The organism is Parasphingomonas halimpatiens (genome assembly GCF_036663795.1).
Taxonomy (GTDB): domain Bacteria; phylum Pseudomonadota; class Alphaproteobacteria; order Sphingomonadales; family Sphingomonadaceae; genus Sphingomonas.
In genome coordinates, this window is sequence record NZ_JAXOJP010000010.1 from 114,306 (window position 1) to 157,480 (window position 43,175).

A 43,175-nucleotide genomic window follows, 5' to 3' on the forward strand; every position below is an offset into this window, starting at 1 on the left:
CCGTTGCGCCTGTGGGTGCTCGCCGGCGGGCCGCTTTCGGTGCTGCTCCTGGCTTTCGCTTTCGTGCCATTGCCGGTTGCGTCGGCCCTGGTGCCGGCATTCGCTCTTGCGACCTATCTCGCGCTACGCGCCGCCTATGGGGTGGGCAACATCCCTTATGGCGCCCTCACCGCGCGTATTTCCAGCGCGCCGCAGGATCACCTCGCACTGACCAGCGCGCGCATGCAGGGCGCGGCGATCGGCGGGCTGGTTGCCGCGCTGATCTACGCACTGCTACCGACGACCGGGTCCGCCGTGGACTTCAGATTGGGCGCGCTGTTGCTGGCGGCGCTCGCCCTGCCCGCCTTCCTCGCGACCTTTTGGGGCGTGAGCGAGCGGGTCACGGCGCCGCGACAACCGGCCAGCGCAACGCTGGGTGGGCCGTGGCAGACGGCGCGTGCCACGCTGGGCCTGTTGCGACGCTCGGCCGCCTTGCGCCGATTGCTCGCGACGATTTTGGCAGCGGGGCTGGCCATCACGGTGATCAACAAGTCGCTTTTGTTCCTGTTCGAGGAAATCGGCGCCCTGCGGCTCGGCTATTATGTTGCCCTTGCGCCGGCGGCTTCGCTGCTCCTCACCACACCCGTCTGGGCCGCGCTGGGTGCCAGACTGGGCCGCTCGCAGACGCTGCTGCTGGCTTCCCTGCTCAACGTTGTGGCGACAGCGGCGGCGCTTTTGACCAGCGGAGCGCCCGCGCTGATCGTGACGACCTGCATCGCGATCGTCGCGGGCTGCGGCATGTCGGTCATGTTCTGGTCGCTCGTGCCTGCGGCGGTGGCCGATTGCGAGCGCCAGATCGCCAGCACGGGCTGCGCCGGCCGGATTTACGCGCTCGCCAACATTGCGCGCAAACTGGCGCAGGCGCTGGCACCGACGGTGATCGCGCTGACACTGGTCGGCACGGCGCGGTCGACACTGGAGGGCATGATGGCGTGTGCCATAGCCGCCCTGGCGGTTATATTAATCTATCGTCCGCGCGAAGCGATCGATGATGGCGTGGTGCCGCCGCTGAACGTCGCCTTTGCCTATGATGCCGTGGGGAAATCAAAATGAGCGCCGGCCCGGTCAAGAATGTCGTCATCGCTGGTGGAGGAACGGCCGGATGGGTGTGCGCGGCCGCGCTCATCAAGCAATTCGGCGCGCTGATCTCGGTCACGCTCGTCGAGTCCGACGAGATCGGCACGGTCGGCGTCGGCGAATCGACGATCCCTACCGCACGCACCTTTCATGATCTGCTCGGCATCTATGAGAAGCCGTTCATGCAAGCGGCCCAGGCGACCTTCAAGCTGGGCATCTCGTTCGAGAATTGGGGCCGTGATGGCGACAGCTATTTCCATCCGTTCGGTACCGTCGGACGCGGCAACTGGATGGGCGACTTTCATCACTTCTGGCTCGAGGTACGGCACGCGGGCGCGACCGAGCCGTTTGGCGCCTATTCGCTGGAGCAACAGGCGGCGATGCAGCGGCGCTTCGCCACCGGCGGCCAGCCCGCACTCAGCTACGCCTATCATCTCGATGCGACGCGCTATGCCAAATTTCTCCGCTCGCTCGCCGAGCCGGCCGGCGTTCGCCGCATCGAAGGCAAGATCCGCACGGTGGTGCTCGACCCGGAGAGCGGCGACATCGTCGCGCTCGAACTGGAATCGGGCACACGGATCGACGGCGACCTGTTCATCGACTGCACCGGCTTTCGCGCGCTGCTGATCGGCCAGACGCTGGGCGTCGCGTATGACGATTGGGGCCAGTGGATCGCGACCGACCGCGCGCTGGCGGTGCAGACTGAAAGCGTCGGCCCGCCCGTCCCCTACACCCGTGCGATCGCACATGGCGAAGGCTGGCGCTGGCGCATTCCCCTCCAGACCCGCACCGGCAACGGGCTCGTCTATGCCAGCGACTTCCTGTCTGACGACGAGGCCTGCGCCCGCCTGTTACGCGATATCGAGGGCACGCCGTTGTTCGAGCCCCGCCCGATCCGCTATGCGACGGGGATGCGCGCGGCGCCATGGACGCGCAACTGCATCGCGCTGGGCCTTGCGGGCGGGTTCATCGAACCGCTCGAATCGACCAGCATCCACCTGATCCAGGTCGCGGTGACGCGCCTGATCCAGGCTTTTCCGTTCGCCGGGATGAGCGAAGCGGTGACCGCGCGCTTCAACGCCCAGGCGGTGCGCGAATGGGAGCATGTGCGCGATTTCATCATCCTGCACTACAAGCTGACCGAACGCGACGACACGCCGTTCTGGCGGCGCTGCCGCGACATGCCGATCCCCGATTCGCTCGCCGAACGCCTCGCGCTGTTCCGCGATGCAGCGCAGGCCTATCAGGGCGGCGAGGACCTGTTTCGCGTCGACTCCTGGGTGTCGGTGATGCTCGGGCAGCGGCTCGAACCGCGCAGCTGGCACCAGCTCGCACGCCTCGTGCCGCCGGACGACCTGAACAGTGCGCTGGGCGATCTCAGGCGCCTCATCGACGAGCGTGTCGCGTCGGTGTCGACCCATGAGGCGTTCCTGCAGGAATTCTGTCCCGCGCTCGAGTCAGCCTGACAGGCGACGTTGGCCGGCTCCCCGGGAAGGGAGAAATATCACGATATCATGCGGGTGATTGGTGGAGCCGAGGGGGATCGAACCCCTGACCTCTGCAATGCCATTGCAGCGCTCTCCCAGCTGAGCTACGGCCCCATCCGTCCGGGAAGGCGCCCCTAGCGAGGCGGCGCCGGCTTGGCAAGCGATGCTGAGCACCGCTTGCCAAATATCTTCACATCAATGCTCGTCTTCGTCGTTGCTGGTCTCGACGCCGAGATCGTCATCGCCGCCCAGATCGACCTCGTCATCGGGTGACGGCTCTTCATTCTCGCCGATGTCCAGATCGACGTCGTCGCCGGCGAGATCCTCGTCGTCCTTCTTGACCTCATCGGGTTTCGGCGCGTCGAACGGCAGTGGCTGCTTCGACTTGAGAATCGGTTCGGGCGCCCAAGCCTGACCGCACTCGATGCAGGTCACCGGATCGTCCTTGCCCAGATCGTAAAAGCGCGTCGCGCATTTCGGACACGTACGCTTCGTGCCCCATTCCGGCTTAATCATGCCGTTTCGTGCCTTTCGAGAGTGGATGTTTCGCGGGTCTAAATCGCAAAGTGGGGCGCGCCTTGCCATAGCGCAAGCGCACTGTCAAAGCGCCCGCACCATGCCCCACCCCGCCGCCGCCCCGTTCGAAATCGCTCCCGCGACATGCCTGTCGGGTCGGGTCACGGTGCCCGGCGACAAGTCGATCAGCCACCGCGCGCTGATGCTGTCGGCACTCGCGGTCGGTGAAAGCCGGGTCGAAGGGTTGCTCGAGGGCGAGGATGTCCTCGCCACGGCAGCGGCGATGCGGGCCATGGGGGCGTCGATCGAGCGCGACGGCAACGGCACCTGGCATATCCACGGCGTCGGCGTTGGCGGCCTGTTGCAGCCCGAAGCAGCGCTAGACATGGGCAATTCCGGCACCTCAACCCGGCTTCTGATGGGTCTTGTCGCCAGCCACCCGATCACCGCCACCTTTATCGGTGACGCTTCGCTGTCGCGGCGGCCGATGGGCCGCGTGATCGAGCCGCTTAGCCGCATGGGTGCCGACATTACCGCAAGCCCGGGCGGCCGCCTGCCGCTGATGCTGCGCGGCCTGACGCCGGCGATCCCGATCGAATATACATTGCCGGTCGCCTCCGCCCAGGTGAAGTCGGCAATCCTGCTGGCGGGGCTCAACACGCCCGGCATCACCCGCGTGATCGAACCCGTCGCAACCCGCGACCATAGCGAACGCATGCTCGCCGGGTTCGGCGCGACCCTGACGGTCGAACAAACCAACCACGGACGCGTGATCTCGATCTCCGGCGAGGCCGAACTCCAGCCGCAACATATCGTCGTCCCCGGCGACCCCTCGTCCGCCGCCTTCTGGGCGGTCGCAGCGTCGATCGTGCCGGGATCCGACCTCGTCATCGCCAATGTCGGCATGAACCCGACACGCACCGGCCTGTTCGCCGCACTGCGTTTGATGGGCGCCGACATCACCGAGCTTGACCAGCGCGTCGTTGGCGGCGAGCCCGTCGCCGACCTGCGCGTCCGCCACGCCGCGCTGCGCGCGATCGAGGTGCCGCATGATCTCGCGCCGAGCATGATCGACGAATATCCCATCCTGTTCGTCGCCGCCGCGCTCGCCCAGGGCCGCACCGTTGCGCGCGGCGCGCACGAACTGCGCGTCAAGGAATCGGATCGCATCGCGACGATGGCCGCCGCGCTGGCCGCGATCGGCGTGCCGGTCGAGGAATTCGAAGACGGCCTGGCAATCACCGGCAGCGGCGGCGATCTCCTGCCCGGCGGCGGTCATGTCGCCTCGCAGCTCGACCACCGTATCGCGATGAGCATGGCGATCGCCGGACTGGTCTGCCGCGCCGCGCTGACGATCGACGACGTTTCGCCGATTGCGACGAGTTATCCGGTCTTTCTTGAAACACTCGCGGCACTACGGAATTGATGCAGGCATGATCATCGCTGTCGACGGACCCGCCGCGTCGGGCAAAGGCACCATCGCCAAGGCGTTGGCGAAACATTATGGCTTGCCGCATCTCGACACCGGCCTGCTGTATCGCGCGGTGGGCGAGAATGTGCGGCGGCTCGAGCTCAATCCCGAGATCGAGGCCGATGCGGTGGCGGCATGCGACTTCGACGACAGCCTGCTGCTCGATTCCACCTTGCGCAGCGACGAGGTCGGCAAGCTTGCCTCGATCGTCTCGGCGCATCCGCTGGTGCGCGCCGCGCTGCTGCATCGCCAGAAGCGCTTCGCGCGCCTGCCCGGCGGCGCGGTGCTCGACGGGCGCGACATCGGCACGGTGATCGCGCCCGATGCCGACGCCAAGCTGTTCGTCCGCGCAACCCCGACGATTCGCGCCAAGCGCCGCCATGCGGAGCTGCGTGCGCGCGGATCGACTGTCAGCCTCGACCGGGTGCTCGCCGATATCCGCGCCCGCGACCAGCGCGATTCGATGCGCGCCACGGCGCCCATGGTCCCGGCCGCGGATGCCGCGCTGCTCGACACCAGCTTCCTGTCGATCGAGGCATCGATCCAGCGCGCCATCGCCATCGTCGAGGCGCGGCGCCGCCACTAGCCGCGGCCGGCGCCCGAAAACACTCGCCAACCTTGCCTTTCGGCCGCGATGGCGCTAAAGGCGCGCGGTCCAGCGAGCGGTGCTCGTGGAGGAAGGCGCGGAAGGCTTGCCCTCTCGCGCCCTTTTCGCATTTTCACGACGCGTTCCTCCATGCTGCCGATCGAGGGATGCCGTGGCCGGCATACGGCCTCCACGGCGTTCAAGGCCAAGACCGCCGGAGACAACCGGCTGGCCGGAAACATGATGCAGGAACCTGATCCTTATGGCCTCAACGGCTAACCCCACGCGCGACGATTTCGCGAAACTGCTCGAACTGACCCTTGGTGACGCTGACGGCTTCGAAGGCCGCGTCGTAAAGGGCACCGTCACCGGTATTGAAAACGACATGGCCGTGATCGACGTCGGCCTAAAGTCGGAAGGCCGCGTGCCGCTGCGCGAATTCGCCGCGCCGGGCCAGAAGGCCGATCTCAAGGTCGGTGACGAAGTCGAGGTCTATGTCGACCGCGTCGAGAATGTGCACGGCGAAGCGATGCTGTCGCGCGACCGCGCCCGCCGCGAAGCCGCCTGGGACAAGCTCGAAACCGAATTCGCCAAGACCGCCCGCGTCGAGGGTGTCATCTTCGGCCGCGTCAAGGGCGGCTTCACCGTCGATCTCAACGGCGCCGTGGCGTTCCTGCCCGGCTCGCAGGTCGATATCCGCCCGGTGCGCGACGTCACCCCGCTGATGGACATCCCCCAGCCCTTCCAGATCCTCAAGATGGACCGCAAGCGCGGCAACATCGTCGTCTCGCGTCGCGCGATCCTCGAAGAGACCCGCGCCGAGCAGCGTTCGGGCCTCATCCTGAGCCTCGCCGAGGGCCAGATCATCGACGGCGTGGTCAAGAACATCACCGATTACGGTGCGTTCGTTGATCTCGGCGGCATCGACGGCCTGCTCCACGTCACCGATCTCAGCTACAAGCGCGTCGGCCACCCGAGCGAAGTGCTCAACATCGGCGACACGGTCCGCGTCCAGATCATCCGCATCAACAAGGACACGCAGCGTATCTCGCTCGGCATGAAGCAGCTCGAGAGCGATCCGTGGGAAGGCGCCGCCGCCAAGTATCCGGTCGGTGCGAAGCTGTCGGGCCGCGTCACGAACATCACCGAATATGGTGCGTTCGTCGAGCTCGAGGCCGGCATCGAGGGCCTGGTTCACGTCTCGGAGATGAGCTGGACCAAGAAGAACGTCCATCCCGGCAAGATCGTCTCGACCTCGCAGGAAGTCGAAGTCGTCGTGCTCGAGGTCGATCCCGACAAGCGCCGCATCTCACTCGGCCTCAAGCAGGCCCATGCCAATCCGTGGGAAGCCTTTGCCGAGGCACACCCGGTCGGTTCGACCGTCGAGGGCGAAGTCAAGAACGCCACCGAGTTCGGCCTGTTCATCGGTCTCGACAACGACGTCGACGGCATGGTCCACATGTCCGACATCGCCTGGGGCATCTCGGGCGAAGACGCGCTCAACCTGCATCGCAAGGGCGAGACGGTTAAGGCCGTGGTGCTCGACATCGACGCCGAGAAGGAGCGTATCTCGCTCGGCATGAAGCAGCTCGAGCGCGGCGGCCCGTCGGCCGGCGTGGCGGCTGCCGGCAGCAGCGGCGGTGCAGCCGGCCTCAACAAGAACGCGGTTGTCACCGTTACCGTGCTCGAGGTTCGCGAAGCGGGTCTCGAAGTGCAGGTCGGCGACGATGGCGCGACCGGCTTCATCAAGCGCACCGATCTCGGCCGCGACCGCGACGAGCAGCGTCCGGAGCGTTTCCAGGTCGGCCAGAAGTTCGACGCGATGGTCACCGGTTTCGACCGTTCGAAGAAGCCGACCTTCTCGATCAAGGCGATGCAGATCTCCGAAGAGAAGCAGGCCGTCGCGCAGTACGGCTCGTCCGACTCGGGCGCGTCGCTCGGCGACATCCTTGGCGAGGCGCTCAAGGCGCGCGAAACCAAGAAGTGAGGCGATCATTCGGGTGACGGCGGCGACGCCGTCACCCGAATTGGTTACCCAGAATGAGGTTCTTAACCTGAATTGATTTCGATTCGGTGCTATCCTGTGGCAAGCCCTCTTGTAGGAAATGACCGATACGGGCATTTCTCGGGTCGTGAAGATAGGGCGACTGGTGTCTGACAAGTGATAACACTGCAGACCAAAGAGTGGAGTCGAAGATAAGATGATCCGATCAGAGCTTGTTCAGAAGATTGCCGACGAGAATCCCGATCTCGCGCTGCGCGACGTCGAGGCGATCATCACCACCTTTTTCGACGAGATTTCGCGCCGGCTGTCGAGCGGCGGCCGCGTCGAATTGCGCGGCTTCGGCGCCTTCTCCACCCGGGCACGCGATGCCCGCACCGGGCGCAACCCGCGCACGGGCGAAGTGGTCGATGTCGACGCCAAGCGCGTCCCCTATTTCAAGCCCGGCAAGGAAATGCGGCTTCGGCTCAACGTCTGACGCTTCGTCGCGCTTGACGCGCGGCGCGGGTTACGCTTCTCGTCACGTCATGCGGACGTGGCGAAACCGGTAGACGCAGGAGACTTAAAATCTCTCTCCCGCAAGGGAATGCGGGTTCGAGTCCCGCCGTCCGCACCAGCACTCGCCGGCAATGCGCCGATGACGACGAGAGAACCGGCCTCGCGCTGACGAAAGCGCTCTGACATGAACGATGTGGCTGATCGGGACACGACCGCGGCACCGGCCTCCGCGCCGGCGCTGAAAGAAATTTTCAACGCCGTCCGCATCAGGCATATCGCCGCTGAGACCGCCGCGATATTTGCCGGTTTCGATAGCGAGACTTTCGTCGATCTCTGCCTCGACGGGATCGACGGGCTATCGCTGATGGCGCGGCTCCGTCGCGTAACCGAAGCCCTTCATGCTACCCTGCCCGGCGACTATCGCACCGCGCTCGACATCCTTCATCGCCTCGCGCCACGGCTAGACAGCGCCTTCGTCACGATGGTGCTGCCCGACTATGTCGCGCTCTATGGCCAGGACGACTTCGGTAAATCGATGGCGGCATTGAAGTACTTCACCGTTTTCGGTTCATCGGAATTTGCGGTGCGGCATTTTCTTCGACGCGAGCCGGCGCGCAGCCTCGCGGTCATGGAACGCTGGGCGCGCGACGACAACGACCATGTGCGTCGCCTCGCCAGCGAAGGCAGTCGCCCGCGCCTGCCCTGGTCGTTCAAGCTCGATTCGGTCATCGCCGACCCGGCGCTTACATGGATCATCGTCGATAGCCTGAAGGCCGATCCCAGCCGCTACGTGCGAAAATCCGTCGCCAACCACCTCAACGACATCGCCAAGGATCATCCGGACTGGGTGCTCCAGCGTATCGAAGGCTGGCCGCTCGATGATCCCGCGACGGGCTGGATAGCGCGTCATGCGCTGCGCACGCTGGTCAAGCGCGGCAACCAACGCGCCCTGGCGATCCTCGGTGCGGAAAGCGCACCACAGGTCGAAGTCGGGACCTTCACCGTCACGCCCCGATCGATCCAACTGGGCGATAGCATCACGCTCACGATCGATCTTCAATCCACCGCCCCGACGGACCAGCGCCTCGTGGTCGACTATGCCATACACTATATCAAAAGCTCCGGCGCACCTTCGCCAAAGGTGTTCAAGCTGAGAACGATCGATCTCGCGCCGGCCGAGGTGCGCACGCTCACCCATCGACAGGTGGTCCGCGATTTCACCACGCGAAAGCACTTTCCCGGCCGCCACCGGATCGACCTGTTGCTCAACGGGCGGGTCGTCGCTGAAGCGGATTTCCACCTGCAGCCGGTTGCGAAGACGCCGTAACGCGAGCCGATCGGGCTGCGCTTTGGCGCCTCGCCGCCACGAGCGAGCAGGCCCCGCTGTGACCTGTGGGACTGGCCTCACGCGTCCGTGGCGGGGGCGACACCCCATATCTAGCGGCTAGGCGGTGAAACTGACCCCGCCGATGGTCTCTGACGGTTTATATCCTCGTTTCATCCCGGGACCGTAACGGTTCGTCGCGCTTGCTTTGCTTTTATTAACCCGCGCCAACATAGGCCCGCGCTCATCCCGGCCGTTGGGACATAACCGAACCAATAACAGGTTTCCGGCGGCAAGACGTGGGGCAAGTCGGAGCGCACCGGTGATTTTGGCGCGACGATGAGCCTCTGCGCATGGTCCGAGGTTTTTGGTGCTACCCCATCGTCGTTTTGTGTTTACGCTCGTTGCTACCGCAGCCGCGATTCCCACGCTTGCTGCTTCCGCTCCGGCCCAGCAGCTGATCGCTCCCGCGATCGCGCAGACCCCGGAAACGCCGTCTACCCAGACCGCGCCGACGCCCGCCGTCGAAACCGCAACCCTTTCCACCCCGACCGACGAGGTCGTCGCTGCCAATGCGCAGCCCGACGACGCCGAGCTGCGTCCCGCGGTCGCGCCGGCCGAACAGACCGCCGCGATCGAATGCATCGCCAAGGTCGTCCGTCATGAGGCCGCCAACCAGTCGACCCGCGGCCAGCTCGCCGTCGCGCAGCTGATCATCAACCGCACCCGCGCCGGCAGCCGCTTCGGCCACACGCCCTGCGCCGTGGTCAATCAGCCCGGCCAGTTCTTCAACACCAACAGCTATAACCCGGATCGCACCAGCGGTGCCTGGACGCGCGCTGTCGAGGTGTCGCGCGATGCGGTTCAGCATCGCAGCCCGGAGGTCACGCCCGGCGCGCTGTTCTATCACGCCGCCTATCAGGCGCCGCCGCGCTTCTTCCGCACGCGTCAGCGCGTCGCGGTGCTCGGCGATCATATCTTCTACCGCTGAGTCATTCTTTCGTCAGCGGCGCGGCAACCGGCTCCTGGCCGGGGAAGCGCGCCGCCTCGAGCTTCTTCCACACCATATGAACACCCTTGCGGGCCGCACCCAGACCGGTGCGGTCCGTAAAGGCGCGCCAGCGATCGGCGATGTTGACGAAGCGCTCGACCGCGGGGCCCGGTGTCATCTCCGCGCCCCATTCGGCGATCGTCACCGCATTGGTCAGCAACAGCCCAAGCGACGCGATGGCGACGATCGCGGTCGTCCAGCGCAACGCGTGCCCGTCAGGCGGCGGGGCGTCGGGCAGATCGACGGGAAAATCGTGCAACATCGGTCGTCCCTCAAAAGCGATAATAGATGAAGGGCGCGACGCCTTCGAAACGCATCGCGTCGATCAGCAGCATCACGACGATCAACGCCGCCCCCGCCTGCCACGCCGGCAGCGCGCGGAAACGGATCGCGGTCTCCCCCAGCCAGCGTTGCGGCGCAGCATGGATGGCGAGGCCCAAGCCAATCAGCAGGATGATCAACGGCGTCGCGGTCACCGCCATCGGCCCGCGCCAAGGCGTCAGCATGCCCCCGAGATAGGTCATCGCGTCGCCAAAGCTTGGCGCGCGGAAAAATATCCACGCCAGCAGCACGACATGGAAGGTGATCAGCAGCCTTGCCCAGTCGGGCAACGGCTTGTGCTCCTTCGGCGCATGGCTGGTCCAGTAGCGCTCGATCGCCAGCACGCCGCCATGAATGCCGCCCCAGATGACGAAGGTCCAGTTGGCGCCGTGCCATAGCCCGCCGAGCAGCATCGTCAGCATCAGGTTGCGATAGGTCCTGGCCTCGCCGCCGCGGCTGCCGCCCAGCGCCTCGATATAGAGATAGTCGCGCAGCCACTGCGACAGGCTCATATGCCAGCGCCGCCAGAAATCCTGCAGCGACAGCGCGCGATAGGGCTGGTTGAAATTGCGCGGGAAGCGATAGCCGAACAGCGCCGCCAGCCCGATCGCCATGTCGGAATAGGCCGAGAAATCGCAGTAGATCTGCACCGCATAGCCATAGGCCGCGATCAGCAGATCGAACGACGAATGCGCTGTCGGATCGGCGAACACCGGATCGACGAAGTTGACTGCCAGTTCCGAGGCGACGACCGCCTTCTTGAACAGGCCCCACATGATCAGCAGCAGCGCCATCGACACCATCGAGCGGTCGAGCTTGGGCTTGTGCTGAAACTGCGGCACCAGATCGGCGGCGCGCACGATCGGCCCGGCGACGAGATGCGGGAAGAACGACATCAGCAGCAGGATGTCGAGCAGCCGCGCCGCCGGCACACGCGCACGATAGACGTCGATGACGTAGGAAATGCCCTGGAAGGTGAAGAAGGAAATGCCGATCGGCAGCACGACCTGCAGCACCGGAATGTCGCGGGCAAAGCCCAGCATCGTCAGCGTCGCGGCGAGCTGCGTGGTGAAGAAGTCGAAATATTTGAAGAAGCCGAGCACCAGCAGGTTGAGCGCGACCCCGCCCAGCAGCAACGCCTTGCGGTGCGCGGCAAACCCGGGATGGTCGAGCCCGCGCGCGATCGCCCAATTGCCCAGCGCCGAGAAAATCAGCAGCGGCACGAAGCGCCAGTCCCACGCGCCGTAGAAATACCAGCTCGCCACGAGCAGCAGCAGCTTGCGCCACTCGTTCGACGGCGCCGACCAGACGACCGCGAAGACGACGAGAAAGAACAACCCGAAGGTCAGCGTCGGAAAAAGCATCAGCGGCCCCCGCCCCGCACCGTCATGTCAGCGTGGGCTCGCCAGCGCGGCGTCGAGATCGGCCTGCAGCCGCCGCGCGATCTCGCGACCGCCCAGCGTCTTGAAATGCACATAGTCGCCGCGCATCAGCGGCTCTGCCCGCTGCACCCAGTCGCGCGCGGCACATGGGCCGCCCATGCTGGCCTGCCAGTCCCAGAAGGCCACGCCCATGTCCGCCGCCACCCGCCGCTGGATCCGGCGCACATCCGCGAGCGCCGGCGGCGCAAACAGCGGTGCCTTGGCCGCGGGGGCCGCGCCGTCGCCGGGCAAGGGCTGGACCATCGCGTCGCTCGGCAGCGGCGCGGCAAGGAACGCCGGCGCCGCTTCGCACTCGAGCGGCAGACCGGGCGCATTGCCACGCAGCGCCGCATTGCGCGTCAGCGAGTCCGGTGCCCCGAACATCAGCATCGGCGCGCCACCCGAGAGCAGCCGCAACCGCGCGATCTGGGCGCGCAACGTCGCCTCATAGGAAACCGCATCGAAACGCGGCGAGAACCCTTCATTGGTGCCGAACGCCAGCACGATCAGGTCGGGGGCGTAGGTCGTCATTTCCTCGGCGATCACGATGTCGTCGGCGCGCGCGAAATGCATCAGCTGCGATCCGACCACGCCGACATTGGACAGCACCACGCCACCCTTGCCGCTGCGAAAGGTTGCCCAGGAGGTCAGCGTCAGCCCGGGGATTTCGGCCGTGACGTCGATTGCGCCGTGCATCGTCGCGCTGTCGACGCTGCGGCACATCGGGCGCACGTCGGGCGCGGTGAAATCGATCCGGCTGGTCTCGGCGCCGTCGAAGCGCAGCGTCACGCCGCCGGCATTGGGGCCGCCGATCGCGCACAGCACGAAGCGGTCGAACATCGTCGCGCTGCTGTCGGCGCGCAGCGTCATGCTCGCATCGGGGCGATTGGCGATCATGCTGAAGCCCGCCACGCCGAGCATCGGCCGCGGCGCGGCCGCGCTCTTGCCGAAGGTCGCGCCGATCGTCCAGCCAACCGACATTGTCGCGGTCACGCCCCGCGTGAGATAGCCGTCATAGGGCCGCCCCGGCGCGAGCACGCCGCGTCCGCCGACGCCGTAGCGCGCCTGCAGCAGGTCGCGCCAGGCGCCGGTCACGGCATCGCCGGCGGTGTGGCTGTCGCCGATCTGGAGAATATGGACCGCGGGACCCTGGCCCCGGCGCGCGGCGGCCAGCTTGCTGAATATCGGAGCCAGCCGCTCGCCGTCGCAAACCGGGCCGACACAGCGTGCCGCCAGTGCCGGTGCGGGCACCAGCGCGGCAAACGCGGCGATCATCAGCGGGATATGTTTCATGCAGGCTTCTTCTTGGTCGGCTGCACCGGTGGGGCAACGCCGGCCATGGTGCGCACCGTGCCGACATAATTGCGGATCCGCGCCGCGAGATCGCGCGTAATCCATATATAGCCGGTCATCGACATATGGATACCGTCGCCGACGCGGATCAGCGTACGCTTGCCGTCGCGCGGATCGTCGAGATAGGGCGTGAACTGGCCATGCGCGTCCGACGATACGGGTCGGCTGTCGAGAAACGGCACGCCGAGCCGGTCCATCTGCGCATGATAGAAGTCGTTGATCGCGGTGACGTCGCGATCGAGGCCCGGATCTCGCATTCGCGGCAGACCGACCCAATAGACCAACGCCTTGTGCGCCCGCAAAATCCCGACATAGCGTTCGATCCGACCGCCCAGCTGCTGCTGCCACAGCGGCCCCATAAAGGGCGCATAATGCCCTTCCGGGGTGATGATGCCCTGCGCATCGTTGGCGCCGAACGAAATCACCGCAATGTCGAGCGTGTTCGATCCGAGCTGCTCGGCGAGATGTTTTTCGAGATTGAGGCTCTTGTAGCGCGTGAAGCCGGTCGCCTCCTGGCCGTAATCGGCGACCTCATAGCCGGCCTTGCTCGGCAACTGGCTGAGCAGGCCCGACCACACCCCCTTGCCGAAACTGTCGCCGAACACGCCGATCCGCACCCGGCCGCCGACCGCCGCCGTGCTGGTCAGTTGCTGGCGTAGCTGGAAGGATGGCGCGCATCGCTCGGCAAAGCTCGCCTCGGCGTTCGCCGGCATCGCCGCGACCACCGGAGCGGGATGCGCGGGAACCGCCGCCGCGGCGGCCGACGAGGAACCGCTGTCGCCATGAAACGCGAACCCGATCGCCGTGCCGACGAACACGCCGATCAGCAGGACGGCGGCGCGATCCAGCCCGAGCGTGAGCGGCGCATGGGTGCGCGCGAACTGGCCCAGAAAGACGCCGCATTCGCGAAGAAACTCAAAAACTCGCATACAGCCCCGCCATGCGCCGCACTGTGCGCGATCGAAAAACAACCCTGTCTGAATGCCCCCGCAATCCAACTGTATGCGGCACCGAATCGGCTGTCCATATGACCGGCGGGCTCCCGAAAAATTCTTTTTTTGCGCGCTGGCTGGCAGGTGGCGCGTCCCGACGGTCGATGGCAGGATGGCGCCATGGCCCTGCCCTTCCCTTTCTTCACGACATGGCGCGCGACGAAGGCAGCCGGCGCGCTGATGATCGCCATGTTCGCGCTGACGAACTGCGACCGGCGCCCCGATGAGGGTCCGGTGGTGGTCAGCGCGATCGGCGGCACGATTGGCTTTTCCGATCCGGCGCGCGGCCCGCTTCCCGATGGCGATCGGCTGCTGCTCGGCGCCACCGCGCAGGGGCTGGTGGGCTTCGACGAGGGCGGCCAGGTCGTACCCGGACTGGCGCAAAGCTGGATCGTGTTCGATCACGGCATGAGCTACCTGTTCCGCCTGCGCGACGCCGAATGGGACGATGGCGACAAGGTCACCGCCGAAGAGGTCGTTGCGGCGCTGCGGCGGCAGATCGCACCGGGCTCGCGCAATGCCTTGCTGCCCTATCTCAGCGCGATCGATCAGATCGTGGTGCGCACCCCCGAGGTGCTCGAGATCGAGCTTAAACGCCCGCGCCCGGACTTGCTCAAGCTGTTCGCCCAGCCCGAACTTGCGCTCTTCCGTGTCCGCAAGCCCGGCGGCAGCGGGCCGTTCCGCGTAGCGGCTGGCCACCGCAGCGACCATCTCCTGCTGCGCCCGGCCTTTGATCCGCACCGCTCGCCCGACGACGATGTCGCCGAGCCGGGGCCGCAGGACAATGTCGAACTGATCGGCGAACGCGCCGCGCGTGCTATTGCGCGCTTCGCGATGCGCCAGTCGGATCTCGTGTCGGGCGGCACCGCCGCCGACTGGCCGTTGGTCAACGTCGCCGGGATCGCCCCGGCCAACCGCCGCATCGATCCCGCCGTCGGGCTGTTCGGCTGGGCGATCGTCGACCGCAGCGGCTTCCTTGCCGCGCCGGCCAACCGTGCCGCGATCGCCCGGACGATCGACCGCCAGGCGATTGCCGGCGCGTTCCTCAACACCTGGCAGGTCACGACGCAGATCCTGCCCGAAGCGCTCGATTCGGCCGCCCCCCCGGCCCAGCCGGGATGGGCGGGCGCTGCGACGCCGACCGCGCCCGATCCCGTCGCCGCGTGGCGCGCCGCGCATCCCGGCGACCTGCGCCTGCGCCTTGCGGTGCCGCATGGCCCGGGCGGCACATTGCTCTTCGGGCTGACCGCCGCTGGGCTGCGCCGGATCGGCATCGCGGCCGACCGGGTCGACTGGGATGCGCCGGCCGACCTTCGCCTGATCGATGCGGTCGCCCCCTATGACAGCGCGCGTTGGTATCTCGCCACTGCCTGCCAGCTGTGCAGCGACGAAGCCATGGCAGCGCTCGACGGTGCGCGCGACGCGCCGACCATGGCCTTGCGCGCCCAGCACCTCGCCGAAGCCGACGCCGCGCTGGCGGCGGACGTGGCCTATATTCCCCTTGCGCAACCGTTACGCTGGTCGCTCGTTTCATTGCGTCTGAAACAGTGGCAACCCAACGCCCGCGCCTGGCACCCATTGAATCGCCTGCGCGGCATCGCCAATTGAGGTAATGATGAGCAACCGCGCGACCCGCATCGAACCCGACACACTCGACCGGCTGGGCAGCTTCGTGCCGACCGGTCGCGATCCCGCCTCGGTACGCAAGCGGATCGAGGCGATGGAGCATCTGCTCGAGGGCCTCTTCAAGATCCCCGGCACCAACTACAAGATCGGGCTCGACGTGCTGCTCGACCTGATCCCGGTCGGCGGCGACGTGATCGGCTCGCTAATGGGTGCGTGGATGGTGTGGGAAGCGCGCAATCTCGGCATGTCGAAAATGCAGATGGCGCGCATGTTCGGCAATGTCGGGGTCGACTTCCTGCTCGGCCTGATCCCGGTCGTCGGCGCCGTGCCGGATGCGCTGTTCCGCTCGAACTCGCGCAACCTCAAGATCATCAAGCGCCACCTCGACAAGCACCATCCCGCGACAGCGCTGATCGAGAATTGATCGCCCGTCGAATCCGGCCGATCGCGCTTAACTTCTCTTCCCTTCCCCGGCGAAGGCCGGGGTCCAGTTGGGAGAGGCGGCGGCGGGCGTTGACGCGCATCATTTCCGCCATCCGGACTGAGCCTCGGCCTTCGCCGGGGAAGCCAGATCAGCCAGAAGGGAAGTCGGTTAACGCGATTTCGCAATGGGCACGGCGCATCACCCGCCCTTGACCGGCAGAGCTCACGAAACGACCCGCCGCAAGCCTAGCGCGCCTTGGGTCCGCGCCAGATCTTGATCGCGCTATTGCCCGGCACGCCGCCCGTCCCTGCCTTGCACCGCTCATAGGCGAATTGCTTGTCGAGGCAGAGCCACAGCTCGTCGAGCCACCCCTTGGCATTCTTCGTCACGCGGATCGCGCTTGCCGGGAGCCCGGGATTGGCGGAGGCGATCGCGTCGGCGAGCTTGCCCGCGGTGACCGGACCACGCGACAGCGCATCCATGTCGGGGAATTTGAGCTTGGCGAACATCCCCGTCGAGCGCGCAAAATAGGCCTCGGGGGTGGTCTGCATGCAGGTGCCGTGCTTGGCCCATTCGTGCTGCAGGAGCTGCACCGACGGCGTCGAACAGACATGCTGGCGGATCAACTTCTCGGGCAGCAGCGGCGTCGCCGCGCAATATTGCGGCCACTCCTTGCCGATCCCGTCAGGCCACAGGCCGTGCAGCGTGAAGCCGAAACGGTTGCCGCTGCCGCATTCGATTCTGGCGCCGGGGTCGCGGGCATGGGCGTGGCAGAATTCGGGCGCCCAGGTCAGCGCGAGGGTATAGCCGCCGATCGGCAGGACGCGCTGCGGTTCGCTCGCCGAAGCGATATCGGGCCGCGGCCGCGTCAGCGTGGCCGGCGCCGCGCAACTGAGCGTCTGCGCCTGCGCCACCACAGGCAACAGCAGTGCCGTCAAAACCGTTCCGAAAACCGCGCTCCGTCGCATCGCCCGCTCCCCGTCAGATCGTTTTGAAATCGAGGCCGATATCGGCCGCCGGCGCCGACTGCGTCAGCCGCCCGACGCTGACAAAGGTCACCCCCGTCTCGGCAATGGCGCGGATCGTGTCGAGCCGCACCCCGCCCGACGCCTCGGTCGGCACGCGCCCGCCGACCAGCGTCACCGCGCCGCGCAAGGTCGGCGGGTCCATATTGTCGAGCAGCAGATGCGTCGCGCCCGCCGCCAGCGCCGGCTCGATCTGGTCGGTGCGGTCGACCTCGACGATGATCCGCGCGATCCCCGCCGCCTTCGCCCGCGCCACCGCCTCGGCGACGCCACCGGCGACCGCGACATGATTGTCCTTGATCATCGCCGCGTCCCACAGCCCCATGCGGTGGTTGGTCGCGCCGCCCATCCGCGTCGCATATTTCTCCAGCACGCGCAGGCCGGGAATGGTCTTGCGCGTATCGAGCAATGTCGCGCTGCTGCCGAGCATGCGGTCGGCATATTGCCGCGTCAGCGTCGCGATGCCCGACAGATGCTGCACCGTATTGAGCGCCGAACGCTCGGCGGTGAGCAGCGCGCGCGCATTGCCCTCCAGCCGCATCAGGTCGGTGCCGGCCGCGACGCGTGCGCCATCCTCGACCAGCCGCTCAATTTTCACTGCCGGAACGAGCCGGCGGAAGAACGCCTCGGCGATCGGCAGCCCGGCAACGGTGATCGCATCGCGACTGTCCATCACGCCGGTGAAGCGCGCGTCCGCCGGGATCACCGCCGCGGAGGTAATGTCGCCCGCCTCGCCCAGGTCCTCGGCGAGTGTCGCGCTGACAAAGGCCTCGACATCGAAGCCGGGCAGGTCCCACCCCGCGGTGAGTTCCGAACCGCGATGGCGTTCTTCGATCGTGATTCCCGGAGCCATTTCGTGCCCTTGTCGATGAGGTCGCCGTGATGGCACAAAAACGGAACACATGGCAATCGTCCAGTGCGACGGCGCGTGCCATGGCGGATTACCGGCGGGATGGCTACACCACCACCGACAATCGCAAAAACGGGGTCCCTTTCGATGCGTTTCGCCCTCGCCCTGCTGGCCGGAAGCTCGCTGCTGCTCGGCGCGGCCGCGCCCGTCGCTTCGCGCACCGTTGCCGCCCGGCCGGCCAGCGCCGAGGCGCGCTTCGCCGCGATCGGCCAGCGCTATGTGCGGGGCATCGCGCGTTTCGCGCCGTCGAGCGGCACGACACTGGGCGACCACCGCTTCGACAACCTGCTCGACGAGGTCTCTGCGGCGGGGCGTGCGCGCCTGCTGGCGCACGACAAGGCGCTGCTCGCCGTGCTCGCCGGCATCGATCGCAAGGCGCTCAGCCGCGAAAGCCAGGTCGATGCCGCATTGCTCGACAATGCGCTGCGCTACCGGATCTGGCAGATCGAGACGCTGCGCAGCTGGTCATGGGATCCGCAGATCTACAACGGCATCGCCGGTGGCGCGCTGTACGGCCTCGCCGCGCGCGACTTCGCGCCCTGGCCGCAACGCCTCAGGGCGGCGACCGCGCGGATGGAGGCGATGCCCGCCTTCCTCGCCCAGGCCCGCGCGCAGATCGTGCCGGCGCGCGTTCCCGCGATCTACGCAACGACCGTGGCGAAGCAGAACAGTGGCGTGGTCGACATTGCCGAGACGATGCTCGCGCCGCATGCCGACACGCTGAGCGCGCCCGACCGCCAGCGCTTCACCTCCGCGCTCGCGACGCTGAAGCGCGCCGTCGCCGAGCATCAGCACTGGCTCGATACGGTACTGGTCCCGCAGGCTAAGGGAGAGCTTCGCCTCGGCGCCGAGCGCTACGACCAGAAGATGAAGTTCGCTTTGGTCTCGACGCTCAGCCGGCAGGAGATCAAGGCCCGCGCCACCGCCGCCGTCACCGAGACCCGCGCACAGATGTACGCGCTGGCCCGCCAGGTGCTCGCTGGCAAACCCGACGCCCCCGCCTTGCCCGACCTACCGAGCGATGCGCAGCAACAGGCCGCGATCGAGGCGGCACTGGCGCTGAGCTATCGCGAGCGTCCCGCCCGCGACGGCGTGGTGGCCAAGGCGCGCGCAACGCTCGCCCAGGCGACCGACTTCGTCCGCGCCAAGGGGCTGGTGTCGGTGCCCGACAGCCCGGTGAAGATCATCACCATGCCCAAGTTCCGCCAGGGCGTCGCGGTCGCCTATTGCGACGGCCCCGGCGCGCTCGAACGGCAGCTCGACACGCTGTTCGCCATCTCGCCGATCCCCGACGAGTGGAGTGAGGCGCAGGCGACCTCGTTCCTGAGCGAATATAACGACTATATGATCCAAGACCTCAGCATCCACGAGGCGATGCCGGGGCACTACCTCCAGATCGCGCACGCCAACCAGAACCACAGCGTGCTGCGCGCGGTGCTGTCGTCGGGGCCGTTCGTCGAAGGCTGGGCGGTCTATGCCGAGGGCATGATGGCCGATGCCGGCTACATGAACGGCGATCCGCTGTTCAAACTGACGGTGCTCAAGATGCGGCTGCGCTCGATCACCAACGCGCTGCTCGACATCGGCATCCACACCGAGGGCATGACGCGCGAGCAGGCGATGGAGCTGATGACGAAGACCGCCTTCCAGCAGGAGCGCGAGGCGGCCGGCAAATGGACGCGTGCGAGCCTCGGCTCGACCCAGCTGCTCAGCTACTTCACCGGTTATGCCGAGCACATGGCGATGCGCGACGAGGCCAAACGCCGGTTCGGCGCGCGCTTCGACCTCAAGATCTATAACGACGCCGTCCTTGCCCATGGCTCGCCGCCCGCGCGCTTCGTGCGCGAACTGGTGTTCGATCTGCCGATCGGCTGAGACAGGGAAGATGATGATCGACATTGCCGCCGCGGCGTCCGCGCTGAACTACGACCACATGCACCTGTCGCCGATCGCGCTCGATCTCGGCGTGGTGCAGATCCGCTGGTACGCGCTGAGCTATATCGCGATGATCGTGCTCGGCTGGTGGTATCTCGGCAAGCTGCTGACCCGCTCGGGCGCGCCGATGGCGAAGCGCCATGTCGACGACCTCGTCTTCTACGTCACGCTCGGCGTCATCCTCGGCGGCCGGATCGGCTATACGCTGTTCTACCAGCCCGGGCTGTGGGCGCACCCGCTCGACGTGTTCAAGCTGTGGCAGGGCGGCATGTCGCTCCATGGCGGCTTTCTCGGCGTGATCCTCGCACTGTGGCTCTTCGCGCGGCGCCACCAGCTCTCGCTGCTGCGCGTCTGCGACTATGTCGCCTGCGCCACGCCTTTCGGGCTGATCCTCGTGCGCCTCGCCAACTTCGTCAACGGCGAGCTGTGGGGCCGCCCCAGCACGTTGCCCTGGGCGGTGATCTTCCCCGACACGCATGACGGCATCCCGCGGCACCCGAGCCAGCTCTATGAGGCGGCGCTCGAAGGCGGGCTGTCGATGATCGTCCTCCTCTATCTCTTCTGGCGCACCGACGCGCGGCTCAAGCCGGGGCGGCTGCTCGGCACCGGCCTGTTGATCTACGGCTGCGCGCGCTTCGCGTTGGAGTTCGTCCGCCAGCCCGACGCCGGCCTCGAACATCTGTGGTGGGGCCTGACGATGGGCCAGACGCTCAGCATCCCGCTGGTACTGGCCGGGCTCTATTTCCTCGTTCGCTCGTCAACGGCGAAAGCCCAGTAGCACATTGCCCTCGGTCGACAGATAGTTGCGCTGGTAGTCGAAGCGCGGGGCGTCGCTGAACAGCAGCCAGTAATATTTCATCTGCTCGGACCACCAGTAACCCGGGCAATGATCGGCCTGCGCCTTGGTCGTCACATCGGCCATGTCGGCATAGCCATGCGCCGCCTTGTTCCAGCGCTTCATCGCCAGATAATGCGCGCGCCCGAGCATCCGCCATTCGAGCCTGCGGTCGAGCAGCCAGTGATTGAACGCGGCATCGACCAGTTCGGGGCGCAGCGCGTTGGTTACCGAGGTCGGCTTGCCGGTGGCGAAATCATAGCCTTCGGGCAGGATGCCGAACTGCGCCTGCACGCTCGCCCAGGCGCGCGTATAGGCCGCGCCCGTAGCCCCCGCCCCGCCCTGCGCCAGCAGCCCGCCATAGAAGGAGGCGAGCTCGTCCTGCTCGCTCGACAGCGGCGCGCCGGTTTCGAAATCGACATCGACCAACCACAGCTGCCCCTTCGCCCTGACCAGCTGATGGCGCAGGATCGCGACGGTGCAGCTGTCGTACATCGCCTTGCACTCGACATCGCCGAACAGCTGCCAGCCATCCCACAGATATTCGTAATAGCTGTTCGACGGCGGCCCGATCGTCGCGCGGCGGCTCAGCCATGCGCCGGTCGTCGCGTCGATCTTGTCGGCGAGCAGTCCGATCTTCGAGCGCCGTGCATACATCGCGACCAACGCGCGCTTGGCGACATCGCCATAACGCGGGTCGCCGGTCAGCCGGCTGAGCGTGCCGTACTCCGGGAGATAGGTCCCGACCTCGGCCGGGTTGGTCGCCGGGTCGCGCTGCGCGCCGGTCTTCAGGTTGATGTAGCGATACGGCATGCCGGTCGGTGTATCGAAGGCCGGCAGCAGGCGATCAGCCAGGTCGCGCGCCTTGGCCAGCAGTACCGGATCACCACAGGCATGATGCGCCGACAGCAGCCCGCCGACCAGCCGGATCGAGGTCTCGAACACCGACACCTCGCCGTCGACCGCGAAATCGGCCTGTGCCTTCACCCGGCCGAGCGCCTCGGCGAATTCGGCGTCGAGCCCCATCACCCACAAGGTGTCCATCGCCTCGATCAGCGACAGGCCGAGATGCGCGGTCTTGAGCGGGAAGCTCTCATTGCCGCCCGACACCGGCATGATCTGGTCCTTGCCCCAGGCGAGCCGGCGATACTCCCCCCACGCCCAGCGCATCTCGCCGCGCACGTCTTCGGCCAACGCGTGCCAGTCGACCCGGTCGCCCTTGCCGGCAAAGGCGGGCCCCGCGGCGATCAGCGCCGCCGACGCGATCGCACCGCGTCGGGTAAGGCCTGCGGCTTCGCGGCGCGACGTCACCGCTTGCCACCGGCCGATGTCGTTCCGATCGCTTTCCGATCACATGGCTCGTCCGTCGCGCTCTTTTCAAAACGCCATTTCCCGCCGGTGCTGATCACCCGGAAGTAGCGCCTGGACAGGCCGGCCATCACCGCGTCGAACGTGTTGAGGTCGGTAAGATCCCTCATGGCGGCCGCATAGACGTCGGAAGGGATCGACGAAAAAGCGACGCACCGATTGCCCTGCCAACCTTCGCTTTGCCACAATGCGCCGCGCGGCACGGCATCGGAAGCGAAAGCGGCGCGTATCACGGTCCGGTCGGGCATCACCTCCCAAATACCGATCGCGTCGAAATCGCCTTCCATGTCACCTTCCGGGACGAGCTGCACCGAGGCCAGCATCGTGCCATCCTCGGAGAAATCGGGGGCGTCGCCCGTTTCGATATCGATCTGGCCGACCCGGTCGATGAGACGATAGCCGAAAGCTTCGAAACCGCGGTGATAAAATCCCAGAAACCGTTTGTTATATGACCGGAAATCCGTGGCCTCGCCGACAAGTTCGCCGAGCTCCACGCAGACCGGTTTCTGGCCGAGACTCTGGATGGTCATCACCCGCCGCGTTGAACTGACGATATTCCGGTACGCACGCGGGATCGACAAAGGCGCAGACAGTGGCACCGCGTAATGCGGGTCATTCCTGGCCAGATGCGGTTCCGGGCACGTCTGGCGTGTGACTGTCGTTCCGGCAACCAATGTCGGGGCGGCTGTCGGTCGCGAACGGGCCGCGACTACGCCCGGCTTGCCTTGCTCGGCCTTGCCGGAGCCACAGCCCGTCGCCAGCGCCGCCACCGAAATCAGGGCCAGCCCCGCTCTCAATCCCCCGTTACCTTCACCGGGCCGAGGTCGCCCATGCCGACCGTGCCGCCGGCCATCGCGAGCATCGCATCGAGGCTCTTCTTGGCCTTGAGCCGCAGCCCCTCCTCGATTTCGACGCGCGGCGTCAGGTCGCGCAGCGCGAGGTAGAGCTTCTCCAGCGTGTTGAGCGCCATGTACGGGCAGATGTTGCAGTTGCAGTTGCCGTCGGCGCCGGGCGCGCCGATGAACAGCTTGTCGGGCACCGCCTTTTCCATCTGGTGGATGATGTGCGGCTCGGTCGCGACGATCACCACCTTGGACGGGCTGGCCTTGGCATAGGCAAGGATGCCGCTGGTCGAGCCGACATAATCGGCATGGTCGAGGATCACCGGCGGGCATTCGGGGTGCGCGGCGATCGGCGCATCCGGGTACTGCGCCTTGAGCTTCATCAGCTCGGTCTCGCTGAACGCCTCGTGGACGATGCACACGCCCGGCCACAACAGCATCTCGCGCCCGGTCTTGCGCACCAGATAGCCGCCGAGATTGCGGTCGGGGCCGAAGATGATCTTCTGGTCCTTGGGGATCTGCGACAGGATCTTCTCGGCCGACGAGCTGGTGACGATCACGTCGCTCAGCGCCTTCACCTCGGTCGAGCAGTTGATATAGGTCAGCGCGATGTGATCGGGATGCGCGGCGCGGAACGCGGCGAACTTGTCGGGCGGGCAGCTGTCCTCGAGGCTGCACCCGGCATCCATGTCGGGCAGCACGACGATCTTCTCGGGGCTGAGAATCTTGGCCGTCTCGGCCATGAAGCGCACGCCGCAAAAGGCGATGACATCGGCATTCGTCGCCTGCGCCTTGCGACTGAGGTCGAGGCTGTCGCCGACGAAATCGGCGAGGTCCTGGATTTCGGGCTTCTGGTAATAATGCGCTAGGATGACGGCATTGCGCTCCTTGCGCAGCCGGTCGATTTCGGCGCGCAGGTCGAGGCCGGTGAGGTTCTGGGCAATCGCAGTCATATCGGGTCTCCCGTTGCGCCGCAGATAGGCATTCGCGGCGCGCTTGTCAGCCATGCGTTGCCATGCCAGCTTGCCGCCGGATGACGTCCGCCACGAAATCCTCGCACCAGGCGGATCTGTGGGGCCAGCCGCGCGGGCTGTGGGTGCTCGCCGGGACCGAATTGTGGGACCGCATCTCGTTCCACGGCATGCAGGCGCTGCTCGTGCTCTACATGGTCGATACGCTGCTGCTGCCCGGCCATATCGAGCATGTCGTCGGCTTTGCCGGCTTCCGCGCCGCGATCGAGCATCTCACCGGCCCGCTGTCGGTCAAGGCACTCGCGGCGCAGACCTTCGGCCTCTATGTCGGCCTGGTCTATTTCACCCCCGTCATCGGCGGCGCGATCGGCGACCGGGTGACCGGTCGGCGTATTGCGGTGACGCTCGGCGCGCTGCTGATGACCGCGGGCCATTTCGCGCTCGCCTTCGACGCGTCGTTCCTGGTCGCGCTGCTGCTGCTGATCTGCGGCGCCGGGCTGCTGCGCGGCAATCTCAGCGCGCAGGTCAAGTCGCTCTATGCCGATGGCGACCGGCGCGAGGTCGATGCCTTCCAGCTCTATTATGTCGCGATCAACCTCGGCGCCTTCATCGCGCCGATCGCCACCGGCGCGCTGGCGAAATATTATAGCTGGCACGCCGGCTTCGGCTTTGCCGGGTTCGGCATGCTGATCGGACTGATCGTCTACGCCGTCGGCCAGCGTCACCTGCCGGCCGATGCCCGGCGCGAGGCGGCCGTCGTCACCGCCCCGCTGACCGCCGCCGAGCGCCGCCGGATCGCCGGGCTGGCGATGTTCTGGCCGCTCCAGATGTGCTTCTGGGTCGCGCAGAGCCAGGTGTGGAATGTCTACAATCTGTGGGTCAGCGATCATGTGAACCTGCGCGTCGCCGGGTTCGACACGCCGGTCGCCTGGCTGCAGGCGCTCGACGGGGTGTCGCCGATCCTCGTCATGCCGCTGATCCTCGCGCTGTGGCAGCGCCAGGCAGCGAAGGGCAGCGAGCCCGACGACCTCGCCAAGCTCGCCATCGGCTGTGCGATCTTCGCCGCTGGCGTGACGTGGCTGGCGGCGGCACCACTCGTCGCCGGGCCGGACGGGCGCGCGCCGTTGCTGTGGGCGGTGGCGTTCCATCTCATCTCCAACACCGGCTGGCTGTATTTCACGCCCGTCTCGCTCGCGCTCTATGCCACCAGGGCACCGCCGCAATATCGCGGCACGCTGGTCGGGATCAGCTACCTCGCGACCTTCGCCGCCTCGGTCACCAGCGGGCGGATCGGCGGGCTGTACGAAACGCTCTCGCCCACCGCCTTCTGGCTGATCCATGCCGCGATCGTCGGCGGCGCGGGACTTGGCATCATGCTGCTGCTCCGCCCGCTGCGGCGACGGCTCGGAGGCGAACCCGACGCGGCGATCGTCTAGGCGCGATTCGCCGGCAATTGAATCAGCGCGCGCCTGGCTTGAGCTTGAGCACTTCCTCGATCGACGGGCTGGCATCCCACACCGAATCCCCGTCCTTGGGCTCGTCGGCGAAGCGCACGCGGACCTTGGCATCGATCCCCGCCGCGCGCAGCGGCAGCGCGAAGCTGCGCTCGATCGCACGCCGCGTCGCGTCCCGGGCAAGGCCCATCGGCACGGCGCCATGCGCCTGCGCAACGAGCTGCTGCTGGCCGGCGGTGCGATTGGCGGTTTCGATCCTCGCGTCGGCATCGGTCAGCTTGGAGAGGATGCCGCCGGTGCCATATTCCTTGATCTGGTTGAGATCGATCTGCGGCTGCGACACCTCGATTTGCGGCAGTGTCACGCCGAGCGTCTTGCTGTTGGCGTCCCAGGTGACGTCCTTGGCGGTCAGCTTGGCGAGATCGACCTCGTAGCGCACCGTGCCGGGGGTGATCATCGTCTTCTGCGTGCTGAGCCCATATTGCGAGACGGTCGAGGTGGTCACCGCGACGAAGCTCGCCGCAAAGGCCGACAGCCGGTTCTGCTCGCGCAGGCCCGCTACCGAGCCGCTGGCGATCGTCACCGGATCGGGGCTCTTGAACTTGCCCCCGACATAGGCGCCAAGCGCCCAGAAGCCGGCGGCGATGAACAGACCGATCAACGCCAGCGCGGCGGCGAACTTGCCGATAAAGCTCATGCCGCCATCCCCCAAATAGTGCCGGCTTCGGTGACGATGCCGCGGTCGCGCAGGTCGATCAGATGCGCCAGCACCGAGCGTTCGGCGGCGGGCAGCAGGCGCCGGTCGAGCCCGACATACATTTTCTCGGTCATCGCCGGGATGTCGCTCGCCCCCGCGCCGAGCAACCGCAGGATCTGCCCCTCGCGCTGCTTGCGGTGGCCGAGCATGCCGCGCACCAGCCGCTGCGGCCGGTCGACCGGATCGCCATGCGCCGGGTAATAGATCCTGTCGTCGCGCTGCAGCAGCTTGTCCAGGCTCGCCATATAGGCCGCCATGTCGCCGTCGGGCGGCGAGACGATGCTGGTCGACCAGCCCATGACATGGTCGCCGGTGAACAGCGCGCCGGCCTCGGGCAGCGCGAAGCACAGATGGTTGGAGGTGTGGCCCGGCGTCGCGACCGCGACGAGCGTCCAGCCCTGCCCGCCGACGCTCTCGCCGTCGGCGAGGATCAGGTCGGGGGCATAATCGGGGTCGAAGCTGGCATCGGCGCGCGGGCCGAGATCGTCGAGCACGAGCGGCGCGCAGCCGACGATCGGCGCGCCGGTCGCACGCGCCAGCGCGCGCGACGCCGGGCTGTGGTCGCGGTGGGTATGCGTGACGACGATCGCCGCCACCGGCCGCCCGTCAATCGCGCGCAGCATCGCCGTGATATGCGCGGGATCGTCGGGACCGGGATCGACCACCGCAAGGTCGGTGGTGCCGACGAGATGCACCTGCGTGCCGGTGTTGGTGAAGGGCGACGGGTTAGGCGCGAGCAGGCGCGCCACCAGCGGTTCGAGCTGTTCCGGCACGCCGGTCGGTTGGTCGGCCATGGCGGTGAGATGGCGGCTGAACGGCGCGAACGCAAGGGCGTGGTGTGCCGGGCGATGTGGCGCGAATTCCCTGCCGGCAGGGAATTGGCAGGGAATTTTATCAATTTTTGGCGGCCGCGGCAGGGAATTTCGCGGGCCGCAGGGTTGCGGGCGGCGGCGGCTGGGCGGAGCGGGCATGGGCACGCTACAACACAGCGTCGCGCCGATTTGAATCAGATCATTGGCCCGCGCGATGGATGCCGTGCGGCAATTCCACGCAGATTGTGGTGAGGGCGATCCCTACTTCGACGGCTCCCAACCAAGTGCCTCTGCCTCTCCGAATGCCTTGGCATTGGCAGCGGCGAGCATCTGATAGCGCGGACGGAGCGCTGAGGGAATCAAAGCAGGGTTGGGATAATTGTCGATGAACTCTTGGTGCAGCAGACCCGCGAGCGCGCTGCCCTTTTTTACCATCGTATACGCATCGCGCGGCACAACAGCCAGGATCGCGTCAGCAACGTCGATGGCTTCCTGATAGCGGTGTTCGTCGAGCAGGTGATCCATAACAATCGTCGCCATTTCAGCGATCGTCTCACGCTTGGTCAGCGTTCGCATATAGGCGCCACTCTCGATCGCCCGATCGGTCATCGGCAGGTTCTCACGATACCATTCGGTGCGCGCTTCGTGTCCGCCGCTCGTCGTCTCAAGATTGTGATCCACGCCGTTTGGATCGGTGTAGCGGATAAAAAGATGCAGCGGCGCAGTCGCGAGATGGACATTCAAGCCGATCCTATCGGCAACGATCAGGAACAGTGTCGGCATCGAGACGCAGTTGCCTTTGCGGGTCTGAACATAGGTCGAGAGCAGCCGATTCTTGATATGCTGCCCGAGCGGATCGTCGAGATCGTAGCTGAATGCCCGATTGTAGTTCCATGCTCCGGCAACATAGATCGCCTGGCGCGTCGCCGAGAGCTTGTCGGAGTCGTTCGGCTTAGGGCCGGCCATCTGGCGAGCGGCGTCCACCAACCGGGCCACGGTCGGCGGCGTCCACCAACCGGGCCACGGTCGCATTGGTCGCGGCGATGTTGCTGCCTCTGTCGATCAGCCGATCAAAAGTCGTCGCGGCTTCGAGGTAGTCGAGGCTTGCGCTGGGCCGGTTGAGTACTTCTCTGACAGTTGCAGCTGCCTTCGGTCCCGATTGCCCGAATGCAGGAGACGAGCATATGGCAAGGCATAGGGCAGCGATTACACGCAATCGACCAGTCATCTGCCGAACCGAAGCCATCGCAACCGACATGCTCGCAAACGAATAGAAGTTACGGATTTCTGCAAGCCTGCGGTCAATAGTGCTCACACGCCGACAATCTCTTTGTGTTGAAAATTCCCATTTCTCCCCGCAACAAAAGAGAGTTGTGTGGTATACTTGCGGATAAATCATTCGTGTAGTTCAACGCCACCATCCCGCGACATTCATCGACAAGCATGTATGAGGGAACTTTTGCTCCATCAGAACGAGGAGGACCACTCGGAATAATTTCACGAAAAATGACCGCTGACTTACAATCTTGGAAGCATTTTTGTACGGTGAATATTGAACCTCGGCATTGATATTTTTCGCCGAGTTTGATCGGTCGCTTTATCGCAAACTCTTCACTGATCCCGGGATATCCGATCGAGAAACAGCTAATGCCTCCGGGTAGTTGAAGTGATTTTGCCGGGACGTTGGGATAGAGACCCTCCATCAATGCGTGCAGATCGCCGGTCCGAAAGGCATGTTCGGCAAAAACCATCACATGCGCATAGTCGATACTAATGTATACGGCCTGTGCCGCATCGCCATATTTGGCCCCTGCAGAACTCTTCGACCCGCAAGCCGCCAAAATGATTGTCAAGAGAAGCAAAATCTTACTTTGCACAGTCTTGCCCGCCAAGCAATCCGCAGGCCGCGTCATTATACTGCTGCCAATGATCGTAATTTGCCAGTGAGCCATTTTGAAGGTGGCCCGCAAATTCTTGGTAGGTGGCATGCATTCCGCCATCATGAACGATACTGCTTCCGCGAGCATTACTTAAACCGAAGTCATGGACGAATGTCGTAGCTCCCTCCACGCGACCCGTGAATTGGTTGTACCCACCAGCGGTTTGCATCGTCACGCCGGACGCACCTTTTCCGTCGTAAACGAATTGTCGACCGATCAAAGAGGATGCCGCCTGTCCAGCCGTCTCTCTGAATGAACCAAGACCATTTTTAAGTATTGCCGCTACCGTAACCGTCCTGTTCGGGTTTTGGGCGAGCTGATTCACGGCCGCCGTATATCGCGCATTGAAGCCCGCAAACCTTTTGTTTTCAGCGGCCGTTGGTGCTCGCGTTGTCCACTTTCCATCTTTTCCTTGAACAGCGACGCTATCGATATGGCACGAATAGGTGGTCTTGCCGTTACTCTCCGACCCCGTGCAGGTGGTACCGGTCGGATCGACCCCATCGATCGGATCGTTGTTGACATAGGCGTACAGGTTGACCTGATCCTTGTGGCCGACCGGATCGACCTGCAAGAAGCGGGCGTGCGCGGCACCACCGCCGAAACACCCAATAATAACGGCCGCCACATGGGCCATCACTGCCCGATTGCGCATCACTGCGTCTCCCGATCTGCCTCGACCGGTTGACCATCCAACGCGGAATGCGTCAACTGGAGATGGGTTCAGATCGGATCAATTACAGTGGCTTGGTCCAAGCGATGGGCGCGGTCGGCAAGATGCCTGCAGCGCGGAGCGCCATAGGCGCCCCGGACCTCGTTCCGGGGTCTACCTGCCGCAGATCCGCGGCGTGCGCGTTTGCGGGCCGGTGGCCCCCGGAACAAGCCCGGGGTGATGGTTAAAGGAGGTCGCTCACTTCTCCTTGGCGATGTCGCTTTCGATTTCGCTGATCGCCTCGTCGATCCCCTTGAGCGCCTGGCTGCGGGCTTCGGCGGCCATGGCCGTATTGCCGGCAACCGAGGCGCGTGCCGAGCGCAGGCCGGCCAGCGCGTGGGTGTAGGCGTTGCGTGCGATGTCGCCGCTGCGCGCCGCCATCGCCGCGCCGTCATGCGCCATCCGCTCGATGCGGTTGTGGCAGATGATGATGATGCGCTTGCCGTCCTTTTCGTCGCGGATCACCGGCGGCCGCGCGGTGTCGGGGCCGGCGCAGTCCGCGCTGCTGATCTTCGGGATGTCGCCGGTGAAATCCTCCGTCACGACATGGCCATCGCGGTCGCGCCGGATGATCCGCGTCATGGTGCGGGTGTGCATGCCCGGCACGGGGGGCACGGGCGGTACGGGCGGCACCGGCGCGACCATTGCGATGCCATCGGGCGCGGTTTCGCTGTCGGACTCGGTGACATGGCCGTCGCGGTCGCGAATGATGATCCGGTAACGATGCTTCATCGGCTTGCCGTCGGCACCGAGCGCCGGCGGCGCCGGTGGTGCGGGCGCGGCCGGCATCGCGCCGGGCGCCTCGGGTGCGGGCGGTGCCGGCGGCGCCGACTGGAACGCGACGGGCAGGCGCAGTTCGTCGAGCTTGACGCCGGTGGCCTGCTCGACCTTCGAACGGACGCGCTCGGCGGCCTGGGTGCCCGAGGCGGTGGTGCCGAGGCCGACCAGCGTCAGCAGGGCGACGGTGCCGACGCCGCTGATCAGCCGCGCACGCGATGGACGATGGGTGGTAAGCATTTTCAGTCTCCCCTTCAGATCTTCGATGGTGTGGAGGTGGCAGGCGGCGGAGACCGCCCCACCATGGGCGGCCTTGACGATCGCGCAGGCATAAAGGTGGCGCGTCACCGCATCGCGCCCGGCCAGGACGCGCGCGTCGTTGGCGATTTCCTGGTCGGCGCGGAAAGCGCGAAAGGCGCGCCAGGCGACGGGATTGAACCAGTGCAGCGCAAGCACGGCCAGCGCCAACCAATTGGCGATCAGATCACCACGGGCATGATGGCCAAGCTCATGCGCCAGCGCGAGATCGCGCTCGTCGGCGTCGTAGCGCTCGGTGAAATCGCGCGGAAAGGCGACGTAGCGGCGCCAGATGCCGAAGGCGAGCGGGCCGCGCGCGGCATCGGTCTCGATGACATGGACGCCGTCCGCCATCGCCGCGCCGCCATGTTGCTGGGCGAGCATGCGGCGGCAGAAGCGGGCATGCGCCAGCGAATGCCACAGCATGAACGCCGCCGCGCCCGCCACCCAGAGCATGATCAGGGCTGGACCAAGCAAAGGGGTTTGTGGGGCGGACGCGGCGGCTCCCCCGCCCAAACCGAGCGGCTCGGCGACGAGGATGGTGATGGTTTCGCTGGCGCGCGCGACCGGCGCGACGGCGGCTTCGTGCCAGCCCTGCGGCAGCGGCGGCAACAACAGACGCAGCAGCGGCAACAGCCACAGCGCATAGGCGACATCGGGGCCGAAGGCGCGCCGCACATGGCGGCGCAGCACCAGCACGAGCAGCATCAGCACGGTCGAGGCGATCAGCGCCTCGATCGCCCAGGGCAGCGGCGCGCTCACGACTTGAGCCCCTTGAGCAGCGCCTCGATCTCTTCGATGTCCTGCGCGGTGAGCTCGTCGCGCTCGGCAAGGTGGGCGACCAGCGGCGTCAGCTTGCCGCCGAACAGCCGGTCCATCAGCTTGCGGCTCTCGCCCGCGACATAATCCTCACGCGCGACGAGCGGGCGGTAGAGATAGCGCCGGCCATCGGCGACATGCGCGATCACCGACTTGGCGAGCAGCCGGCCGAGCAATGTCTTGACGGTATTGGCCGACCAGTCCTTGCCCGAGGCGAGGCGCTCGGAGACATCCTGCGCGGTGAGCGGGCTATCGTCCCACAGCACCTCCATCACGGCATGCTCGGCATCGCTGATACGCTCGGCCATTTCGAATCGCTCCCGTACTGACTACGCCTGTAATCTTGATGATTACGTTTGTAGTCAAGCAGGTGAACGGTGGATGAATGGCGTCGGGTTCAGCGCGTCGCGCGGATCAGGGTGCGTCACCCAATTCCGGGAAGAGCTTCTCGATTTCGGCCTGCAAATCGCTCGGTCCCGGCAGCAGCTCGAACTGATCGAGCACACGTTCCACGAGCCGGGCGCGGTGCGGGCCGATACCGGGCATGGTTTCGAGGCCGGGAAAGTCGGGATCGGCGAGCCGGTCGGCAAGGTCGCCGAGCGTTTTGTAGCCCGAGGCGACCAGCCGCTTGCGCAGGCCGGCGGGCAACGCCGAGCGGCCGACCGGCAGGTCGCGATCGGTCGCATCCGGCTTGCCGTTCAGCAATCGCGTGCGCCCGGCCTTTTCGCGCTTGAGCGTGCGGCGGATGTGACCGAGCTGGTTCGAGGTGAGACGCAGACGGCGGCCGATGTCGCGATAGGACGCACCGGCCGCCCGCAATGCTCGCGCTTCCTGCAGGTTGAGATTGGCCTGGTCGAGCAGGCTCAGCATGCGGGGCGCGAGATCATGGCGCCGGCGACGCTAGGGTAACGACCGGGTGCGGGACAAGCGGCATGACGGGTTTGGCCTGCCCTAGCCGCGCATTACCTGATCGTGGCGAGCGTGGCTTTCTCAAGCCTCTCCCCTTCAGGCTACCCTATTCACACATCACGCGAGATGGCACCGAATCCCTTCTCCCCTTGTGGGAGAAGGTGGCGCCTAGCGCCGGATGAGGGGGAGTCCAGAACGAGACATCCGCTTCAGTCCGCGTCAGTCCCCCTCACCCTTCCCATCGCTACGCGATGGGCCCCTTCCCTCTCCCACAAGGGGAGAGGGAGAGTCATGCCGCCACAATGTGTGAATCCTGTAGCCTGAAGGGGAGGGGCTAAGGTGCTGATCCGCGAGACGCTGTCCAAGATCCGCAGACCTCCGTCCCCGCCGGGCTTGTCCAGGAAAAGCGGTGCTTCGACAGGCTCTGCACGAACGGGTTGTAATGGTGCTGGCATCTCGCGCCGACCGCAATCGATCAGCCCAGCAACCGCCGCGCGGCATCGTCGATCACGCGCTGCAGCACGGCGATACGGGCATAATAGCTCTTGCGGAGACAGACCTTGTCGGCGTGGCACGCGCGCCGCGTCGCGAGCCAGGCGACCTGGTCGTCGTGCAGCGCGGCGCGCGCGCCCATCAGCATGAAATGGCCGTCGGTGTCGTAGAGCGTGGTCATCTTGACATCGAGATCGTTGAGCGTGCGGTCGGCACAGATCGCCTTTTCGTCGGGCGCGCTCGCCCGGGCGCAATCGAAACTCGCCGCCTGTGCGGCAGCCGGCGCGAGGGTCGCGCCGGCGATGGCCAGTGCCAGCATCATCATCGGCTTCATCATCGGCTCCTCGTCCTGATCGATTGTCGAGGCGAGGCTAGTCGGCGGCCGGGAGCGTGTCCACATCAGGCGGGCCTCCCCTGCCCCGATATCCCGCTCGACACCCGCCACGCGGCGCGGCAAAGCATGGCGCAAAATGGCGAGGATGACCCGATGACCACGCTCACCCCCATGGCGACCGGCCTGCGCTTTCCCGAAGGCCCGGTGGCGATGCCCGATGGCAGCGTGATCCTGGTCGAGATCGCCGCCGGCCGCATCACGCGCGTTTCGCCCGAAGGCGACAAACAGGTCATCGCCACGCCCGGCGGCGGGCCCAACGGGCTGGCGATGGGCCCTGACGGCAAGCTTTATTGCTGCAACAATGGCGGGTTCAACTGGGTCGAGAGCGCCGGTTTTCTCGCGCCGCACGGCCAGGCCGATAATTATTCGGGCGGGCGGATCGAGCGCATCGACATCGGAACCGGCGCGGTCGAGATCCTCTACAAGGATGGCGATTTTGGGTGCTCGTTGCGCGGCCCCAACGACATCGTGTTCGATGCGCATGGCGGTTTCTGGTTCACCGACCATGGCAAGAACCGCCCGCGCGAACGCGATATCACCGGGATCTTCTATGCCAAAGCCGATGGCAGCCATCTCGAAGAAGTGATCTTCCCGAGCGAGAACCCCAATGGCATCGGTCTCTCGCCCGACGGAACGCGGCTCTATGCGGCGGAAACCTATACCTGCCGGCTGACCGCCTTCAACGTGATCGCGCCGGGCAAGGTCGATGACAGCGCCGGGCCGGGTGGCCCCGGCATCCCGCTCTATCGCCCCGCCGGCTACAAATTCTTCGACTCGCTCGGCGTCGAGGAGTGCGGCAATATCTGCGTCGCGACGATCGGCGAGAGCGGTATCTCAGTGATCTCGCCGACGGGCGAGCTGGTCGAGTTCGTCGCCACGCCCGACATCTTCACCACCAATATCTGTTGGGGCGGGCGGGATCGGCGCACGGCCTATATCACGCTGTCGGGTTCGGGCGTACTGGCGCGGATGGACTGGCCGCGCCCGGGGCTGAAACTGGAATATTGACCGCATGATTCGCCACCATCACGAAAAGCATCTCGTCCAGCGGATCGGCTGGCTGCGCGCCGCGGTACTCGGCGCCAATGACGGCATCCTGTCGACCGCCAGCCTGATCGTCGGCGTGGCCAGCGCCGAGTCGAGCCGCAGCGTCGTGCTGCTGACCGGCATCGCCGGGCTGGTGGCCGGCGCGATGTCGATGGGCGCGGGCGAATATGTCTCGGTCAGTTCGCAGTCCGACACCGAAAATGCCGATCGCACGCGTGAGCTCGCCGAATTGAAGGAAGATCCCGAATCCGAACGCCGCGAGCTCGCCGCGATCTACCGCACACGCGGGGTCGATGCCGAGACTTCGCTCAAGGTCGCCGACCAGCTGATGGCGCATGACGCGATCGGCGCGCACATGCGCGACGAGCTCGGCATCCACGAGGCGATGGTCGCGCGGCCGATCCAGGCGGCGCTGACCTCGGCCGCGAGCTTTGCGGTCGGCGCGATCCTGCCGGTGCTGAGCGTGCTGGTGTTCCCCGAGAACCGGCTGGCAGTCGCGATCACCGCGGTCTCGCTGGTGCTGCTCGCGATTCTCGGCGCGCTCGGCGCGCGGACCGGCGGCGCGAGCATGGTGCGCGGCGTCACCCGCGTCGTCTTTTGGGGCGCGCTGGCGATGGGTGCATCGGCGGCGGTCGGCGCTTTGTTCGGGGCGCATGTCTGAGGGGTGGCGCGATGGAATCGCCTTCCCCGGCGGCGGTCGGGGTCCAGTTGAGGTGAAAGAGGTTTGCTACCGCTGCGCTTCGTTACAACGACCTTTCCAACGGGGCCCCGGCCTGCGCCGGGGAAGGGCAATAGAAGAATAACCGAGGGGATGGAGCCATGAACCGCTGGGCAATCGGCATCGACCGTGACGACATCACGCAGGCGGCGGTCGTCGCCGTGCCCGAGGCGGCGCTGCCCGACGGCGCGATCGAGGTCGCGGTCGATCTGTTCGCGATGACCGCCAACAACGTCACCTATGCCGCGCTGGGCAAGCCGGTCGGGCTGTTCGGCCCCGATGGCGGCTATTGGGATTTCTTCGCCGACCGCGATGCACCCGGACGGCTGCCGGTATGGGGTTTCGGTACCGTCACGCGTTCGGCGGTCGAGGGCGTGGCTGTTGGCGAGCGGCTCTACGGCTATTGGCCGATGGCGAGCCATGTCACGCTGTTCCCCGGACGCGTCACGCCGGGCGGCTTCGTCGACACGCTGCCGCGCCGCGCCGGGCTGCCGGCGGTGTATAATCGCTATCAACGGCTCGCCGCGCTCGACGATTACCGGGCGGAGGACCATGACTGGTGGCCGGTATTCCGCCCGCTCTACATGACCGGCTGGCTGATCGCCGATCAACTCGACGAGCATGGCGATTATGGCGCGGCACAGATTCTCGTCTCGGCAGCGTCGAGCAAGACCGCGCTCGGCTTTGCCCATGCCTATCGCCAACGCGACGCGCGCCCGACCCTGGTCGCGTTGACCTCGCCGGGCAGCGTCGCCTTCGTCGCGGCTACCGGCCTGTACGACCGGATCGTCACCTATGACGCGATCGATACGCTCGACGCGACCCTCCCGACCGCGCTGATCGACATTGCCGGCAACCCCGGCGTGACGCGCGCGGTGCACACGGCGTGCGGCGAGCAGCTCGTGCTAAGCCTCGTTGTCGGCAAGGCGCATTGGGACGCCGCCGCCTCGGGCGGGCCGCTGCCCGGCCCGCGCCAGAGCGGCTTCTTCGCACCCGGCCGGATCGAGAAGCGCGCCGCCGACTGGGGCGGCGACGGACTCAGCCGCCGGATGGGCGCCGGCTGGACAGCGTTCATCGCCGACGTGCCGGCGTTCACCAGACTCGACCGCCGCCACGGCGGGGACGGCGCGCTGGCGGCATGGCACGAGGCGGTGGCCGGCAGCGCCGATCCGCGCGCGAGCGTCATCGTCGACTTGACCGGCAGCGCCTGATCGGCTGCGTTACGCCGCGCAAGCGTGTAGGCGTGACTTGCAATTGACGAACGCGGCGACTCGGTTAATCGGCGCGCCACGACCTGGAGGGGCCCTGAATGCAGAAACTCTATCCCGATGCCGCCGCCGCGCTCGATGGCGTGTTGTTCGATGGCATGACGATCTGCGCCGGCGGCTTCGGCCTGTGCGGCATCCCCGAGCGGCTGATCGACGCGATCCGCGATGCCGGGACGACCGGCCTGACGATCGCCAGCAACAATGCCGGGATCGATGGCGAGGGGCTCGGCAAGCTGCTGCGCACGCGCCAGGTTAAGAAGATGATCTCCTCCTATGTCGGCGAGAACAAGGAGTTCGAGCGGCAATATCTCTCGGGCGAGCTCGAGGTCGAATTCTGCCCGCAGGGCACGCTGGCCGAGCGCTGCCGCGCCGGCGGCGCCGGCATCCCCGGTTTCTATACGAAAACCGGCGTCGGCACCCAGGTCGCCGAGGGCAAGGAAAGCAAGACGTTCGACGGCGAGGAATATATCCTCGAACGCGGCATCCGCGCCGACCTCGCGATCATCAAAGGCTGGAAGGCGGATGCCGCCGGCAATCTGATCTTCCGCAAGACCGCGCGCAACTTCAACCAGCCGATGGCTACTGCCGGCAAGGTCTGCATCGCCGAGGTCGAGGAAATCGTGCCAGTGGGGTCGCTCGATCCCGATGGCGTGCATTTGCCGGGCATTTATGTGAACCGGCTGATCCTCGGCGCGCCGTACGACAAGAAGATCGAATTCCGCACCGTGCGCGAACGGGTGGCGGCATGAAGCGCGCCATCGCCACGCTCGCGCTGTGCAGCACCGCCTGGACGATGTCGGGCTGCGTCGCCGCGATCGTTCCGATCGCCGCTGCGGCGATGATCGGCAAGAAGCAGATCAAGCACAACACGGCCCCGGACCTGCCCGGCGCTCCCGCCGAGGCAAGCGCCACGCCACCCGCCGCAACCGCACCGACCGCGGCGGCAGCACCTGTCATGGCGTCGGCACCTCCTCCCCAGGCCGCGCCGCCGGCCGCACCGGCGCCGGCCGGCATTACCCCCGGCATGCAGTTCCTCTATGGCTCGGGCGAAGGCGCCGCGCTCAGCGTCCAGGCCTATCGCGGGCTGATCGACATGATGATCGCGCGCTCGAGCGACCGTGCGGTCGGGCTCAAGGTATGGTCGGCGGTGTTGACCCCCGAGGCGACGCTCGCCGCACCGAAGTTCGAGCCGTGCGACGACAAGCCGCTCGCGGTGGTGCTCGATGTGGACGAGACCTCGCTGCTCAACCTCGGCTACGAAGCCGATGAGGCGCAGCGCAGCGGCAGTTACGATCAGGCGCGCTGGGATCGCTGGGAGAAGACCGGCATGCACGCCGTCGCCGCGACCCCCGGCATCCTCGAAGCGGCCAAGATCGCCAAGACCAGCGGCGTGACGATGGTCTATAATTCCAACCGCCTGGCGAGCAACGCCGCCGAGACCGCCGCGGCGCTCGACGGTGCCGGGCTCGGCCCGGTCACGCATCTCGCGAATCTGTGGCTGCAGGGCGATGCCGGCGCCGGCCCGGGCAAGGACGCGCGCCGCCACGCCATCGCCGCCAAGTTCTGCGTCATCGCAATGGTCGGCGACCAGCTCGGCGATTTCTCCGACCTGTTCAACGGCCCCGCCATGACCCCCGCCGCGCGCCGCGCCGCGATCGACGGCGACGCGCTGCGCACCATCTGGGGGCATGGCTGGTTCATCCTGCCCAACCCGGTTTACGGCAGCGGACTCAAGGGCGGGCTCGACGACGCCTTCCCGGCCGACAAGCGCTGGACCGACCCCGGCCCTGCGCCCGCGTCGGGTGCGGCGCCGCAATAACCACAGCCGTCATGCCGGACTTGTTCCGGCATCCACCGGCCCGCTAACGCGCGGATGGTTGCTCACGCGGCACGGTGGACCCCGGAACAAGTCCGGGGTGACGAAAAGAGAAACGAACATCAGGCTGGAGCCGAACAATGACCTGGACCCGTGACGAGATGGCGGCGCGTGCCGCGCGCGAGCTGAAGGACGGTTATTACGTCAATCTCGGCATCGGCATCCCGACGCTCGTCGCCAACCACATCCCGACCGGGGTCGAGGTGACGCTGCAGTCGGAAAACGGCATGCTCGGCATCGGCCCCTTCCCTTTCGCCGGCGAGGAAGACGCCGACCTGATCAATGCCGGCAAGCAGACGATCAGCGAGCTGCCGCAATCGGTCTATTTCTCCAGCGCCGACAGCTTCGCGATGATCCGCGGCGGGCATATCGACCTGACCGTGCTCGGCGCGATGGAAGTCGCCGAGAATGGTGACATCGCCAACTGGATGATCCCGGGCAAGATGATCAAGGGCATGGGCGGCGCGATGGACCTCGTCGCCGGCGTGAAGAAGATCATCGTCGTGATGGAACACACCAGCAAGAACGGCGACCCCAAATTCATCCCGGCGTGCACGCTGCCGCTGACCGGCAAGAACGTCGTCGACATGATCGTCACCGACCTCGCGGTGTTCCAGCGCCCCGATCATGCCTCGCCGTTCCGGCTGCTCGAAACGGCGCCGGGCGTGACGGCGGAGGAAATCGCCGCCAAGACCACCGCGCATTATATTGTCTGACGGCGTGTTGCCCGACGCGGCCCGCCCCGCCCGCCACCGCACCGCCATGCGCATCGCGCTGACGGTCGTCGCGCTGCTGCTGGCCGCACTGCTGATCTTCTCGGCGGCGTCCGAATATATCATCCGCCGCGACCATCGCATCGCCCCGGTCGCCATCGCTGTGCCGCACGACGCCGCGTCGATCGCCGAAGGCGCGCGGCTCGCCACATTGCTCGGCTGTCCGAGCTGCCATGGCGATGGCAAGGGCGCGGTATGGACCCCGGTCGATCGCTGGTATGGCCAGGTCGCGCCGCCGGCGATCGCGCGGCGGCTGGCGGATTATTCCGACGCCGAGGTTGCGCGCCTCATCCGCCACGGCGTCACCCGTCGCGGCGCCACGTTGTTCGTCATGCCGACCTGGTCGGAGCGCAACCTTGCCGATGACGATCTCGGCCGGATCATCGCCTGGGCACGCACGCTGCGCCCGGCACCCGACGATTCGCTGGCTGATACCTGGTGGGGCCCAGAGGCACGCTGGCAGATGCTCGGCGGCGATTTGCGCCAGAGCGCGGTCGCGGAAAGCGTCGCGCCGAAAGCACGGCCGGCCGACTCTGGCAGATATTTCACCCAGGCGCTGTGCGCCGAATGCCACGACCTGCACGCCGACCGCACGCATGACAGCGAAACCGTGCCGGCGCTGGCCCCGATCGCCGCCGCCTATAGCGATGCCGACTTCCACCGCCTGCTGCGCACCGGCGTCGCCGCTGGCGGACGGAAGCTCGGCCTGATGGCGACGATTGCCGGCGAGAATCTCCACGCGCTGCACGACGACGAGATCGCGATGATCCACCGCTATCTCAAGGCCGAGGCGTCGAAGCAGCCATGAGGGAAGAACCGACAGCGATGCGCTATGTCCTGATCACCGCCAATCGCAACTATTCGAGCTGGTCGCTTCGCCCGTGGCTGTTGATGAAGGCGCTCGACATTCCGTTCGCCGAACGCATCGAGCCCTTCGCTGCGGCCGACAATCATGCCGCCTTCCGCGCCTTCTCGCCGACCGGCCAGGTGCCCGTGCTGATCGATGGCGAGCGGACGATCTGGGATTCGCTCGGCATCACGCTCTATCTCGCCGAGCGCCATCCCGGCGTATGGCCGGCGGACGAGGCAGCGCGCGCCTGGGCCTATGCCGCGACCTGCGAGATGCATGGCGGCTTTGGCGCGCTGCGAGGCGATTGCCCGATGAATGTCGGCGTCCGCATAACGCCAAGGCCCGCCTCCGCCGCGCTCGAACGCCAGGTCGCGCGGCTTGCCGAGCTATGGGCGCAAGGGCTGGCGCGCTTCGGCGGGCCATGGCTCGCCGGAGACAGCTTCACCGCGGTCGATGCCTTCTACGCCCCGGTCGCCTTCCGCGTCCGCACCTATGCTCTCGATGTCGGCGCCGCCGGCCGGGCCTGGGTCGACCATATCCTCGCCCACCCCGCGATGCGCGCATGGGAAAGCGCCGCGCTGGCCGAGACATGGCGTGAGGCCGAGCACGAAGCCGAGCTCGCCGCGGCGGGCAGCATCACCGCCGATTACCGGACATGATCCGCCATGCCATCACCGTCGCGATCGTCGCCATCGTCGTCCTTCTCGCCGGCGTCGGCCTGATGCTCGCCTTCGTTTCGCCGCCGGGCCAGCTCAGCATCCTCGATGCCGCGATCGGTGGCGGCATCGGGACCCAACGGCCGGGCAGCGCGATCCCGTTCGGCAACCACGGCCAGACACTAGACGTATGGCGCCCGGCTGGCGCGCTCGCCACCGGCAACCCGGTGCTGATCTTCTGGTATGGCGGCGGCTGGGTCGATGGCGACCGCCGCGCCTATGCCTTTGCCGCGCGCGCCTTCGCCAAGGCCGGCTTCGTCGTCGTCGTGCCCGATTACCGCAAGGTGCCGCAGATCCACTTCCCCGCCATGCTGCAGGACGGCGCCGAGGCGGTGAAATGGACCCGCGACCATATCGCCGAATATGGCGGCGACCCGGCGCGGATCGGCGTGACCGGTCACTCGGCCGGCGCCTATACCGTGGCGATGCTGACGCTCGACCCGCGCTGGCTGCGCGCCGAAGGCGTCGACCCGCATATCATCCGCGCCGCGGTCGGCCTGTCGGGGCCTTATAATTTCTACCCCTTCACCTCAAAGCGGGCGATCGACGCGTTCAGCAACGCCGCCGACCCGGCGATGACCCAGCCGATCACCTTCGCCAGCGCCGCCGCGCCGCCGATGCTGCTCGTCACCTCGACCGCCGACACCACGGTCAGGCCGCACAATGCCTATGACCTCGCGGCAAAACTAACCGCGCTGGGCACGAGGGTGAAGGTGATCGACTATCCGGGCCTCAGCCATGAAAATGTAGCGATGGCGCTGTCGAAGCCGTTTCGGGGCAAGGCGCCGGTGTTGGGGGATAGTGTGGCGTTTTTGCGGGGGCACCTCAAACCCTGATCCGACTCCTCTGCCATCCGCTCCCCGGCGAAGGGCGGGGTCCAGTTGGGAAGGCCGTTAGATGGGCGCAGTGGCGCGTTACTGCCGCCGCCCAGACAGAGCTTGAGCAATGGGTCAACATCAACGCACACGACCATCACGACCAGGAAAGCTGATCCCTCGGCAACCGCCCGGTCGGATCATGGACGATCACCCGATGCGGCAGATCGGCTCCCCAGCGCCACAGCACCAGATTGTTGTTCTCGCTCGTCGCACCCGGCACGAAACTCGGCACGAGGATGCCACCATAGCCCGCTTCTTTCAGTCGGTCCGCGACGCGCCATGACGGCGCATCGCGACCAGCGCGCAGCGCCGTTAGCCAGGCACAGTCGAGTTCGTCCCACGTCACACCCAGCGCAACGCGCCCGGCATCGTCGCGCAGATCGGCGATAGCGTCGCAATCCACGTCATATTCGCACATCGTGAGTGGCAACAGCCGCTGGCTGAAGCCTTGCGTGCATTCGCCGATCGCGGTCATCACATCGAGCGAGAGATGGAGCGTTGGCTCCCCCTTGCGGTTGAAGCGCCCGCCGGTGAAGGCCGCGCCGCCGCCGGAAAGCGGCGAGAACGACCACGCCGGATCATGGCCGCGATAGCAGCGCCCGACAAATCTCAAGCAAAGCCGCCCAGCGCCATATGATCGAGATAGTCGCGCACGGCGCCAGCCTGACCCGCCTTGACCAGCGCCTCGGGCGTCCGCGAGTCGAGCGCGGGGATCGGCTGCGAGCGATACCACGCCATCGCTTGCGCCTCGCCGCCGGCCCATGCGCGGACGCGGCTGATGATCTCGAGCATTTCGGTGACGCGCGCCTGCGTGCGCGGCGACGCCTTGCGATCGGTCTTGGAGATGGTCGCGGTGGCAAGGCCCGCTGTCTCGGCCAGTTGCCCCTTGGTCATGCGGAATGCGGTCGCGACACGATCGACATCGACCAGCCCGCCGTTGTCCATGAACTCCATCACGAAGTGGCTAGCGAGGGCGATTGGAGGCGTATTTCCGACTGCGGCCTTCGCCGACAAACGCCCGTCATGGCCCTGCGCGCGGATCGATGCGCCTTTGTCGGGTGTTGGTTCGGCGCTAGCCATGTCCCATTCTCCGTCCATATTCTGGACGTTAGATAGGACATGGGTAGAGACAATTCAATGCTCAAGGTCGGCGAAATTGCCTCACCGTGGCAAGTCGATACACGGCGTGCCAATAGGGTTGAGGACTTTTTGCGCGTCAAGAGGTCTCGACGGCAGCTCAAAGCTCCACCATGTATTCCCAGCGAATAAATAGAGGGAAGATCATGCCGCGCCGGCCACGATCGCACCAGGTCGAGGACATTTCTATAAGGCGCTTCGAGGACATGCTGCCGCGCGCGTGGGTGTCTCGCATAGTAGTACCTGACTACGGCGTCGACCGAGACGTCGAAATATTCACCGCAGCAGGAGAGTCGACAGGCCTCAAGTTCGCCGTGCAGTTAAAAGCCACTGACAACGTGACCTACGCCGATCGCGTTAGGAGGCGTTGACAAATTGGCGCATCCACAGCCGGATTGAGACGAGGTGGATGAAGCCGAGATAGCTATCGGCGGTTTTGTCATATCGGGTGGCGAGCCGCCGGGCGTTTTTGAGC

45 protein-coding genes, 2 tRNA genes and 1 pseudogene (1 of these 48 only partly in view) are annotated in these 43,175 nt (G+C 66.3%); 25 read left to right on the top strand and 23 right to left on the bottom strand.

Translation table 11 applies throughout. The features are described 5' to 3' along the window. Both U1839_RS12640 and U1839_RS12645 read left to right on the top strand, forming a co-directional pair. On the top strand, positions 1–1,092 hold the 3' portion of the coding sequence (locus tag U1839_RS12640) for an MFS transporter (protein WP_332803975.1). The gene continues 216 nt to the left of window position 1, outside the view; 1,092 of the gene's 1,308 nt are visible here — the last part of the coding sequence; its start codon lies beyond the left edge, outside the window; it ends in the stop codon at positions 1,090–1,092. After that, entirely contained in the window at positions 1,089–2,582 is a 1,494-nt protein-coding gene (locus tag U1839_RS12645) for a tryptophan halogenase family protein (protein WP_332803976.1), read from the top strand. Before U1839_RS12640 ends, U1839_RS12645 begins: the two co-directional genes overlap by 4 nt. A 59-nt stretch (positions 2,583–2,641) precedes the next feature. Here U1839_RS12645 and U1839_RS12650 read toward each other — a convergent pair. Continuing rightward, positions 2,642–2,717: transfer RNA gene (locus U1839_RS12650), tRNA-Ala, on the bottom strand. Positions 2,718–2,798: 81 nt separating this feature from the next. After that, complete coding sequence (locus U1839_RS12655) at positions 2,799–3,119, bottom strand: TIGR02300 family protein (protein WP_281127760.1); 321 nt, start codon at positions 3,117–3,119, stop codon at positions 2,799–2,801. A gap of 100 nt (positions 3,120–3,219) precedes the next feature. Between U1839_RS12655 and aroA the strand changes: the two genes are divergently transcribed. The 8 genes from aroA to U1839_RS12695 all read left to right on the top strand — a co-directional run bounded on the left by aroA (position 3,220) and on the right by U1839_RS12695 (position 9,991). After that, entirely contained in the window at positions 3,220–4,545 is a 1,326-nt protein-coding gene (gene aroA / locus U1839_RS12660) for a 3-phosphoshikimate 1-carboxyvinyltransferase (RefSeq protein ID WP_332803977.1), read from the top strand. Positions 4,546–4,552: 7 nt separating this feature from the next. Next, complete coding sequence (locus U1839_RS12665) at positions 4,553–5,176, top strand: (d)CMP kinase (protein ID WP_332803978.1); 624 nt, start codon at positions 4,553–4,555, stop codon at positions 5,174–5,176. 150 nt (positions 5,177–5,326) lie between these two features. Continuing rightward, positions 5,327–5,455 carry a hypothetical protein gene (locus U1839_RS12670; RefSeq protein WP_281127763.1) on the top strand — a complete coding sequence of 43 codons (129 nt, stop codon included), beginning with the start codon at positions 5,327–5,329 and terminating at the stop codon, positions 5,453–5,455. Then, the gene (gene rpsA / locus U1839_RS12675; RefSeq protein WP_281127764.1) at positions 5,439–7,163 is read left to right on the top strand and encodes a 30S ribosomal protein S1; all 1,725 of its coding nucleotides are present in this window, start codon (positions 5,439–5,441) and stop codon (positions 7,161–7,163) included. Before U1839_RS12670 ends, rpsA begins: the two co-directional genes overlap by 17 nt. A 214-nt stretch (positions 7,164–7,377) precedes the next feature. Further along, the gene (ihfB, locus tag U1839_RS12680) at positions 7,378–7,656 is read left to right on the top strand and encodes an integration host factor subunit beta (RefSeq protein ID WP_281127765.1); all 279 of its coding nucleotides are present in this window, start codon (positions 7,378–7,380) and stop codon (positions 7,654–7,656) included. 51 nt (positions 7,657–7,707) lie between these two features. Next, positions 7,708–7,794: transfer RNA gene (locus tag U1839_RS12685), tRNA-Leu, on the top strand. Positions 7,795–7,860: 66 nt separating this feature from the next. Further along, complete coding sequence (locus U1839_RS12690) at positions 7,861–9,003, top strand: DNA alkylation repair protein (RefSeq protein WP_332803979.1); 1,143 nt, start codon at positions 7,861–7,863, stop codon at positions 9,001–9,003. Positions 9,004–9,391: 388 nt separating this feature from the next. Continuing rightward, positions 9,392–9,991: a cell wall hydrolase gene (locus U1839_RS12695; RefSeq protein ID WP_332803980.1), complete on the top strand. Its 600-nt coding sequence runs from the start codon at positions 9,392–9,394 to the stop codon at positions 9,989–9,991. Between the two features lies 1 nt (position 9,992). Here the strand turns inward: U1839_RS12695 and U1839_RS12700 are convergent, their stop codons facing one another. From U1839_RS12700 to U1839_RS12715, 4 genes are read right to left on the bottom strand one after another with little or no spacing between them, the layout of a single operon-like run. Continuing rightward, on the bottom strand, positions 9,993–10,313 hold the full coding sequence (locus tag U1839_RS12700) for a hypothetical protein (protein ID WP_332803981.1): 321 nt from the start codon (positions 10,311–10,313) through the stop codon (positions 9,993–9,995). 10 nt (positions 10,314–10,323) lie between these two features. After that, the gene (locus tag U1839_RS12705; protein ID WP_332803982.1) at positions 10,324–11,736 is read right to left on the bottom strand and encodes an MBOAT family O-acyltransferase; all 1,413 of its coding nucleotides are present in this window, start codon (positions 11,734–11,736) and stop codon (positions 10,324–10,326) included. Positions 11,737–11,763: 27 nt separating this feature from the next. Next, positions 11,764–13,086 (bottom strand): GDSL-type esterase/lipase family protein, encoded by a 1,323-nt coding sequence (locus U1839_RS12710; protein WP_332803983.1) that lies wholly within the window; start codon positions 13,084–13,086, stop codon positions 11,764–11,766. Further along, positions 13,083–14,075 carry an SGNH/GDSL hydrolase family protein gene (locus tag U1839_RS12715; RefSeq protein WP_332803984.1) on the bottom strand — a complete coding sequence of 331 codons (993 nt, stop codon included), beginning with the start codon at positions 14,073–14,075 and terminating at the stop codon, positions 13,083–13,085. Before U1839_RS12715 ends, U1839_RS12710 begins: the two co-directional genes overlap by 4 nt. A 183-nt stretch (positions 14,076–14,258) precedes the next feature. On the opposite strand from U1839_RS12715, the gene U1839_RS12720 reads away from it, so the two are divergent. Both U1839_RS12720 and U1839_RS12725 read left to right on the top strand, forming a co-directional pair. Further along, positions 14,259–15,746 (top strand): ABC transporter substrate-binding protein, encoded by a 1,488-nt coding sequence (locus U1839_RS12720; RefSeq protein ID WP_332803985.1) that lies wholly within the window; start codon positions 14,259–14,261, stop codon positions 15,744–15,746. Positions 15,747–15,753: 7 nt separating this feature from the next. Then, entirely contained in the window at positions 15,754–16,188 is a 435-nt protein-coding gene (locus U1839_RS12725; protein ID WP_443030610.1) for a DUF4112 domain-containing protein, read from the top strand. A 245-nt stretch (positions 16,189–16,433) separates the two neighbouring features. Here U1839_RS12725 and U1839_RS12730 read toward each other — a convergent pair whose 3' ends face one another. Together U1839_RS12730 and nadC are read right to left on the bottom strand one after the other, a co-directional pair. Next, positions 16,434–17,156: a ribonuclease T2 family protein gene (locus U1839_RS12730; protein ID WP_332803987.1), complete on the bottom strand. Its 723-nt coding sequence runs from the start codon at positions 17,154–17,156 to the stop codon at positions 16,434–16,436. A gap of 13 nt (positions 17,157–17,169) precedes the next feature. Then, the gene (gene nadC / locus U1839_RS12735) at positions 17,170–18,066 is read right to left on the bottom strand and encodes a carboxylating nicotinate-nucleotide diphosphorylase (RefSeq protein ID WP_332803988.1); all 897 of its coding nucleotides are present in this window, start codon (positions 18,064–18,066) and stop codon (positions 17,170–17,172) included. 144 nt (positions 18,067–18,210) lie between these two features. Between nadC and U1839_RS12740 the strand changes: the two genes are divergently transcribed. Further along, complete coding sequence (locus U1839_RS12740) at positions 18,211–19,998, top strand: DUF885 domain-containing protein (protein ID WP_332803989.1); 1,788 nt, start codon at positions 18,211–18,213, stop codon at positions 19,996–19,998. Positions 19,999–20,008: 10 nt separating this feature from the next. Beyond that, positions 20,009–20,836 carry a prolipoprotein diacylglyceryl transferase gene (gene lgt / locus U1839_RS12745; protein ID WP_332803990.1) on the top strand — a complete coding sequence of 276 codons (828 nt, stop codon included), beginning with the start codon at positions 20,009–20,011 and terminating at the stop codon, positions 20,834–20,836. Here lgt and U1839_RS12750 read toward each other — a convergent pair. From U1839_RS12750 to nadA, 3 genes are read right to left on the bottom strand one after another with little or no spacing between them, the layout of a single operon-like run. Then, positions 20,816–22,204 carry a glycoside hydrolase family 47 protein gene (locus U1839_RS12750; RefSeq protein WP_332803991.1) on the bottom strand — a complete coding sequence of 463 codons (1,389 nt, stop codon included), beginning with the start codon at positions 22,202–22,204 and terminating at the stop codon, positions 20,816–20,818. The two genes, lgt and U1839_RS12750, sit on opposite strands and share 21 nt — an antisense overlap. Next, complete coding sequence (locus tag U1839_RS12755) at positions 22,201–23,031, bottom strand: hypothetical protein (RefSeq protein ID WP_332803992.1); 831 nt, start codon at positions 23,029–23,031, stop codon at positions 22,201–22,203. The genes U1839_RS12750 and U1839_RS12755 overlap by 4 nt, the downstream gene beginning before the upstream one ends. 23 nt (positions 23,032–23,054) lie before the next feature. After that, on the bottom strand, positions 23,055–24,056 hold the full coding sequence (gene nadA / locus U1839_RS12760; RefSeq protein ID WP_332803993.1) for a quinolinate synthase NadA: 1,002 nt from the start codon (positions 24,054–24,056) through the stop codon (positions 23,055–23,057). 80 nt (positions 24,057–24,136) lie between these two features. On the opposite strand from nadA, the gene U1839_RS12765 reads away from it, so the two are divergent. Next, positions 24,137–25,510: a peptide MFS transporter gene (locus U1839_RS12765; RefSeq protein WP_332803994.1), complete on the top strand. Its 1,374-nt coding sequence runs from the start codon at positions 24,137–24,139 to the stop codon at positions 25,508–25,510. Positions 25,511–25,532: 22 nt separating this feature from the next. On the opposite strand, the gene U1839_RS12770 is transcribed toward U1839_RS12765, so the two are convergent. The 9 genes from U1839_RS12770 to U1839_RS12810 all read right to left on the bottom strand — a co-directional run bounded on the left by U1839_RS12770 (position 25,533) and on the right by U1839_RS12810 (position 33,443). Then, positions 25,533–26,225, bottom strand: a complete 693-nt coding sequence (locus tag U1839_RS12770; RefSeq protein WP_332803995.1) for a DUF4230 domain-containing protein — start codon at positions 26,223–26,225, stop codon at positions 25,533–25,535. Next, entirely contained in the window at positions 26,222–27,079 is an 858-nt protein-coding gene (locus tag U1839_RS12775) for an MBL fold metallo-hydrolase (RefSeq protein ID WP_332803996.1), read from the bottom strand. The genes U1839_RS12770 and U1839_RS12775 overlap by 4 nt, the downstream gene beginning before the upstream one ends. A gap of 279 nt (positions 27,080–27,358) precedes the next feature. Then, positions 27,359–28,093 carry a transglutaminase family protein gene (locus U1839_RS12780; protein WP_332803997.1) on the bottom strand — a complete coding sequence of 245 codons (735 nt, stop codon included), beginning with the start codon at positions 28,091–28,093 and terminating at the stop codon, positions 27,359–27,361. A gap of 305 nt (positions 28,094–28,398) precedes the next feature. Then, positions 28,399–28,989, bottom strand: coding sequence for a hypothetical protein (locus tag U1839_RS12785; protein ID WP_332803998.1), 591 nt, complete (start codon positions 28,987–28,989; stop codon positions 28,399–28,401). Beyond that, positions 28,964–29,692 (bottom strand): RHS repeat-associated core domain-containing protein, encoded by a 729-nt coding sequence (locus tag U1839_RS12790; RefSeq protein ID WP_332803999.1) that lies wholly within the window; start codon positions 29,690–29,692, stop codon positions 28,964–28,966. The genes U1839_RS12785 and U1839_RS12790 overlap by 26 nt, the downstream gene beginning before the upstream one ends. Before the next feature lie 255 nt (positions 29,693–29,947). Next, a complete protein-coding gene (locus U1839_RS12795) occupies positions 29,948–31,585 on the bottom strand; it encodes a M56 family metallopeptidase (RefSeq protein ID WP_332804000.1) in 1,638 nt (545 codons plus the stop codon). Continuing rightward, positions 31,582–31,950, bottom strand: coding sequence for a BlaI/MecI/CopY family transcriptional regulator (locus U1839_RS12800; protein WP_332804001.1), 369 nt, complete (start codon positions 31,948–31,950; stop codon positions 31,582–31,584). Before U1839_RS12800 ends, U1839_RS12795 begins: the two co-directional genes overlap by 4 nt. A gap of 106 nt (positions 31,951–32,056) precedes the next feature. Further along, on the bottom strand, positions 32,057–32,512 hold the full coding sequence (locus tag U1839_RS12805) for a hypothetical protein (RefSeq protein ID WP_332804002.1): 456 nt from the start codon (positions 32,510–32,512) through the stop codon (positions 32,057–32,059). A gap of 514 nt (positions 32,513–33,026) precedes the next feature. Next, positions 33,027–33,443 carry a lysozyme inhibitor LprI family protein gene (locus tag U1839_RS12810; protein ID WP_332804003.1) on the bottom strand — a complete coding sequence of 139 codons (417 nt, stop codon included), beginning with the start codon at positions 33,441–33,443 and terminating at the stop codon, positions 33,027–33,029. Between the two features lie 87 nt (positions 33,444–33,530). Here U1839_RS12810 and U1839_RS12815 point away from each other — a divergent pair, with 87 nt between their 5' ends. The 9 genes from U1839_RS12815 to U1839_RS12855 all read left to right on the top strand — a co-directional run bounded on the left by U1839_RS12815 (position 33,531) and on the right by U1839_RS12855 (position 41,521). Beyond that, positions 33,531–34,445 carry an SMP-30/gluconolactonase/LRE family protein gene (locus tag U1839_RS12815; RefSeq protein ID WP_332804004.1) on the top strand — a complete coding sequence of 305 codons (915 nt, stop codon included), beginning with the start codon at positions 33,531–33,533 and terminating at the stop codon, positions 34,443–34,445. 4 nt (positions 34,446–34,449) lie between these two features. After that, entirely contained in the window at positions 34,450–35,145 is a 696-nt protein-coding gene (locus tag U1839_RS12820; RefSeq protein ID WP_332804005.1) for a VIT1/CCC1 transporter family protein, read from the top strand. A gap of 158 nt (positions 35,146–35,303) precedes the next feature. Continuing rightward, positions 35,304–36,413, top strand: coding sequence for a DUF2855 family protein (locus U1839_RS12825; protein WP_332804006.1), 1,110 nt, complete (start codon positions 35,304–35,306; stop codon positions 36,411–36,413). Positions 36,414–36,511: 98 nt separating this feature from the next. Next, a complete protein-coding gene (locus U1839_RS12830; RefSeq protein ID WP_332804007.1) occupies positions 36,512–37,219 on the top strand; it encodes a CoA transferase subunit A in 708 nt (235 codons plus the stop codon). After that, the gene (locus U1839_RS12835; protein ID WP_332804008.1) at positions 37,216–38,289 is read left to right on the top strand and encodes an HAD family acid phosphatase; all 1,074 of its coding nucleotides are present in this window, start codon (positions 37,216–37,218) and stop codon (positions 38,287–38,289) included. The genes U1839_RS12830 and U1839_RS12835 overlap by 4 nt, the downstream gene beginning before the upstream one ends. A gap of 137 nt (positions 38,290–38,426) precedes the next feature. Then, positions 38,427–39,062, top strand: coding sequence for a CoA transferase subunit B (locus U1839_RS12840; protein WP_332804009.1), 636 nt, complete (start codon positions 38,427–38,429; stop codon positions 39,060–39,062). A 4-nt stretch (positions 39,063–39,066) separates the two neighbouring features. Beyond that, positions 39,067–39,927, top strand: coding sequence for a c-type cytochrome (locus tag U1839_RS12845; RefSeq protein WP_332804010.1), 861 nt, complete (start codon positions 39,067–39,069; stop codon positions 39,925–39,927). 17 nt (positions 39,928–39,944) lie between these two features. Then, positions 39,945–40,628: a glutathione S-transferase family protein gene (locus U1839_RS12850; protein WP_332804018.1), complete on the top strand. Its 684-nt coding sequence runs from the start codon at positions 39,945–39,947 to the stop codon at positions 40,626–40,628. Further along, positions 40,625–41,521, top strand: coding sequence for an alpha/beta hydrolase (locus U1839_RS12855; protein WP_332804011.1), 897 nt, complete (start codon positions 40,625–40,627; stop codon positions 41,519–41,521). Before U1839_RS12850 ends, U1839_RS12855 begins: the two co-directional genes overlap by 4 nt. Before the next feature lie 136 nt (positions 41,522–41,657). Here the strand turns inward: U1839_RS12855 and U1839_RS12860 are convergent, their stop codons facing one another. Continuing rightward, on the bottom strand, positions 41,658–42,176 hold the full coding sequence (locus U1839_RS12860; protein WP_332804012.1) for an RES family NAD+ phosphorylase: 519 nt from the start codon (positions 42,174–42,176) through the stop codon (positions 41,658–41,660). Beyond that, complete coding sequence (locus U1839_RS12865; RefSeq protein WP_332804013.1) at positions 42,173–42,643, bottom strand: antitoxin Xre/MbcA/ParS toxin-binding domain-containing protein; 471 nt, start codon at positions 42,641–42,643, stop codon at positions 42,173–42,175. Before U1839_RS12865 ends, U1839_RS12860 begins: the two co-directional genes overlap by 4 nt. Before the next feature lie 203 nt (positions 42,644–42,846). Between U1839_RS12865 and U1839_RS26790 the strand changes: the two genes are divergently transcribed. Then, positions 42,847–43,071: a DUF4365 domain-containing protein gene (locus U1839_RS26790; RefSeq protein WP_443030611.1), complete on the top strand. Its 225-nt coding sequence runs from the start codon at positions 42,847–42,849 to the stop codon at positions 43,069–43,071. Here the strand turns inward: U1839_RS26790 and U1839_RS12870 are convergent. Beyond that, a pseudogene (locus U1839_RS12870) lies at positions 43,058–43,175 on the bottom strand (IS5 family transposase); the annotation flags it as partial. The gene U1839_RS26790 and the pseudogene U1839_RS12870 overlap by 14 nt on opposite strands.

Coding starts and splice junctions, on each gene's coding strand:
- rpsA (WP_281127764.1), top strand. CDS start 5,439: ATGGCCTCAACGGCTAACCCCACGCGCGACGATTTCGCGAAACTGCTC.
- U1839_RS12810 (WP_332804003.1), bottom strand. CDS start 33,443: ATGTGGACACGCTCCCGGCCGCCGACTAGCCTCGCCTCGACAATCGAT.
- U1839_RS12705 (WP_332803982.1), bottom strand. CDS start 11,736: ATGCTTTTTCCGACGCTGACCTTCGGGTTGTTCTTTCTCGTCGTCTTC.
- U1839_RS12770 (WP_332803995.1), bottom strand. CDS start 26,225: ATGAGCTTTATCGGCAAGTTCGCCGCCGCGCTGGCGTTGATCGGTCTG.
- U1839_RS12665 (WP_332803978.1), top strand. CDS start 4,553: ATGATCATCGCTGTCGACGGACCCGCCGCGTCGGGCAAAGGCACCATC.
- U1839_RS12690 (WP_332803979.1), top strand. CDS start 7,861: ATGAACGATGTGGCTGATCGGGACACGACCGCGGCACCGGCCTCCGCG.
- U1839_RS12730 (WP_332803987.1), bottom strand. CDS start 17,156: ATGCGACGGAGCGCGGTTTTCGGAACGGTTTTGACGGCACTGCTGTTG.
- U1839_RS12655 (WP_281127760.1), bottom strand. CDS start 3,119: ATGATTAAGCCGGAATGGGGCACGAAGCGTACGTGTCCGAAATGCGCG.
- U1839_RS12775 (WP_332803996.1), bottom strand. CDS start 27,079: ATGGCCGACCAACCGACCGGCGTGCCGGAACAGCTCGAACCGCTGGTG.
- U1839_RS12740 (WP_332803989.1), top strand. CDS start 18,211: ATGCGTTTCGCCCTCGCCCTGCTGGCCGGAAGCTCGCTGCTGCTCGGC.
- nadA (WP_332803993.1), bottom strand. CDS start 24,056: ATGACTGCGATTGCCCAGAACCTCACCGGCCTCGACCTGCGCGCCGAA.
- U1839_RS12830 (WP_332804007.1), top strand. CDS start 36,512: ATGCAGAAACTCTATCCCGATGCCGCCGCCGCGCTCGATGGCGTGTTG.
- U1839_RS12700 (WP_332803981.1), bottom strand. CDS start 10,313: ATGTTGCACGATTTTCCCGTCGATCTGCCCGACGCCCCGCCGCCTGAC.
- lgt (WP_332803990.1), top strand. CDS start 20,009: ATGATGATCGACATTGCCGCCGCGGCGTCCGCGCTGAACTACGACCAC.
- U1839_RS12805 (WP_332804002.1), bottom strand. CDS start 32,512: ATGCTGAGCCTGCTCGACCAGGCCAATCTCAACCTGCAGGAAGCGCGA.
- U1839_RS26790 (WP_443030611.1), top strand. CDS start 42,847: ATGCCGCGCCGGCCACGATCGCACCAGGTCGAGGACATTTCTATAAGG.
- U1839_RS12815 (WP_332804004.1), top strand. CDS start 33,531: ATGACCACGCTCACCCCCATGGCGACCGGCCTGCGCTTTCCCGAAGGC.
- nadC (WP_332803988.1), bottom strand. CDS start 18,066: ATGGCTCCGGGAATCACGATCGAAGAACGCCATCGCGGTTCGGAACTC.
- U1839_RS12765 (WP_332803994.1), top strand. CDS start 24,137: ATGACGTCCGCCACGAAATCCTCGCACCAGGCGGATCTGTGGGGCCAG.
- U1839_RS12855 (WP_332804011.1), top strand. CDS start 40,625: ATGATCCGCCATGCCATCACCGTCGCGATCGTCGCCATCGTCGTCCTT.
- U1839_RS12720 (WP_332803985.1), top strand. CDS start 14,259: ATGGCCCTGCCCTTCCCTTTCTTCACGACATGGCGCGCGACGAAGGCA.
- U1839_RS12715 (WP_332803984.1), bottom strand. CDS start 14,075: ATGCGAGTTTTTGAGTTTCTTCGCGAATGCGGCGTCTTTCTGGGCCAG.
- ihfB (WP_281127765.1), top strand. CDS start 7,378: ATGATCCGATCAGAGCTTGTTCAGAAGATTGCCGACGAGAATCCCGAT.
- U1839_RS12725 (WP_443030610.1), top strand. CDS start 15,754: ATGAGCAACCGCGCGACCCGCATCGAACCCGACACACTCGACCGGCTG.
- U1839_RS12800 (WP_332804001.1), bottom strand. CDS start 31,950: ATGGCCGAGCGTATCAGCGATGCCGAGCATGCCGTGATGGAGGTGCTG.
- U1839_RS12820 (WP_332804005.1), top strand. CDS start 34,450: ATGATTCGCCACCATCACGAAAAGCATCTCGTCCAGCGGATCGGCTGG.
- U1839_RS12865 (WP_332804013.1), bottom strand. CDS start 42,643: ATGGCTAGCGCCGAACCAACACCCGACAAAGGCGCATCGATCCGCGCG.
- U1839_RS12790 (WP_332803999.1), bottom strand. CDS start 29,692: ATGCGCAATCGGGCAGTGATGGCCCATGTGGCGGCCGTTATTATTGGG.
- aroA (WP_332803977.1), top strand. CDS start 3,220: ATGCCCCACCCCGCCGCCGCCCCGTTCGAAATCGCTCCCGCGACATGC.
- U1839_RS12645 (WP_332803976.1), top strand. CDS start 1,089: ATGAGCGCCGGCCCGGTCAAGAATGTCGTCATCGCTGGTGGAGGAACG.
- U1839_RS12825 (WP_332804006.1), top strand. CDS start 35,304: ATGAACCGCTGGGCAATCGGCATCGACCGTGACGACATCACGCAGGCG.
- U1839_RS12850 (WP_332804018.1), top strand. CDS start 39,945: ATGCGCTATGTCCTGATCACCGCCAATCGCAACTATTCGAGCTGGTCG.
- U1839_RS12710 (WP_332803983.1), bottom strand. CDS start 13,086: ATGAAACATATCCCGCTGATGATCGCCGCGTTTGCCGCGCTGGTGCCC.
- U1839_RS12840 (WP_332804009.1), top strand. CDS start 38,427: ATGACCTGGACCCGTGACGAGATGGCGGCGCGTGCCGCGCGCGAGCTG.
- U1839_RS12670 (WP_281127763.1), top strand. CDS start 5,327: ATGCTGCCGATCGAGGGATGCCGTGGCCGGCATACGGCCTCCACGGCG.
- U1839_RS12835 (WP_332804008.1), top strand. CDS start 37,216: ATGAAGCGCGCCATCGCCACGCTCGCGCTGTGCAGCACCGCCTGGACG.